Here is a 56,148-nt window from a genome sequence, read left to right as displayed (position 1 = left end):
TGTGGCAGCGACGATACAGCTTGAGTGTGGAAAACCGGGTAATTTCCGGGGCGATAGGAACATTCGCTGGGGAAAGACCAGTCATGAAGACGCTTCTGGCCTCGTTGGCCGCCTTTACTGCCCTGACCGCCGCCGCTTCGGCCGCGGACCTGCCGCGTCGCGCCGCCCCGCCGCCGATCTTCACCCCGGTGCCCGTGTTCACCTGGACCGGTGCGTATTTCGGTATCAACGCCGGCTACGCGTTCGACGCCAGCAGCAACAGCAACTCCAGCTTCGGGGTCCCGGCCGCGTTCGCCACGACCGCCGTCACCACCGCCACCTTCAGCCAGCGGAACCAGGAAGGTTTCACCGGCGGTGGCCAGGTCGGCTACAACTACCAGTTCACCCCGGGCTCGGGCGTGGTGGTCGGCATCGAGGCCGACGCCCAGTATCTCGACTTCGGCCGCAGCCGGAACAACGCCCTCATCACCGGCGGCCAGCTGCGTCAGGGTCTCTACGTGACCGACCCGCGCGGCCTGTCGAGCCTCGACTTCTTCGGCACCGTGCGCGGCCGCCTCGGCTACGCCTTCGACCGGGTCCTGGTGTACGGCACCGGCGGCTTCGCCTACGGCTCGGGCAGCGCCGATCGTTCGTTCGGCGGCTTCGCCGGCAACGACAGCTTCCGCACCGGCTACGCCGTCGGCGGCGGCATGGAATTTGCCCTCCCGGTCGACTCGTTCCTGAACTTCTTCCGGTCGAGCGCCGTCACGGTCAAGGTCGAAGGCCTGTACGTCAACCTCGACCGCAACACCCGCAACCAGGGCGCGTTCGTGATCAACGCCGCCAGCAACGTCCCGGCCTTCTCCAGCATCGTCGGCCGCCGCGACGACGAGTTCGCCGTCGTCCGCGCCGGCCTGAACTACAAGTTCGGCTCGTACTAAGACCCGGACCACCCGGCCTTCGGGCCGGGTAGCGATCCGACCCGCTGCAACGCCCCGGGAGCCTCCGCTCCCGGGGCGTTGCCGTTCGGGCTCTCCGGGACGGCGCAGCCCTGCCGGTGCGCGACCGCCGGGAACAGCCGCTGGCCCCCGGCGGTTGTTGGGGTCATGCCGGCCTCGGTCGGCCCCTCTCAGTTCGAGCGTCTCATGACCAGCCGTACCCTTCAGTCCACGCTTCTCGCCCTCGCGCTCGTCGCCGGCAGCGCCGGGATGGCGGCCGCCCAGAGCACGCCCAACGGCAACACCTCGACGTCGGGCGCCCCCGCCGGCAGCAACAGCACGGGCAACGGCGCCACCGGCAGCGGTGCTGCCCCCAGCGGCAAGTAAGCGAGTCGGTAACCCGGCCTTAACCATAAAGGCCGAAAGATCGGTCGATCCAGGAGCCCAGCGCTCCGACGACCGTGCTTCCTTCAGCCCCGCGGCCCATCCCGGCCCGCGGGGTTTTTTCGTGGCTCGGCCTGGGCGAGGGCGGGTCCGGATCCGCCATGCGCCCACTTTCCCCCGGAGCGAACCGGGCGCCATCCGCGAAACCTTGACCTTTCATCTGAAAAACAGCACCTCACATCAGTACGCGGCCGGCTGCGCACGCGAATGCTGAATGCGTGACTCCGGTGATGCGGTCGAAATCAGTCCTGGAGATGGGCGCGGACGAGCCTGGTCTGCATCAGGCGGCGGCCTGGCGTGAGGCCGTCGCCCCGTTCTGGGAATTCTCGATCCGGCAGGAGGATGTCGCCGATTTCCGCGGGCGATCGCAGGTCCGGCACCTGGGCAATGCCATCCTGTGCCGGGCGAGCGCCTCCAGCCTGCGGTTCGAGCGCCCGCGCGCGCTGGTCGCCCGGATGGGCGTCGATCACATCCTGGCCCATGTCCGCGTGTCCGGCCGGTCCCGGATCACGATCGACGGCAGCGAGCGCGATTGCGGGCCGGGCGATCTCTGCCTGTTCGACCTGTCCCGGCCCCTGGCCGCCCGCTCCACGGATTACCGCGCCCTGACGGTTGTGCTGCCGCGGCCGCTGTTCGGCCAGGGGGCGGGCGATCTCGATGCGCTCCACGGAACTGTCCTTCAGGGCACCACGCCGTTCGGCCGGCTGCTCGCCGATCATCTGCGCGCCCTGAGCGCCCAGGCCGACGGGTTCTCGGAGCGCGAGGCGCGGGCGGCCGCAGAGGCGACGGCGACGCTGCTCGCCGCCGCCGTCCCGTGCCTGTCCGGAGGCGGCCGGACCGGCCAGGCGCCGGAGCGCGCGCCGCTCCTCCTCGCCATGCGGCAGGTGATCGAGGCCGAGCTGACCGCCCCGGGCCTGACCGCCGAATCGCTCTGCGGGCGGTTCGGCGTCTCGCGCAGCGCGCTCTACCGCCTGTTCGCCCCGATGGGCGGCGTGGCCGGCTACATCCGCCAGCGCCGGCTGGACCGCGCCTATCGGGACCTCGTCCGCGCGGGGGAGGGCCGGTCCGTGCGGATCTCGGAGGTCGCCTACCGGTGGCATTTCGAGAATCCCGCGCATTTCACGCAGGCGTTCCGGGACGCGTTCGGCTGCGCCCCCCGGGACGTCCGCGCCCAGGCCGGCGCGCCACCCTCCCCGCTGCCGCCGCGCCAGGACTGGGCCGATTTCTACGACTGGGTTCTGCGGCTGTCCGCGTGAGCCTGGTCGCCCCGGTCCCGCCGGCCCTTTGTGCGGCGCCCCTTGTGCGCCCGGGGCCGTATCGCCCATAACGGCCGCGATGAAATCTCGGATGCAGCAGGGGCGCTCGGGGCGCGGCTGGTGGGCGATCGCCGCCCGCATGCTCGCGCGCGTCCTCGCCCTGTCCTTGGCCTTGTCCCTGGCCGGACCGGGCGTGGGCCTCGCGGCGGATCTGGCGTTCCATGCGGGCGGCCATCACGACCGCGTCGACGGGCCGTCCCTCGCGGAGGCCGGCAGCAGCGTCGATCCCGGCGTGACCGAGCACCTCCATTGCGGCTGCCACCAGGTCGCGCAGCTCGAGACCGGAATCCCGGCGCCGCCGGCGATTCCCGGCCGGCCGGTCGCGGTCCGGATCGCCGCCGCCCTCCCCTCGGTCGTCCCGGACCGCCTGCCCCGGCCGCCCCGCGCGTGAGCTGACGCCGCCGCTCTCGGCGCGCGTCCTGGCCGGGCCCCCGCGCGGGCGCCCGGTTCGCCCTCACGCGTCATCTGAACGGGATCCCCCGGACGCCGCCGCGCGGCGCCTGCGGTCCCGGCCGAGCAGGCCCCCATGCGTCTCCTGATCTCCTGTCTCCTCCTGGCCGCCGGCATCGTCGTCGGCGCCGCCGTTCCGGGCGTGTCCGGGTTCGTCCGGGACAGCCTCGCGGCGATCGGCCTGACCCGGCCCGCCGGCAAACCCGGCCCCGAACCGACCGGGCACGATCACGACCCTGGCCCGGCGCAGGCTGCCGCGCATGAGAGCCACGGGCACGCGGGCCACGACGCGCACGCGGAGGCGGGCGTGATCCGGATGAGCCCCGAGCAGGTGGCGGCCCAGGACATCACGGTCGCCCCGGTGGCGGGCGGCACGCTGGCGCGCCACCTGCTCGTTCCCGGCACGATCACGCCCGATACCGACCGGATCGCCCGGGTCCCGGCCCGGGTGGTCGGGACCGTGGCGGAGATGCGCAAGCGCCTGGGCGATTCCGTGCAGAAGGACGAGGTCGTCGCCGTGCTCGACAGCCGGGAGGTCGCCGACGCCAAGAGCGAGTACCTGACCGCCCTGGTCCAGGTCGAACTCCAGACCATCAATTTCGAGCGCCAGCAGAAGCTGCTGGCCTCGCGCTCGGCCTCGGAATCGGCGTTCCAGAGCGCCCGCGCGGCGTTCCTGGAGACCCGGCTGCGGGCCGACCTCGCCCGCCAGAAGCTGTCGGCGCTGGGGCTCGACGCCGCCGCGGTCGCGGCCGCGCAGACCCGCGACGAGGCGACCCCGACCCACTCGACCCTGCGCCGCTACGAATTGCGCGCGCCGCTCGCCGGCCGCGTGGTCGAGCGTCGGGTCGATGTCGGCTCGGCGGTGGGCAAGGAGGGCGACCCGGCCGACCTCTATCTCATGGCCGATCTCTCCACGGTCTGGATCGAGCTGTCGGTGCCGACCCTCGACCTCGCCCAGGTCCAGGAGGGCGCCCGCGTCGCCGTCACCCCGACCCGGGAGGGCGGCGACCGCCGCGCAGAGGGGCGGGTGATCTTCGTGAGCCCGTTCCTCAACGCCGAGACGCGCTCGGCCCGGGTCGTGGTCGCCCTGCCCAATGCCGACCTGGCCTGGCGGCCCGGGACCTTCGTCACCGCCGAGCTCGAGATCGACCGGGACCACGTGCCGGTCCGGGTGCCCAAGGCGGCGCTCCAGACCGTGGCCGGCACGCGGGTGGTGTTCGTGCGGACCCCGGACGGGTTCGCGATGCGCGCGGTCGAGCTCGGGCGCTCCGACGACGAGGCCTACGCGGTCACGGCCGGGCTCGCGCCGGGCGAGGCCATCGCGGTCGCCAATTCCTTCCTGCTGAAGGCCGAGCTCGGCAAGGCCGAAGCCGGCCACGACGATTGAGGCGCCGGACATGCTGAGCCGCATCCTCGACGTTTCGATCCGCCAGCGCTGGCTGGTCCTGCTCCTCGTGCTGCTGGCGGCGGCCTTCGGCGCCACGGCCCTGACCCGGCTGCCGATCGACGCGGTGCCGGACATCACCAACAACCAGGTCCAGATCAACACGCTCGCGCCGGCCCTGTCGCCGGTCGATATCGAGCGCCAGGTGACCTACCCGGTCGAGACCGCGCTGGCCGGCATCAAGGGGCTCGACTACACCCGCTCGCTCTCGCGCAACGGCTTCTCGCAGGTCACCGCGGTCTTCGACGAGGGGCTCGACATCTACTTCGCCCGCCAGCAGGTCGCCGAGCGCCTGTCGCAGGTGAAGGGCGACCTGCCCCCCGGGGCCGAGCCGCATATGGGCCCGATCTCGACGGGCCTCGGCGAGATCACCATGTGGTCGGTCCACTACGCGAAGCCCGGTGAGCGGACGGTCTCGCCCGCCGGCCGGCCCGGCTGGCAGCCCGACGGCAGCTACCTGACTCCGGAGAACCAGCGCCTCGCCACCGCGCTGGAGCAGAACGCCTACCTGCGCACCGTCCAGGACTGGATCATCCGGCCCCAGATCCGGACCGTGCCGGGGGTGGCCGGCATCGACGGCATCGGCGGCTACGAGAAGCAGTACCACGTCCAGCCGGACCCGACGAAGCTGACCGCCCTCGACCTGTCCTTCGCGGACGTCGTCCGGGCGCTCCAGGCCAACAATGCCAACCAGGGCGCCCGCTACCTGGAGGACAATGGCGAGGGCACCATCGTCCGCGCCGCCGGCCGGCTGGAGAGCATGGAGGCGATCGCCGACGTGGTGGTGGCCACCCGGGGTGGCGTGCCGGTGCGGGTCCGGGACGTGGCCGCCCTGCGGTTCGGGCGCGAGTTGCGCACCGGCTCGGGCAGCGCGGACGGCCGGGAGGCCGTGATCGGCACCGCCCTGATGCGGATCGGCGAGAACAGCCGCACGGTCGCCACCGCGGTCGCCGCACGCCTGGACCAGATCCGGCGCACCCTGCCCCCCGGCATCGTCGTGCAGACGGTGCTCGACCGGACTGTCCTGGTCGAGGCCACGATCCGCACGGTCGCCCAGAACCTCGCCGAGGGCGCGGCCCTGGTGATCGCGGTGCTGGTCCTGCTGCTCGGCAACGTCCGGGCCGCCCTGGTCGCGGCCCTGGTGATCCCGGTCGCCATGCTGATGACCGTGACCGGCATGGTCGAGGCAAAAATCTCGGCCAACCTGATGAGCCTCGGCGCCCTGGATTTCGGGCTGATCGTCGACGGGGCGGTGATCATCACCGAGAATGCCCTGCGCCACCTCGCCGGGCGCCAGCACGCGCTGGGCCGTCGGCTCGATCTGGAGGAGCGCCTGGAGACGGTCCGGGCCTCGGCCGAAGAGATGATCCGCCCGTCCCTCTACGGGCAGGCGATCATCATCCTGGTCTACGCGCCGCTCCTGACCTTCACGGGGGTCGAGGGCAAGATGTTCGAGCCGATGGCGCTGACCGTGATCCTCGCCCTGGCCTGCGCGTTCCTGCTGTCGCTGACCTTCGTGCCGGCGCTGATCGCCATCGTGATCACCGGCCGGGTCACCGAGGCCGACAACCCGCTGATCCGGGGCCTCAAGGCCGCCTACCGGCCGCTGCTCGCCGCGGCGATCCGGGCGCCGGCGCCGGTCCTGGGGGCGGCCCTGCTGCTGCTCGTGGGCGCCGGCCTGCTGTCGGCCCGGCTCGGCACCGCGTTCATCCCGCTGCTGGACGAGAAGAGCATCGCGCTGAACGCCAGCCGGATCCCCTCGACCTCCCTGACCCAGTCGCAGGCGATGCAGCTCAAGGTCGAGCAGATCGTCGCGACCTTCCCGCAGGTGGCCACGGTCTTCTCGAAGACCGGCACCGCCGACATCGCCTCCGACCCGATGCCGCCGAGCGCCTCGGACACGTTCGTGATCCTGAAGCCGCAGGCGGAGTGGCCCGATCCCGCCTTGACCAAGGCGGCGCTCCAGGCGCAGATCGAGGCGGCCGTGGGGGCGCTGGCCGGCAACGTCTACGAGTTCTCCCAGCCGATCCAGATGCGCTTCAACGAGCTGCTCGCCGGGACCCGGGGCGACCTCGCCGTCAAGGTGTTCGGCGACGCGTTCGAGCCGATGCTCAGGACCGCCAACCAGATCGCCGCGATCCTGCGCGGCATCGAGGGGGCCGACGACGTGAAGGTCGAGCAGATCGCCGGGCTGCCGGTGTTCGAGATCGGGATCGACCGGACCGAGGCGGCGCGCCTGGGCCTGAGCACCGGGGCGATCCAGGAGGTGATCGGCGCCGCGATCGGCGGCCGGGACGCCGGCTTCGTGTTCGAGGGCGACCGGCGCTTCCCGATCGTGGTGCGCCTGACCGACGCCGTCCGGGAGGACCGCGAGGCCCTGGAGAACCTGCCCGTTCCCCTGCCCCCGGGGCCGAACGGCAAGGTCGCGTCCGTGCTGCTGCGGCAGGTCGCCAGCTTCTCGGTGACCGAGGGGCCGAACCAGATCTCGCGGGAGAACGGCCAGCGGCGCGTCGTTGTCACCGCCAACGTCCGCGGCCGGGACATCGGCTCGCTGGTGGCGGAGGCGCAAGGCAAGGTCGCCGAGCAGGTCGCGCTGCCGGCCGGCTCCTCCGTGACCTGGGGCGGCCAGTTCGAGAACCTCGCCTCGGCCCGGCGGCGCCTGACCCTGGTGGTGCCGGTCTCCTTCGTCCTGATCTTCCTGCTGCTGACCTCGGCGCTCGGCAGCGCCCGCGACGCGCTCCTCGTCTTCAGCGCTGTGCCCCTGGCGCTGACCGGCGGGATCGCGGCCCTGTGGCTGCGGGACATGCCGCTGTCGGTGCCGGCCGCGGTCGGGTTCATCGCGCTCTCGGGGGTGGCGGTGCTGAACGGCCTGGTGATGCTGAGCTTCATCAAGCAGCTCGTCGCCGAGGGCCGGCCCCTGCGGGCGGCGATCCTGGAGGGGGCCCTGACCCGGCTGCGGCCCGTGGCGATGACGGCGCTGGTCGCCTCGCTCGGCTTCGTCCCGATGGCGCTCGCCACCGGCACCGGCGCCGAGGTGCAGAGGCCGCTGGCCACCGTGGTGATCGGCGGCCTGATCAGCGCGACCCTGCTGACCCTGGTGGTGCTGCCGGCGCTCTATGCGCGGTTCGGGAGGGCCGCCGCCCCGGTCGGGGCCGAGCCTGACAGGTCGGCCTCCGCCGGCAGGCCGCGGCCCTTGACCAGGCCGTAGACCGCTGGGATCACGATCAGGGTGAGGAGCGTCGAGGAGGCCATGCCGCCGATCATCGGCACGGCGATCCGCTGCATCACCTCGGACCCCGCGCCGGTGCTCCACAGGATCGGGACCAGGCCGGCCATGATCGCCACCACGGTCATCATCTTCGGGCGGACCCGCTCCACCGCCCCGACCATGATGGCGGCGCGCAGGTCCTCCCGGGTGAGGGGCCGCCCGGCCCGCGCGGCCTCGCCACGCCGCTCGGTGAGCGCCTGGTCGAGATAGACCAGCATCAGGATGCCGGTCTCGGCGGCGACGCCGGCCAGCGCGATGAAGCCCACCGCCACGGCGACCGACAGGTGGAACCCCATCGCCCACATCAGCCAGACGCCGCCGACCAGCGCGAAGGGCAGCGACAGCAGGACGATCAGCGTCTCGGTCACCCGGCGGAACACCAGGTAGAGCAGCAGCACGATCACCATCAGGGTTGCCGGCACGACGATCCGCAGCCGCGCCTCGGCCCGCTCCAGGGCCTCGAACTGGCCGCTCCACTGCAGCGTCATCCCCTCCGGCAGCGGCACCGCCCGCGCCACCACGTCCCGCGCCTGCGCCACGTAGCCGCCGAGGTCGCGCCCGGCGATGTCGACGTAGAGGTAGAGGGCGAGCCGCCCGTTCTCGGTGCGGATCGCGGTCGGCCCGCGCGCGAGCTGGATCGACGCGACCGCGCCGAGCGGCACCGTCCCGCCGGCGGGCAGCGCCACCTGGACGTCGCTTGCAATCGCCTGCGGGTCGGACCGGAGGGCGCGCGGGTAGCGCACGGCGACGCCGTAGCGCTCGCGGCCCTCCACGGTGGTGGTGACGGTCGCCGCGCCGAGCGCCGTGGCGACGACATCCTGGACGTCGCCCACGGTGAGTCCGTAGCGGCCGAGCGACTCCCGGTCCGGGGTGATGTCGAGGAAGGTGCCGCCCACGACCCGCTCGGCATAGGCGCTCGTCGTGCCCGGAACCGTGCGAACCGCCGCCTCGACCGCCCGGGCGACTTGCTCCATCGCCGAGAGATCGGTCCCGAACAGCTTGATCCCCACGGGGGTGCGGATGCCGGTGGCGAGCATGTCGATCCGGGCGCGGATCGGCTGGGTCCAGGCGTTGGACACGCCGGGAAACTGCAGCGCCTTGTCCATCTCGGCCCGCAGGCTCGCCAGTGTCACCCCGGGCCGCCACGCCTCGGGGGCCTTGAGCCGGATGATCGTCTCGAACATCTCCAGCGGCGCCGGATCGGTGGCGGTGCCGGCGCGGCCCGCCTTGCCGTAGACCGAGGCGACCTCCGGAAACGTCTTGATGATCCGGTCCTGGGTCGCCAGCAGCTCCGCCGCCTTGGTGACGGAGAGGCCCGGCAGGGTGGTGGGCATGTAGAGCAGCGTGCCCTCGTTGAGCTCGGGCATGAATTCCGAGCCGAGCTGGCGGGCCGGCCAGATCGTGGCGGCCAGTATCCCGAGGGCCAGGAGGAGCGTCAGCACCCGGGCCCGCAGCACCGCGGCGATCAGCGGCCGGTAGGCCCCGACCAAGAGCCGGTTCACCGGGTTGCGGTGCTCCGGCACGATCCGGCCGCGCACGAACAGGATCATCAGCGCCGGCACCAGGGTCACCGACAGCAGCGCGGCGGCGGCCATCGCGAAGGTCTTGGTGAAGGCGAGCGGCCCGAACAGCCGGCCCTCCTGGCTCTCCAGGGTGAAGATCGGCAGGAACGAGACCGTGATCACCAGGAGGGACAGGAACAGCGACGGCCCGACCTCGGCGGCGGCCCCGATCAGGATCTCGGCCCGGGGCCGCCCCGGCGGCGCGCGCTCCAGGTGCTTGTGAGCGTTCTCGATCATCACGATGGCGGCGTCGATCATCGCGCCGACCGCGATGGCGATGCCGCCGAGACTCATGATGTCGGCGCCGAGCCCCAGCGCGCGCATGGCCGAAAACGCCATCAGGATCGCCACGGGCAGCATCAGGATCGCCACCAGCGCGCTGCGCAGGTGCAGCAGGAACACCACGCAGACCAGCGCGACGATCGCGCATTCCTCGACCAGGGTGTGGGTCAGCGTCGCGATGGCCGCGTCGATGAGCTGCGACCGGTCGTAGACCGGCACGATCGCGGTCCCCGACGGCAGGCTTTTGGCGATCTCGGCGAGGCGATCCTTGACACTCGCGATGACCGCGCGGGCATTCGCCCCGAAGCGCTGCACCACGATGCCGCCGGCGACTTCGCCCTCTCCGTCGAGCTCGGCGATCCCGCGCCGCTCGTCGGGCCCGATCTCCACCCGGGCGACGTCGCGCACCCGCACCGGCGTGCCGTTGTCGGTCTTGAGCACGATGGCGCCGATATCCTGGGTGCCCTTGAGGTAGCCCCGGCCGCGCACCACCACCTCGAACTCGGACAGCTCGACCGTGCGGCCGCCGACATCGGCGTTGCTCGCCCGGATAGCGTCGCGCAGGCGGTTCAGGCCGATGCCCTGCGCCCGCAGGCGGTTCGGATCGACGATCACGCTGTACTGCTTGACGAAGCCGCCCACCGGGGCGACCTCCGCCACCCCCTCCCCGCGCGAGGCCGCGAACCGGATCACCCAATCCTGCAGGGACCGGAGTTCGGCGAGCGTCCGCTGCCGGGCCAGGATGACGTACTGGTAGACCCAGCCGATGCCGGTGGCGTCGGGCCCGAGCGTCGGGATCACCCCGGCGGGCAGGCGGCTGCCTGCGCCGTTGAGGTATTCGAGCACCCGCGAGCGCGCCCAGTACGGGTCGGTGCCGTCCTCGAAGATGAGGGTGACGAACGAGACCCCGAACATCGAGACTCCGCGCACCACCTTGGCGCGCGGCACGGTCAGCATGGCGGTGGTCAGCGGGTAGGTGACCTGGTCCTCGACCACCTGCGGCGCCTGGCCCGGATACTCGGTGTAGACGATGGTCTGCACGTCCGAGAGGTCCGGAATGGCGTCCAGCGGCAGGGTGCGCAGGGCCTGGATGCCCCCCGCCACCGCGAAGACGGTGCCGATCAGAACGAGCACGCGGTTGCGCGCCGACCAGGCGATCAGCCGGGCGATCATCGGCCGCCCTCCCCGTCGGCCGGCGGGGCGGCGAGGCTCGCCAGCGCCGCCTTCAGATTGCTCTCGGCGTCGATCAGGAAATTGGCCGCGGTGACGACCCGCTCGCCGGCCCGGAGGCCCGCGCGGATCTCGACGTAGCCGTCGCCGCGGCGCCCGATCTCGACCGCGCGGGGCGCGAACCGGCCCTCCCCACCATCGATCAGCACCGCCTGGCGCGATCCAGTCTCCAGTACGGCTCCCTCCGGCACCGCGACCACCGGCTCGGTGGAGCCCGTGGCGATCTCCACATCCGCATACATGTCGGGCAGGAGCAGCCCGTCCGGGTTCGGCAATTCGATCCGGATGCGGGTCGAACGGGTCTCCCGGTTCACCTGCGGGTAGATCATCCCGACCCGGCCGGTGAGGCTGCGGCCGGGCACCCGCACGGTGGCGGCCTGGCCGACGCGGATGCCGGCAAGATCGTGCTCCGGTACGTCGGCCAGGACCCAGATCCGCGACAGGTCGGCGATCCGGAACAGGGTGTCGCCGGCCGCCGCCTTCATGCCCTCGATGGCCCGCCGTTCGAGCACCAGCCCGTCGCGCGGCGAGGCCCAGGTGATGGCGCGGGGCACCGTGCGGGTTCGCTCCATCTCGGCGATCACCGCCTCGGAGACGTTCAGGTTGCGGATCCGCCGGCGGGCGCCGTCGAAGCCCGGATTGGCGATCAGCTGCGCGGCGGCGGCGTTGATCTCCGGCGCGTAGACCGAGACTAGGGGCTGCCCCTGCCGGACCCGGTCGCCGGTGGTGACGTCCTCGACATGGTCGACATAGGCGTCGGCCCGGGTCGCCACCACGGTGACCCGGCGCTCGTCCAGCGCCACCGTGCCCGGCACCCGGACCGGCCGGGACACGACCCGGCGCTCGACCACGGCGCTGCGCACGCCGGTGCGCTGGATCCGGCCGGGGGAGACCGTGACGGTGCTCGGGTCCGGATTGTCGCCGTCATAGACGGGGATGTAGTCCATCCCCATCGAGTCTTTCTTGGGCACGGGCGAGGTGTCGGGCAGGCCCATCGGGTTGCGGTAGTAGCGCACCGTCCGGCCGGGATCTTTTTTTGGCCCGTCGCCCTCCCCCGGCCCGGCCCGACCCGGAACGTCCTCGGCGGCGGGCCTGTCGAAGCGCAGATCCTCGCTGGCCTGGACGGCCCGGAACAGGCGCCCGTCCTCGGTCATCATCGGCGACAGGGAATAGACCGGCTTCCCGTCCGGATCCTGGTAATACACCACCGGCTCCGTAGGCTTCGGCGCAGCAGCCGGAGTCCCGCCGGCGAAGCCCGCCCAGGCGCGGGCGACGGACAGGGGCGCTGCGCCGTCGCTCACGCGCCCTGCCCCATAGCCGAGGCCCCCCGCCGCCACGGCGACGAGGGGCCCGGTCAGCCAGGCCGCGCGGCTCACGGCACGGCCCGGAAGACGAGCTTGTCGCTGACGGTGCCGGTCTCGCCCTGGAGCTTCGCCCCGAGCGCCAGCCGCCAGCCACCCGCCATGGTGAGCTTGGTCTTGAACCGGTAGAGGCCCGGCTCCGTGGACGGGAGCTGCGCCAGGGTCGAGGTCATCTCGTCCATGCTGTCGGGGGCCATGTCGATGCGCTTGGCGAAGATCACCGCGTCGGTGACCGGTTGGCCGCTGCGCGTGTCGACCAGGCGGACCGTCACGACGGCCTCGCCGACCTTGGCCTCCTGGGTGACGAGCTCAAACCGGTAATCCGACGGGGCGGCGCGAGCCGGGACTATCAGGGCGACGCCGACGAGCGCGGCCGCGCAGGCGCGCGCCAAGGATTGGGCAACAGAGTGAAAGGTCACGAAAATCTCCTGAACACGATGGCCGGCCGCACGGGCGTGCGGCCTCACGCGGGCGTCATGGCCCGCGGCATCGGGGTCAGGCTCGGGGCGGCTCGGGCGGCGGCGTCCCGGTGACGCTGGCGAACCCCTCGGCGCGTCGCGCGAAGGCGGCCGCCCCGGTGGCGAGGGGCACCGCCAGGCCGATCCCAGAGGGCGGCAGGGAGGCGAGGCTACCGAGGCACAGGGCCATCAGCGGGCAGCCCTTGAGGCAGCCCTTGGCCCCGTCCCCGGGCTGATCCGCCGGCGCCGCAGCCTCGGGCGGGCAGCAGGGCATGGCCTCCATGGCGACTTCGGCCATGTCCATCGCCATCGCGGCCCCGTCCATCGCATGGGCGTGCCCGTGCAGGGCAGGAGCCTGATCCGCCTGGGCCATCGGCGCATGCATGCCGGCGACCGCCGCGGGGGCGGCGACCGGAATCAGGGCGAGGCTCAGAACCGCCAGAAGCGGAAGCAGCCGCCGAAGGGCCAACCAGAGGATCACGGGTCTAGGATGCCAGCTTTCGCGGCCATGCGGAAGTGTTTCGGCTGACCGGGACAGGGCCGATCGCGGTGGCCTGGGGTCAAGGACGGCAGCGAAGGCGCATGTCAGGACGGATGGCGCTCGCCGGCGAAGCGGGCGAGCGACCCCGCTACCCTTCGTTGAAGAAGTCCACGTTGCCCGTATCCAGGCTGTAGGCGGCGCCGACCACGCGCAGCTTGCCGCTCTTCTGCGGGTCGGTGAGGAGCGGCTCGGCGGCCGAGCGCAGGCGCGTCACCGTACGATCGACGTTGGCGCGGACCGCGTTCTCCACGAGATCCCCCGGCTTGTCCCGGACCGTCAGGACCGCCGGCACGATCGGCTCGATCATCTGGCCGATGGCCCCCGGGAAGGTGGTGTTGTTCCGGACCACGCTCACGGCGGCCTCGACGGCCCCGCAGCGACTGTGTCCCATCACCAGGATCAGCGGGACGCCGAGCTGCGCCACGGCATACTCGATCGAGCCGAGCGCCGTCGTGTCGACGGTGTTGCCGGCATTGCGCACGATGAACAGCTCGCCGAGGCCGCGGCCGAACAGGATCTCCGGCGAGACGCGGCTGTCGGAGCAGCTCACCAGCACGCAGAAGGGCGTCTGCCCGAGCGCAATCTCGATGCGGCGCTCACGCCCCTGAGCGGAGCGCACCGGCGAGTCGGTGAGATAACTGGAATTGCCGTCCTTGAGGGCTTTGAGCGCCTGATCGGGCGTCATGTCGGTCTTCTTGGTGCTCGGCGCGGCAGCCCAGGCCGGGTGCTGCGTCGCCAGGGCGGCGATCATCCCCGCCCCGAGGCTGCAACCGCATCCGAGAATGTGCCGACGGCTCAGTGTGTGCGTCATCGCGTTTCCCCCGGCCATCCATCACGCCACCAGCGAGCGAGCCGGATGAAAGCCTCACAGACAACGCTCTAATACCGATGCTCAATCCAGTAATGGCCACGCAGTGGCGCTCAAATTGATATCGTCGACGTTTGTTATGCGGTCGGTCACAGGTTAGGCCTCGGCCTCCGCCGCAGAGCGCGCATGGGATGGGGTGTTCAGCGCTGCCGGCGAGCGATCAGCCGCGCCAGCCGCGGTCGCAGGGGCAACGACAGCCGGTAGGCCACCTCCGCCAGAGGCAGGACAAGCCGCAGCCCGAAGACGCGCAGATCGACGAGGCGGCCGAGCCAGCGCCAGTTCGGCAGGACACGCCACAACCGCGCGAACGCCGCCGCGCCCGACACCAGCCGACCATCCGCGCCACGCACGTGGAAGCGCCGCAGCGCGTCGCCCCGGTCGAGATCCGGCCCCAGGTCAGCGGCCGGCGCATTGCGCCCGACATCCACGAAGGCGATCCGCTCGGCTCCCCGGCAGTGTTGATAATGGCCGATCTCGGCCCGGCAGAGCGGGCAGCCGCCATCGTAGTAGACGGTCAGGTCGGAACTCATCGGATCACCTCTCACGGCCTGCACGGCCCCGCTCGCCCGGCGCCTGGGATATGATGACCTCGGCCGCTCGCGGCCGGGTCTCGGAGCGGGCTTCAAGGAAACGCATCAGTACCGTGATCGGCCCCTTGAGCGGACGCAGTCGAAGGTGGCTCAGATCGTCGCCTGCGGCCTTTCCTCCCCTGGGCCGGGTTCTGCGCCTAACCCTTGCGGAAGGCCGGGGTCTCGGACGTGGCGACGACCTTCTGTGTCGAGACAGTGATGCCGCATCTGCATCTCCGGCCTGTGCAGCATCCCCAGGAGCAGCCGCGCGGCCTCACGGCGGCCCAGGTAGCGCTCCTGGGCCGAGCTCTTGTCGGGTCGTGGCACTTCGCCACCACCCGCGTGCAGCCCTGACGCAGGTCGTGATCAGGCGCGGCTCGCAGGTTCCCAACGCGCGGCGCACGCCGACATGTGGAACGGCCCTGGCTGATGGCGACCATATCCGTGGGACGGTCTCCCGCAGGCCGACTTGGTGGCCACGCGCCACGGACATCCGTCCAAGCCAGCCAGCAAGGAAGCCTGAGCGCCTCTGTAGAGGATTCCGATCAGGTTTGCGGGCGGTCGAGCCTTCGCGCAAACGCGCGATAGAGCGGTTTTGCCCAAACCTGCAGATTCAGGACTCGTGCGGCAGATCAGTGGATTTGTTTTTTATAGTCTTTGCTGAATTCAGTCTCTCGGTTCGATCGTATGTCGATGATATGAAGAAATATAAATCATAATCTGCCTGAGCGGATCAATCGCACCTTGCAAAAATGTGCATTTTTCCTCTTGCGTCGGTAATTCGATGAGATTTATGTTTCACCTTAGCTGATCGCCACAGCGTGCCGAAGTAATAACGTCAGAAAAATCAGTGATAAAATATAAATTACACGCATCGAGTCCGACATAAAATCATGCGACGCTGTAATTTAATCTTGGGTCGCATTCGATAAATCTCATCTCGTCCTGATCGTCGATAGCAACGTCAAACGAGATCGGGCGCTGCCCCATGCAGTGAGAAGCAGTCGCATGGCGACCTCAGAAACCGAGCGCTGACCAGGAGGCCGCGCTCAAGACCGAAGCTCATCCAAAAATACAAATTTGTTGGGGGGATATCATGAAGTCCGCGATCAGGGTCGCCGCCGCTGCCGTATTATCGCTGGGTGCATCCAGCTATAGCTTTGCGGCAGGAGAGTATCCGCCTTACGACGGTTATTTATTGACATATTTTACGGGAAATCGACCCTGGGAGGAAGTCCTCAAATTTTCATATAGTCTGGACGGTCGCCGATTTAACAAACTGAACAATGGTAACCCAGTTATAGACGGGAAGTTTGCACAATCGGGCAACCTGCGCGACCCCTATATCGCTCGAGGCCAGGACGGGAATTTTTACATCACCGCCACGGATATGAAAAGTGATTGGGGATGGGGAAGCAATAGAGGCATTGTTCTGATGAGATCTGCAGATCTTATCCACTGGAAATCTTCAACAATCAATTTTGCGACCGAGTTTCCAAATCTGTTTCCGAGCTTGACAGCCGCTTGGGCGCCGCAGGTCGCCTATGATCCTCTCGTAGACAGAAACATGGTCTATTTAAGCGCGGCCAATAATGACTGGGGCCATCAGTCGTATTATGCGCATTCCAACAATGATTTTACAAAACTGACGGAGACGCCGCGAAAACTTTTCTTCGCACGGGACGGTGTCAAGTATATTGACAATGATATAACCGAGAAAGATGGAAAATATTATCTCCTGATGAAGACGGAAAGTACGCCGACCAAAGGCATCAAGCTCGCAGTCTCAGATCACCTGACCTGGGGCTATACGATGCCGACCAACAAGTATCTGCCTCTCGTAAACGGGGGGCAAGCTATCGAAGGGCCGCAGGCCTATCGACTGAACGACGGCAACGGCTACATGGTGATGTATGATCGATATTATCCTAACAATGGATTCGGTCTATCGAAAACTGATGATTTCAAAACTTTTACGACTGTCAGCAATACCGACATAAATGACCTTAATCCGCGGCACGGTGGTGTGGTGTCGCTGACTTCGGACGAACTTCATCGGGTGCTCGACAACGATACCAAGATCACCGTCGAGAACGCTGCGCCCTCTACGACCGCGGATAGGCGGGCCCAGGCTGCCCCCTCGGCCGGCAGCGGCGATAAGAGAGATCTCGGCACGCTCAAGGCCGACAATGGCTGGGCCTCGGAGATCTGGGGCCTCTCCGCCACCGGCACCATCGCGGTCGGGGATTCCTACACGGACAGCAATGGCCCCAACATGCGCGCCGCGGCCTGGTCGGGCACCGACCTGTCGCAGAAGCAGGATCTCGGCACATTGAGGGCCGACAATACCGGCGCCGCCAAGGCCTATGCGGTGTCCAAGGACGGCGCCGTGATCGCGGGCATCGCCGAGAACGGGGACGAGAATTTACACGCTGTCACCTGGTCCGGGACGAACTGGGCGACCAAGACCGATCTGGGCACGCTGACATCGGATCAGTCGGGCACGTCCGGCGTCTACGCGCTGTCCAGCGACGGACGCATCGCGGCCGGCGAGTCGAGCGTCGACTTAGGGACGACCCATGCGGCCCTGTGGTCGGGGCGGAACTGGTCGACCAAGACCGACCTCGGCAGCCTGCGCTCCGACAATTCCGGGATGTCCTGGGCCTACGCCCTCTCGAAGGATGGGTCGGTGGTCGGGGGCTATGCGGCCACCGATCGCAGCGTCGATGTCTATTCGCACGCCACGCTGTGGTCCGGCACCAACTGGGCGACGAAGACCGATCTCGGCACCCTGAAATCCGACAACCGGGGCACCTCGGTGGTACGCGCGCTCTCGGCCGACGGCACGGTGGCGGCGGGCAGCAGCACGACGGATTCCGGCTACACCCATGCCGCCCTCTGGTCCGGATCGCGCTGGTCGGACAAGCGGGATCTCGGGACGCTCCGGGCCGACAACAGCGGCTCGTCCTGGGTGCGGGCCCTCTCATCCGACGGCCGGATCGCCGGCGGGATGGCCACCACCGCTTCGGGGTTCGCGCACGGCGTCGTCTGGTTCGGCGACGGCTGGCGCAGCCGGACCGATCTCGGCACCCTGCGGTCCGATGGCGGCGGCGTGTCCGAGGTTCAGGCCCTCTCGGCCGACGGCCGCGTCGCGGCGGGCTATTCCGAGACCGATGCGGGCGATCCTCATGCGGTCCTGTGGAAGATCACCTATCCGACCACACCGGCCAGTGGGTCCACGAACCCGCAGGCCCAGACGCGAGCATCCGGTCCGGCGGTTTCCACGGCGGCACCGCCGGCGGAACAAGCTCCCGCCCAGGCTCCAGCGCCGGCGACGGCTCAGTCCCCGGCTCAGCCTGCGGAACCGGCCTCGCCGACGGTTGCGTCCAGCCCTTCACAGGCTCCGGCGCCGGAGCCGACGCCGTCCGCGCCGGCCTCCGACGCTCGCACCCAGCTCGTCGATGTCACGAACACGCGTCGGTCGGTCTCCCGGCTGCGCTACGACACCTTTTCGGTCCTGGAGTTGCAGCGCCAGTCGCTCGCCTATCAGCAACAGACCTGGTCTTGCAGCCGGGGCAGTCTCTGCTGGTCGGCCAGCGCAGGCTTCGTCTCGGATGGCAGCGGCACGGATACGCTCTCGACGCTTCCCTTGAGCTACGGCTTGACCGACAATCTCACGGTCGGCGCGCATCTCAGCTACGCCCCCTACCGCGCCCTGCCGTCGCCGGCCTTCAACGACACGCGCACCGCCGTCGGCGCTGGCGCCTTCCTGAACTGGAATCAGCCCTATGCGGGCGGCGCGTGGTATCTGCGCACCGCTTTCGGGGCCAGCCAGTACCATGCCGATATCCGCCGCCTGCAATCCACCGCGACGGAGGCCGGCACCGGCGGCGCCCGGATCGGCGGCCTCGCCGGCACGCTCGAGTTCGGGCAGACCGTCCCGGTGTTCGAGGATCTGGTGGTGGGCTGGCATGGCGGCGTCAGGACCAGCCGCATCACCCGTCAGGGCTACACGGAAGCCAATGTCAGCTTCCCGGTGCAGTATGACGGCATCGTCTACCGCAGCACGCTGGCCTATCTCGGGGCGGATATTGCGGTGCCGCTGACGACGAACCTGAGCTGGATCTCGGGCGTCGAGATCGAGCAGGCGGTGCGCAAGCCGACGCTGCGCTTCACGGCGCACGCGGATTACATCGGCGACTTCAAGTACGCCGCCGATCTGACCCGGACGCGGGGCGAGGCGAGAACCGGCCTGAAGTTCGGCCTGGGCAACAATCTCACCGTCTCCGCGACCGCCTCCGTGCGGACGACGGCGCTCGGCACCACGGCCATCGGCGGCCTGCTCAGCTTCGGCGGTGAGCTTTAGAGCATTATCCCGAAAGGCAGATTCCGGCAGAATATGACGTAATACGAAAGACTTAGCGCATCGTCCTGGTTCCGATGCCCAAGACGATGCGCTCGGTCCATGACGCCGGCCTCCGCAGCGTTGGCCCGCATGGCGCTGCCGCCGCGAACGAACCGCCGTCACCGCCGAGCCATTCCGTATCGCGCTTCGGTGTCGGGAGTCGTCGCGCGCTCCCAACGCGCGCCAACGTTATGCCGGCCAGTGGGCGTGCCGTGGCATTTCAATCACAGGGTCTGAGGAAGCATCTCCTCCCGCGCGCATCGCAGCGCCATCGGCACGCCGTATATTTCAGGATCTGAAGCAAGAAACGTGCCATAAAAAATATAGCCGGCGACATCTTTGGAGGCCGCGCCACAAGGAGGTCGTACATATTTATACATCGACATGAATAAAAGTCAAAATTATCAATGTAATACGACGACATATTACCACTTGCGTCCATTATTTTTTGATCCAAAATCTACTGCGTCTCATATCTCCTTCAGACGCAGTGCCATGGTCAACGGCGATCTGCTGCAGTGAAGGACAGAGTTACTTTCATATCTGCAGGCGATCGAGCAGTTGACGATGCGTACACGGGCGTACATCCACAACGCTGCCCCCGGCGGACTTTATCGCCGCCGATTGATCGGGGCCGCGCTGCGTCGCTCGACCCTTGGACTCGCGGCTTTAGGTGCCTCGGTCTCTCACCACGCTCTCGCGCAAAGCCTGGCCAGCACTGACCCTGCGAGCTGGCGCACGCCGGAATACCGGGCGGATTGGGGTCTGGAGGCCATGCGGGCGGCCGATGCCTACGCAGCCGGCTATACCGGCCTGGGCATCACTGTCGGGGTGGTCGATTCCGGCGTCTACAGCGCCCACGCGGAATTCGCCGACGGCCGCATCAAGCCGCTCACCATCACCGGGATCTTCGGTTCGGACGGATACTACTTCACGGACGGTTCTGGACGCCCGAGCAACCGGTCTCCGCAACCGAGCTTCTTCAAGAAAGGCGATTCCTATACCGTTCCGGGCACCTACAATCCCGTCTTCAACGATCCACACGGGACGCATGTCACCGGCACGATCGGAGCCTCCCGGAACGGCGTCGGCATGCATGGCGTGGCGTTCGACGCCAATGTCTATGTCACCAACACGCAAGCGACCGACGAGGCTCAATACGGAGCGAACGCCGACTACGCCTACTTCAAGAACGCCTATGGCAGCTTGGCCGCGGCCGGCGCACGCGTGATCAACTCCTCCTGGGGGAACCCGCCTTTCGGGGACAATTACAACAGTCTGCAGAGCTTGCGCAGCGCCTATTCGAAGTTCGACGGCAAGCTGGGTTACGTCGATGCGCTATCCGAAGTCGCCAAGCAATACGATATCATCCAGGTGTTTGCAGCAGGCAACACCGGCTACAGCAATCCGAACATTCGCTCGGATATCCCTTACTTCAGGCCCGACACCGAGAAGAACTGGGTCTCCGTCGGCGCCGCCGCGAGAGGCGCCAATGGCAGCTTGAATCCTGCCGATCTCGTCCTTGCATACTATTCAAATCGAGCGGGCGCCGCAAAGTATTGGTATGTCGTTGCGCCTGGCAGCGCCATCTACAGTACGACGCCGCCTTATACGTCCGGCGCTCCCTGGAGCGCCGCGCAATGGCACGTCGATCCGAACCAACAAGCCGCTGGCTACGCATCCGTGGACGGCACGTCGATGGCGGCCCCGCATGCGACGGGCGCGCTCGCGGTGATCATGCAACGCTATCCGTACATGACCAATCCGCAGGCTCGCGACGTCCTTCTCACCACCGCCTATCACCGCAACGCGGTCTACGGCAAACCCGACGCCAACCCCAATGCCCCCAACGCCGTCTGGGGTTGGGGCGTGATCGACCTGAACAAGGCCATGAAGGGACCCGGTCAGTTCCTCGGGCCCGTCGCCGCCAACCTCCCGGCCGGCACCGCCGACACGTGGTCCAACGACATCTCCGAGGACGCGCTGATCCAGCGCAAACAGGAGAACGATGCTGAGGCCGCAGCCTGGGCGACCCGCAAAGCCAGCGTCGTTTCGCAGACCGAAATCCAGGTCGAGACCACCCGGGTCGCCTCGTTCGCGTCGATCCCGACCCGCGGCAGCCTGATCAAGCTCGGCGCCGGAACCCTCACGCTCTCCGGCACCAACAGCTATTCCGGCGGCACCACCTTCGCCGATGGCACGCTGTCCGTGTCGCACGACGCCAGCCTCGGCGCTGGCACCGCCCCGCTGACCTTCGACGGCGGCATCCTGCAGATCACCGGCACCGGCTTCACCGCCACCACACGCCCGATCACCTGGGCGAACGGCGGTGGCGGGCTCGACATCGCTGACCCGGCCAACACCTTCACCCTCCGCCAGTCGCTCGCCGGATCCGGCGGCCTGGCCAAGCTCGGCGCCGGCACCCTCGCGCTCGCCGGGACCAACACCTATGCCGGCCCCACCCTGATCGCGGCCGGCACCCTCCGGGCGATCGGCGGTCAGGCCATCGGCGATCGCAGCGCCGTGCGCATCGGCGCCGGCGCCACCCTGGCGCTCGCCGACAGCGAGACCGTCGGGTCGCTCGCCGGACAGGGTCGCGTCGCCCTGGGCGCCGCCCGCCTCACCGCCGGCGGCGACGGCTCCTCCACGACCTTCAGCGGCACGATGGACGGCACCGGCGGCCTGACCAAAGCCGGCGCCGGCACCCTCACGCTCACCGGCACCAACACCTATGCCGGCGGCACCACCATCGCGGCCGGCACCCTCCAGGTCGGCGACGGCGGCACTGCGGGCAGCCTCGTCGGCGATGTCGCCAACGCCGGAACCCTGGCGTTCAACCGCGCCGACGCCGTCACCTTCGCGGGCACCGTCTCCGGGCCCGGCGACCTGATCCAGCGCGGCGCCGGCACCCTCACGCTGACCGGTGCCCATACCTACACCGGCCTGACCACCCTGGCCGCCGGCGGGCTCGATCTCACCGCCACCGCCAGCCTGGTCTCCCCCGTCGTCACCCTGGCCGGGACCACCCTGACCAACGCCGGGACGCTCGCCGGCGGGCTGAGCAATGCCGGCACCACCCTCACCAGCGGCACGATCGCGGGCGGGATCACCAACACCGGCAGCCTCATCGCCACCGGCGGCGCCCTCGACGGCGCGATCCGCAACGCCGGGCAGGTCGCCGTCACCGGGCCGGTGTCCTCCGATGCCGGCTTCGCCAACGCCGCCCAGGCCAGCCTGATCGTCTCCGGCCACTACGACCTCGCCGGCGGCCTCACCAACACCGGCACCGTCGCAGTCACCGACGGCGGCCGGCTGCGCGCCGGCTCGATCGCCAATGCCGGCCTGTTCACCATCGCCGCCCAGGCCAGCGTGGTCGACGACCTCGTCAACACCGGTCGCCTGGTCAATGCCGGCGCCTACACCGCTGACGGCTTCAACGCCCCGGGCGGCACGCTGATCAACACCGGCAGCTTCACCACGGTCTCGGCTCCGCTCGCCAACGCCGGCACCCTGGTCACCACCGGTACGCTCACCGGCGGCCTGAGCAACACCGGCCTAGTCCAGGCCGCGGGCGTGCTCGCCGGGCCGGTGAGCAACGCCCCCGGCGCGGTGATCGCGCTCACCGGCACCACCACCGGCATCACCCGGCTGACCAACGACGGCGCGTTCGACCTCGGCGGCACCGCGCTGACGGTCGGCTCGCTCACCGGCACCGCCGCCAGCGCCACGCTCGGCAACGGCCGGCTCACGGTCGGCACCGACGGCAGCTCGACCGACTATGCCGGGCAGATCGTCGACGGCGCCAGCCCGACCAGCCTGACCAAGGTCGGCGCCGGCACCCTGAGGCTGTCCGGGCTCAACAGCTTCTCGGGGCCGGTCAGCGTGCAGGGCGGCGAACTCGCGGTCACCGGCGCCCTGCCCAACGCCGCGCTCACGTTCGGCTCGGGCAGCCGGCTCACCGGCGACGGCTGGTTCGGCAGCCTCAGCCTCGGGGCCGGCAGCGTGCTCAGCCCCGGTGCCGCCCCGGGTGTGCTCGGTCGGATCACCGTCGCCGGCAGCCTCACCCTGGCGCCCGGATCGGTCTACCGGGTCGACGCCACCCCTGACGGCCGCGCCGACCTCGTCGCGGTCGGCGGCAGCGCCACGGTGGCGGGCGCCCGGGTCGAGGCGGTGGCCGGCGCCGGCGCCTGGGCCCCGCGCACCCGCTACACCATCCTGAGCGCCGCCGGCGGGGTCCAGGGCCGGTTCGACGGGGTCACCAGCACCTTCGCGTTCCTGACCCCGTTCCTCGGCTACGAGCCCGGCGCCGTGACCCTGACGCTCGCGCGCAACGATCTCGACTTCGCCGCGGTCGCACAGAGCCGCAACCAGCGCGCCGCCGCCACCGCGGTCCAGGCCGGGGCGGTGGGCTCGGTCCTGTACGACGCGGTCGCGACCCTGTCGGGGCCCCAGGCCCGGGCGGCGTTCGCCGGGATGGCCGGCGACGCCCATGCCAGCCTGGCCTCGACCGCTTTCGCCGTGGCCGGGCTCAGCCGCGAGGCGGTGCTCGACCGGCTGCGCTGGGGCGGGGCCTCCGAGCTGCGCGACTACGGCGCCCTGCCGGCCACCTACGCGGCCGACCGGCCCGGGGAGCCGGTGGAGCCGGTGGCGGTGCCGGCGCGGGTGTTCGACCCGCGGGTGGTCGGCCTGTGGGGCCAGGGCCTGGGCAGCCTCGGCCACGTCCGCGCCGACGGCAACGCCGCCGCGCTGTCGCGCCAGAGCGCCGGCTTCGTCCTGGGCGTCGACGCCCGCCTGGATACCCTGGGCATCAACGGGCTACGATTGGGCATCGCCGGCGGCCATGTCGAGACCAGCTTCGCCAGCCCGGGCCAGGTCCAGACTGGGACGCTGGCGAGCACGTTCGGCGGCGTCTACGGCAGCCTGGAGGCGGGTCCGGCGGTTCTGCGGTTCGGGGCGCTGGCCGCCGACGAGCCGGCGCGGCTGCGCCGGGTGGTGGCGTTCCCGGGGCTGACCGACACGCCCAATGCCCACACCGGCGGCCGCAGCGTCCAGGGCTTCGGCGAGGCCGGCTACCGGGTGGCGCTGGGCTCGGGCTCGGTGCTGGAGCCGTTCGTCGGGGCCGGGGCGGTGGCGCTGGGGCGCGACCGCTTCGCCGAGCAGGGCGGGGCGGCGGCGCTGACGGGGTCGGCCCGCGCCAGCCTGCTGCCGACCGCCACCGCGGGGCTGCGCGCCGAGGCGCAGCTCGACCCTGAGGCGGCACTGCCGGTGTCGGTGCACGCGCTCGCCGGCTACCGGCGCAGCTTCGGCGACGTCGTTCCGAGCGCGGTGCTGGCGTTCCGGGGCACCGGCGCCCGGTTCGTGAGCGCCGGCCTGCCGATCGACCGCGACGCGCTGGTGGCCGAGGCCGGCCTGGCGGTGCTGCTCACCCCGGCCGCGAGCCTGGGCGTGTCCTACACCGGCCAGATCGGCGCCCGCGCCCAGGACCACGCCGCCAAGGGCGCCTTCACCCTCAGGTTCTGAACCGGCCTGCGCTCGGCGGGGATCGTCAACCCCCGCCGAGCTTGCCCATCCAGTGTAGAAGACCCCAGGCAAGTTCGGCACTGCCTTTCGGGTGACGCGGTTCTGCTGGCGAGGCCGTTGGCTCGGAACCGGGACGCCGACCGGAAGCGCGCTCCGGAAATCCGCTTCTTCGCGAAGGCCTTGGCCGAGGCGGTCACCAACCGACGAGGCTGCAGCTTTCGGGCATGTCGCCGAGATCGCTCACCGGGCGCGTGAACGGCGTCAAGGCGGGGCCGTCGATAGTGACCGCCGGGGCTGCTTGAAGCACGACCGCGGCGTCTTCGACCACCCTGCGAGGACCTTCGCGAGCTGCGCTTTGAGGCGGTTCTGTCCCCATAACTGTCCCCGTAGGTTCCGGGACGGGGCGGCACGAGGCGCTCTACACATGAGAACCGGTGGTGGGCCCGGCAGGACTCGAACCTGCAACCAGACCGTTATGAGCGGTCGGCTCTAACCATTGAGCTACAGGCCCTGCGCCCTCCGAACGGATAGCCGATCGGGGCGCGTCCGTCACCCGGATTTCGCCGCGGGGCGGAGGCGGCCCGCGGGGAGGCTTGGCGGCTCGGCCGGGGCGGTGTCCTTGATGCGCCACAGGGTGCGGGCGAGGATCGAGCGGTACGGTGCGAAGGGGGCCGCGAGGGCGCGCGTGTCGGTGCCGCCGGTGAGGCGGCGCAGGCAGCCCACCGCCGCCACGTCGCCCTCGGGCCAGATGTCGGGGTCGTGGAAGTGGAAGATGCCGATCATGTCGGCGGTCCAGGGGCCGACCCCGCGGATGCCGCACAGGATCGCGGCGCGCTCAGGATGCGGCAGACCGGCGAGGTCGGGGCCGAGCAGGCCCGCCGCCTCGGCGGCGACGATCGCCTGGAGGGCGCGGACCTTGTTGCCCGAGATTCCGCAGGCCCGCAGCAGAGCCGGGTCGCCGGCCTCGAACAGCCCGCGCGGGCTCGAACCCACCGCCGCCGCGGCGGCCTCGACCCGCGCCCAGATCGCGGCCGCGGCCCGGGTGGAGAGCTGCTGGTTCACGACCTCGACGAACAGCCGGTCGGCCACGCAGGCATGCGGCGGCGGGTCGATCCGGAGCGGGCCGGCCTGCCGGATCGCGGCCTCCAGGGGCGGATGCGCGCGGGCGGCGTCGAGCAAGTGCGCGTAGGCTTTGGGGTCGAGCATCGCGGCCAAGATAGGGAGAGAGCCGCTCGCCGGGCAATCGGGTGCGGCCTCAAGGCCGTGCCGTCACAGGCGCGCCCGCCGCGCCTGCGATCCGCCAGCGGCCACGATGCCGCGCAAGCCTTGCCGGGCGCCCGTGCCGGTCCACCTCGGAGCGGCGCCGGATGCGACGGTGGGTTTGGACGGGACTCGCGGATTCGACCCCATGGCGATCTTCTTCACGGCGGACACGCATTTCGGCGACCCGCACATCCTGCGCCATCGCGGGGCGCGCTACGGCAGCCTGGAAGCGCATGACGCGGCGCTCGTCGCTGCCTGGAACGCCGTGGTCGGGCCAGAGGATTCGGTCTGGCATCTCGGCGACTTCGCCGCGGGGGCGAGCCGGGAGCATTGCGCGACCCTGTTCGCAGAGCTCAACGGCATCAAGCGCTTGGTGCGCGGCAACCACGATTCGAACCGCGTGCTCGACCTGCCCTGGGCCGAGCCGCCCACGGAGAGCGCCCGGATCTCGGTCCCGGACGCGCAGGGCCGGGAGCACCGCCTGTTCCTGTCGCATTACGCGCATCGGGCCTGGCCCGGCCTGTGGCGGGAGACCCGCCATCTCTACGGCCACAGCCATGGCTGGCTGCCCGATACCAGCCGCTCCTGCGATGTCGGCGTCGATGCCTGGGACGATCGCCCGATCGCCATCGACGCGATCCTGGCGCGCCAGGACGCGGCTGCGCTGGTCCCGGAGGAGATCGCCCGCTACGGGCTGCGCTGACCTCTGCGACGCGCGCGCTATGTCAGGGACGATCGAGACCCCGCGCGAGGCCGCCATGACCGAACTCCCTGCCCCGCCCGACTGGATTGCGACCGCGACACGGGCTGCCGCCGAGCTCGGCCTCGGCAGCGACGTCGCCCGCCTGGATGGACAGGCCTGGGCGCGGCTCCGCGGCCGCACCGCCGAGATTCTGTCCGCGCAGGGCACCCCTCTGCCGCCGGATTGGGAAGGCGCGCTGGCGCGAGCCCTGGGCCGCGCCGACGCGGATGAGCTGGCCCGCGACGAGGCCGACACCGTGCTCGCCGAGAAGGGCGAAGTGTTCGCGCCCGAGGACGATGCCTGAGACTTCGTGGCGCCGGGTGGTTGCCGTCGCGCCGCTTCAGGCCGATGTAGGCGGAATGCCATATCCCGATCATCAGCGCGCCGCCCCGAGATCCGCGCCCGGGACTGCTCCCACGGCCCTGCGGGTGTTCCCGGTCGCGAGCGGCGCTCCGGTCCTCGACGCGCAGACGCGGATGCGGCTCGGCCGCCAGCTGCAGGCGCTCTATGATCCGGTGATCGACGAGGCGCTGGATCCGAGGCTGGCGGAGCTGCTGCAGCAGCTCGACGCGGACCGGGCGGACGATTCCGAACGTTGAGCGGGTAGCCCCGAAAGGGGCTCCCGTCGGTGGATCGGGGGGATGTCACACCGACGGGAGTTGAGCCGGGACGACGGATCGACCCAACTCGCCCTATGTCGCCCGGGAATGACCCCGGGCGCCTTCACTTAAGTCAAATTTTCTGCCGAATACAGAGGGCTGTGTGGCGGATATGGGTATTGGCCGGTGGATACCGTGGAGGCCGCGTCAGGCGGAGGTCCCGGTCACCGACAGGATCACCCCGTCGTTGCCGATCTCGGCACCCGTGTAGCCCAGCATCCGGGCGAGCTGCTCCCGGGCGCGCCAGACCCGGCTCTTCACCGTGCCGATCTGGCACTGCATGACGGCGGCGGCTTCCTCGTAGCTCAGGTTCTCGATCGCCACGAGGACCAGCGCCTCGCGCATCACCGGGGCGAGGCGCTCGAGGGCGGCGCGCACGTCCTGGAGGTCGAGATGGCCGCCCTGCTCCGGCACGCTGGTCAGCCGCTCGGCGTAGCTGCCGTCGGTGTCGGCGATCTCACGGCCGTGCTTGCGGTGCTGGCTGTAGAAGACGTTGCGCAGGATCGTGAACAGCCACGCCTCCAGGTTGGACCCGGGGGTGAAGCCGGTGCGCCCGCGCCAGCCGCGCAGCAGCGTATCCTGTACGAGGTCGTCGGCCGCGGCCGGGTCGCGGGTCAGCGAGACCGCGAAGCGGTGCAGGGCCGGCACCACCTTCAGCAGACCGGCCCGGAACGCGGCCTCCCGCTCGCCCGCGCCCGCGTCTGCATCCTTGGCGAGCGCGGCGTCGAGGCGCGCCAGCAGGTCGGCGAAGCGATCCGAGGCCGCCCCCGGGGACGGGCCGACCCGGTCGTAGGTGAGGCCGAGCAGGCTTCCGAGATGGCTGCGCACCGCTTCCGGCAGGCCGTGCCGGATGTCGCGGGCCGGATCGGGCAGGGTGTGGCCTTCTGTGTCGGGCATCAGGTCCGGGGGTCGGCGAACGGGCCGGTCGCGCCCGTCGCTATCGCTTGTGGCGCGCTTGCGTCGCCCTTGCCCCAACATGGGTTAGAACCCGCCGCGTCGAAGGTGAAACCGGTCCAATACAAGCAAGACTGCGGCACTGAGGATCGGATGCTGCCCCGGATCACACCGGGCCGGCGAACCGGGGCCGTGCCGCGGCGTTCCCCTCTCGGATCCGCGGCCCCGTCGGGTGCCGTCCGCAGGCGATCCGCGACCCCGTGCCGAGGCGTATCGATGGCTTCTCCCGATCCAGACCGCATCCCGGCCCGCGACCCCGGGGGGCAGGCCTCGACGGTCTGGACCCTGGCCCTCGCCACCGCCCTGGTCGGCCTGGTCGCGTTCCCGCGCCGGGCAGCCGGACCCGCCGGGCCGCGGACGGATCGGGACTCCCGGCCCGCCTTTGCGGGTTCCTCGGCGCACGAGCCTTCGCCCACGCACGAGGGCGACGACGCGAAGGCGGTCGCCCGGCGTGAGGCCGATCGCGGGCGGGGCGCCAGCCATCCGGCCGAGATCCCCGCCAAGGGCTGGAAGGACATCGCGCTGCGGACCTATCGCGACATCGGCGAGAACCGCCTGCCGCTGATCGCGGCCGGCGTGACCTTCTTCACCCTGCTGGCGATCTTCCCGGCGGTGGCGGCTCTGGTGTCCTGCTACGGCCTCGTGGCCGACGCCTCGACCATCAACGACCAGCTCGCCAGCCTCCAGGGCATCATGCCCCAGGGCGCCCTCGACATCCTCGACGATCAGGTCAAGCGCCTGAACGAGAAGGGCAACACGGCGCTCGGCCTGAGCCTGATCGTCAGCATCGCCCTGTCGGTCTGGAGCGCCAATGGCGGCGTGAAGCACGTCTTCGACGCGCTCAACATCGTCTACAACGAGCGCGAGAAGCGCAATTTCGTCCTGCTCAACGTCGTCTCCCTCGGCTTCACCGCGGGGGCGCTGGCCTTCCTGATCCTGGCCTTGGCCGCGGTCGTGGTGCTGCCGGTGGTGCTGACCTATGTCGGGTTCGGCCCCGATGCCTGGTGGCTGACCCTGCTGCGCTGGCCGGCGCTGCTCGTGGCGGTCCTGCTCGGGCTCGCTATGCTCTACCGCTACGGCCCGAGCCGGGACGCGCCGCGTTGGCGCTGGGTGACGCCCGGGGGCGCCGCGGCGGCCGTGCTGTGGATCGTCGCCTCGCTGCTGTTCTCCTGGTACGTCGCCCATTTCGGCAGCTACAACAAGACCTACGGCTCGCTCGGCGCGGCCATCGGCTTCATGACCTGGATCTGGATCTCGACCATGATCGTGCTCGCCGGCGCCCAGCTCAACGCCGAGATGGAGCACCAGACCGCCGAGGACACGACGGTGGGCGAACCGCAGCCGCTGGGCACGCGGCGAGCCCGCATGGCTGATTCCGTGGGGGCCGCCGCCGAGTGAGGTGATGGTTCTGCGAGCCACCCGGTCGGGACCGACGGCGATACGCCGCGTGACGGGATCGGGACCGCGTCCCTTGCCTTGAGCCGGGCGCGGCCGATCTGAGCGGCATCAGGATTCCGGTTCGGGCCCACCGACACACCATGCACATTCACCTCGACGCGCTCGGCGGCGTGGCCGGCGACATGTTCGCCGCCGCGCTGCTGGATGCCTTTCCTGAGCATCTGGAGGGCGTGCGCGCGAGCGTGCGGGCGGTCGATCCGCGCATCGCCTGCGCGGCGCCCGACCACAATGACGGCATCCTGCAGGGCTTGCGCTTCGCGGTCTCGGCCCCCGGTGCGGAGGCGCCGCCCGCGCCGCACCGGCATGGCGACCACCACCATCATTACGATCATCCCGGGCACGATCACTCGCACAGCCACGCGCACGACGCTTCCGATCACGGCCACCGGCCCTGGTCCGAGATCCGCGCGGAGCTGGAGCGGGCGGACCTGGCGCCGGCCGTCCGTGCGCATGCGCTGGCGATCTTCGGGCACCTCGCCGACGCGGAAGCCCGGGTCCACGGCATCGGGGTCGACGCGGTGGCGTTCCACGAAGTCGGCGCCTTCGACTCGATCGCCGACATCGTCGCCGCCGCCCACCTGATCGCCCTGCTCGAAGTGCGAAGCTGGAGCGTCTCGGCCCTGCCGCTGGGCTCCGGGCGGGTCCGGACCCAGCACGGCCCCCTGCCGGTGCCGGCCCCCGCCACTACGCTCCTGCTCGAAGGCTTTCCGACCCTCGATGACGGGATCCCGGGCGAGCGCGTGACGCCCACCGGCGCGGCGATCCTGCGCCATCTCTGCGGCCTCGAGCCCGGGCGCGGCCGGCCCCCCGGCACGATCGGGCGCAGCGGCATCGGCTTCGGCACGAAGGTGCTGCCGGGCCTCAGCAATTGCCTGCGCGCGCTGGTGCTGGACGAGGCATCCGCCGCCCGACCGGAGCGGGGCGCGCTCGCGGTCATCGCGTTCGAGATCGACGACCAGTCGGGCGAGGACCTGGCCATGGGCCTCGACCGCCTGCGCGCGGAGGCCGGAATCCTCGACGTCGTGCAGATGCCGGTCCTGGGCAAGAAGGGCCGGATGATGGCCCATATCCAGGCCCTGGTGCAGCCCGAGAGCCTGGAGGCGGCGATTGCGGCCTGCTTCCGCGAGACCACCACGATCGGGCTGCGCCACCACTGGGTCGCGCGCGCGGTCCTCGACCGCGAGGCCGTGACGGTCGCGCCGGAGGGCCGCCCGGTCCGGGTCAAGGTCGTCGACCGGCCGGGGGGCCGCACCGCCAAGGCCGAGGCCGACGACGCCCTGAATCAGGCGGGCCAGGCCGACCGGGCGCGCCTGCGCCGCGAGGCCGAGCGCCTCGCTTTACAAGAAATCACGAAGGAGGAGCGGTGACGCGCGCGCATCTCGAAGCCGTGCTGGCGGAACTCGGGCCCGTCGCGGTGGCGGTGAGCGGCGGGGTCGACAGCCTGACGCTGGCCACCCTCGCCCACCGGCTGGCGCCGCACACGACCCTCGTGGTCCACGCGGTCTCTCCGGCCGTGCCCGGCGAGGCGACCGCGCGGGTCCGGGCCGAGGCCGCCCGGGAGGGCTGGGACCTGCGGGTGATCGAGGCCGGCGAGTTCGCCGACCCGGCCTACCGGGCGAACCCGGTCAACCGCTGCTTCTTCTGCAAGACCAACCTGTACGGGGCGATCCGGAGCGTCACCGAGCGGCAGATCCTGTCCGGCGCCAATCGCGACGACCTCGGCGAGTACCGCCCAGGCCTCGACGCCGCCCGGGAGCACGGGGTGCGCCACCCCTACGTGGAGGCCGGCCTCGACAAGGCGGCCGTGCGGGCGCTCGCCCGCGACCTCGGCCTCGGGAACGTGGCCGAGCTGCCGTCCGCGCCGTGCCTGTCGAGCCGGGTCGAGACCGGCATCCCGATCGAGCCGGAGACCTTGGGCTTCATCCACGCGGTCGAGCGGCTGGTCGGGGGCGCCCTCGACGCCGAGACGGGCGCCAAGCGGGCCGTCCGCTGCCGGGTGCGCGCCGAGGGCGTGGTGGTGGAACTCGACCCCGGAAGCCTCGCCGCCCTCGACCCGAAGAGTCGCGAAAAACTCGGGGCCGGCATCCGGGAGATCGCGCCGCCGCGGCTTGCCGGCCTCGTCCGGTTCGCGCCCTACCGGGTCGGCAGCGCCTTCCTGACCGGAGCCTCCCCGTCATGAGCGTTGCGGACGAATTCACCCTCGACTTCGCCCGGCCCGAGCGGATCGGCCTGGAGGAGGCGATCTTCTGCGCCGGCAAGAGCCCTGAGCAGATCGATGCGATCCTGATGGCGGCCGGAGATCGGGGCGCCTCGCTGCTCCTGACCCGGCTCGACCCGGAGAAGTGCTCCCGACTCGGGGCTGCGGCGCGGCTCGACTATTGCCCGGTCTCGCGCACGGCGGTGTTCGGGCAGCCCCCGGCCGTCGCGGGGCCGGCCAGGGTCGCCGTGGTGGCGGCCGGCACCTCGGATGTCCCGGTCGCCCGGGAGGCCTTGCGGACGCTCGGCTATGCCGGCCGGGCCGCGACGCTGTTCGCCGATGTCGGCGTCGCCGGCCTGTGGCGGCTGACCACGCGGCTGGACGCGATTCGGGCGCATCCGGTGGTGATCGTCGCCGCCGGCATGGATGCGGCGCTGCCGAGCGTGGTCGGCGGCCTCGTGGCCGGGGCGGTGATCGCGGTCCCGACCTCCGTGGGCTACGGCGTCGCCGCGGGCGGGCGCGCGGCGCTCGATGCGGTGCTGGCGAGCTGCGCCCCCGGGATCACGGTGGTCAACATCGACAACGGCTACGGCGCGGCCTGCGCCGCCCTGCGCCTGCTCAACGCGGCGAGTCGCCTCGCCCAGGAGGCCGAACGATGACCTGTCGCCACCCGTTACCGCCCGAACCCCAATCCTGTCCGAACGGAGATATCCGATGGAACGCCGCAGCTTCCTTCAAGGCGCCGTGCTCGGCGCAGGGATCACGGGAACAGGTCTTGCTGGCGCCGGCAGCGCAGGTGCAGCCGTGAGCGTCCCGCCGCTTCCGAACACCCGGCCGCAGGACCCGGCCGACCTGCCGCTGATCACCGATCCGGGCGAGCGCCGGGGCGAGATGCTCTATCGCACCTTCGGTCGGACGTCGGAAAAGATCTCGGCGATCGGGATGGGCGGGTTCCACCTCGGCAAGAGCGCGGTGACCGACGACGAGGCGACCCGGCTGATCCATGCCGGCGTCGATCGCGGCATCACCTTCATGGACAATTGCTGGGACTACAACGACGGCCGCTCCGAGCTGCGCATGGGCGCGGCCCTCGCCCAGGGCGGCTACCGCGACAAGGTCTTCCTGATGTCCAAGATGGACGGGCGGACCAAGGAGGAGGCGCTCAAGCAGATCGACCAGTCGCTTCTGCGCCTGCGCACCGACCGGATCGACCTCGTCCAGCACCACGAGATCCTGCGCTACGACGACCCGGACCGCGTCTTCGCGGAGGGCGGGGCCATGGAGGGATTCCTCGAGGCCAAGAAGCAGGGGAAGCTGCGCTATATCGGCTTCACCGGCCACAAGGACCCGCGCATCCACCTGCAGATGCTGGCGGTGGCGCAGGAGCGCGGCTTCCAGTTCGATTCCTGCCAGATGCCGCTCAACGTGATGGACGCGCATTTCCGCTCGTTCGGCCATCTCGTGCTGCCGCACCTCGTGGCCGAGGGCATCGCGCCGCTCGCTATGAAGACCTTCGGCGACGGGGTGATCCTGAAGGCCGACGCGCCGATCAAGCCACTGGAATACTTGCACTTCTCGCTGAACCTGCCGGTCTCGGTGGTGATCACCGGCATCCAGAACCAGCGCGACCTGGACCAGGCCTTCGAGGCGGTGAAGACCTTCAAGCCGATGGACAAGGCGACGGTGGCCGAGCTCTTGTCCCGCTCCAAGCCCTACGCGCTGGAGGGTAAGTACGAGCTGTTCAAGACGAGCGCGACCTTCGACGGCACCGCCAAGAACGCGGCCTGGCTCGGCGAGGACGTGCAGAGCGTGAAGAAGCTCGCGCCGACGATGGAGTAGGGCAGGTCGAACGCTGCTCGAATGGCGCGTGCGACCGCCCTCCCCCGCGGAGGCGCACATCGGGCCTGTTCTGTGGCAAGCCTCTGAAACACAACGCGCTCTCCTCCCCGCAAGGGGGAGGAGAGCGCGTCGCGCCTTACACAGGCCGATGTTCGAGCATCGTAGCCGGCGGAGAAGGAGGCAGAGGCGCCCGCCTCACGCCACATCCTCCAGCCGGATCGGCAGCTTGCGGATCCGGCGGCCGGTGGCGTGGTGGACGGCGTTGGCGATGGCCGCGTTGACGCCGATGATGCCGAGCTCGCCGAGGCCCTTGAGGCCGAGGGCGTCGACCTGATCGTCCGGGTCCGGCACCAGCAACGCCTCGACCTCCGGCGCGTCGGCCGAGGTCGGGACGAGATACTCGGCGAGATCCGGATTGCGGTAGGCGGCGCCGTCGAGCACAGTCTCTTCGAGGAGCGCCGAGCCGAGGCCCCAGATCATCCCGCCGGTGAGCTGGCTCTTGGCGGTCAGCGGGTTGAGGATCCGCCCCGCCGCGAAGGCGCCGGTGAGCCGGGCCACCCGGATCTCCCCGGTCTCGGCATGGACATGGACCTCCGCGAACTGCGCGCCGAAGCCCCAGGACACGGCATGGCCGCCCCCGCCCAAGGCCAGCCCGATATGGCCCTGCCGCAGGCCCGCCAGCGCCTTCTCCCGGTCGCCGCCCGCGGGCACGAATTCGGCCAGCGTCTCGACCCCCGCGGGGCCGACGGCGTCGGCTAGCGCGAGGCCGGTGCCGTCCGGAGCGGACAACCGCCCGGCCGCGAGCGACAGGGCGGCCGGATCCCGCCCGGCGAGGCGCCCGCCCTGCCCCGTCGCGGCCTGCGCCAGGGTCTCGCGAATCTGGCCGCAGCCGAGCGCCAGGGCATTCATCAGGCTCGTGGTCGTGCTCGATCCGCCGGAGATGCCGGCCGCCGGCAGCGCCGTGTCGCCGAGCCGGACGGTTACCCGCTCCACCGGCACGCCGAGGCCCTCGGCCGCGCCCATGGCGAGCAGCGTGGTGATGCCGTTGCCGATCTCGTGATGGGCGCAGGCGACCTCCGCGGTCCCGTCCGGACCCAGCCGCACCCGCAGGGTCGCGGCCGCGATCTTCACCGGCCGCACCGAGGCCGCGCAGCCCAACCCCACCCGCCAAGGTCCATCACGCATCGTCCCCGGATGCGGCGCCCGCCGCGCCCAGCCGAAGGCCTGCGCGCCGGCGTCGAAGCAGGCCATCAGCGGCCGGGTCGAGAACGGCTTGCCGGAGACGGGATCGATTGCGGTGTCGTTGAGCCGCCGCAGGACGATCGGATCCATGTCCAGCGCCACCGCCATCTCGTCGACGGCGCTCTCCAGGGCGAACAGGAACGGCACCTCCGGGGGCGCCCGCATCGGCCCCGGGGTGTTGCGGTCGACCCGCACCGCCCGCTCCTCGGTCCGGATGTTCGGGCAGGCATAGAGGCTCGCGGTCACCTCGGCGCCCTCCATGACGAAGGGATCGAACCGCGAGGTCACGGTCTCGGCCTCGTGCACCAGGGCGGTGAACCGGCCGTCGCGGTCGGCCCCGAGCCGGATGGCGTGGCGCGATTCCGGCCGGTAATTGGCGATGGTGAAGCCTTGCCGCCGGGTCGGGACCAGCGACACCGGCTGACCGAGACGCCGGGCCGCCAGCGCGACCAGAGCCGTGTGCTGCGACAGCGCGAATTTCGAGCCGAAATGGCCGCCGATCAGCCCGGCCACGACCCGCACCTGCGCGGGGTCGAGGCCGAGCTGCACCGCGAGCCCGTGCTGCGCGGCGCCGACATAGCGGGTCGGCTCGTGCACGGTGAGCCGGTCGCCGTCCCAGGCGGCCCGGGTGGTGAACAGCTCGATCGGGTTGTGGTGCTGGACCGGGGTCTCGTAGCGCGCCGCGACCCGGATCGCGGCGTCGCGCCATCCGGCCTCGGCGTCGCCCCGGACGATGTCCGCGTGCTGCGCCTTGAGGTCCGCCAGCCGGACGGTCTCGGCCCCGGGCGCATCGAAGCCGCCGGCGGCGGGCTCCTCCGCGTAGGAGACCCGGACCGCACCGGCGGCCTCCTCGGCTGCTTCCTGGGTCTCGGCCACCACCAGGGCCACGATCTGGCCGGCATAGGCGACCGCGTCGGAATCCAGTGGCCGGTGGGAACTGTTGGCGTAGCCGCCGGCCATCAGGTGCTTCACCGGCGCCACCGCCCCGGCGAACTCTCGATGCGTGAAGATCCCCAGCACCCCCCGCACCCGCTGGGCGGCGCCGAGGTCGAACCCGGTGATCCGGCCCCGGGCGACGGTGCTGGTGACCAGGGCGGCGTGGGCCGTCGTCTCCGAGGCGGGCCGGTCCGAGGCGTAGAGCGCCCGGCCGGTGACCTTGTCGGGCCCCTCGACCCGGGTATGGGCCGTCCCGAGGATTTTTTGGGAGTCCCGCGTGCCTGATTCCATGTTCGCGCTCCCGATCCGCGGTCTCATCCGGGAGCAATCGCCGAGGCGACCGCCCGGCTCCGCGTCCGGGCGGTGGGGCGACACCATGCAGCGGCGGGGTGCTTATCCGTGGCGCCCGGCCTTCACGGCCTCGGTCAGGATCGCGTTCATCCGGGTCTGCCAGCCGCGGCCCGTCGCCTTGAACGCGTCGACGGTGGCCGGATCGAGCTGGATCGTCACTGGCACCTTCGGACTGGCCGATGCCGGGCGTCCCGCCTTGCGGACCGACGAGACGGCCGCAAACTCCTCGGCGGTCAGAACCTCGCGCGCCGGGCGCATCTCGTTCAGCGCATCATCCGTCAGGATGGGGGCGTCCGGATCGGTCAGGGGCGACGTGCGAGCCATAGCGCGCGTTCCTTGCGGTGAGCAGGCTGGAGAGATCACGCAAGGGTATCTGAAAACTTAGGACGTTACCGAAGCAGGATAAACCACCCTGTCTTTCCGGGGCGCCGAAGGCGAGCCCGGAATCCAGAGCCGCCGACGGCGCAAGACTTTGAAAAGTCGGCGTTTCTGGATCCCGGGCTCCGCTTTGCGGCCCCGGGATGACGGGGTGGATGATGGGGACGACAGCAATCTTGAGGCTCGCGAGACAGGAGCATTTCTCGCAGCGGTTCCTCACGCGTTCGGGCCGCAGCGGCGCAGTGCCGTCGCAGCCCGCTCTTCGTTCAGTCGACCACCTTCCCGTCCGGGCCGACCTTGACCGTCTGCTCCTTGTCGGCGCCGGCCACCTTGATCTCGTACTGCACCGCCTTGCCGTCCTTCTCGACTTCGGCCTCGTAGGCCTTGCCGCCGCCGGCCTTCTGCTCGGCGATGGCGAGCGCGTCCTTGAGCGAGGTCTTGGCGTTCTGGAAGTCGGCGGGCTTCAGCCGGGTGAAGTAGCGCTCGATCGGCTGGTTCTCGGTCTTGTACAGGGCGCCGCTATCGGCGTTGATGCCGTATTCCACCAGCTTGCCGCTCGGGTAGACGACCTTGATGGCGTAATGCGCCGGGTTCTTGCTGTCGGCCTTCTCGAAATCGGCGTCGATGGCGCGGCCGCCCTTCTCGTCGCCCTGCGCCTGGGCGGTGGTCAGTGCCTGGGCGAGGCCGACCTTGGCGACCTTGGCCACCTGCCACTCCTTCAGGTTGCTGTCGGTCTGGGTGGCGGACTGGGCCAGGGCGAAGCTCGTCGAGAGCGCGAGCAGGCCGGCCGCGGTGGCGAAGCGTTTGATCATGGCGGGTTTCCCTTTGCGGGTTCGGTTGTGGGACCGAGAAACGCCGAGGTCCGAAAGGGGTTTCCGCCCCTGGGAAAAAACGCACCGCTTGATCGAAGCGCCGCAGATCCCTAGCACCGCTCCCAACCGCGACATGGCCGGAGGTGATTGGCCGGAGGCGACTGGCCAGCGGATTGCGTCGCCCCGCCCGGAATGCGCAACAGCGAAGGAAGCCAGCCCGTGCTCGAGCAGATCGGCGAGATCGACCCGCCCCAGCGGCTCCTGATGGGGCCGGGGCCCGTCAATGCCCATCCGCGCGTCCTGCGCGCCATGTCGGCCGACCTGCTCGGGCAGTTCGACCCCGAGATGACCGCCTACATGAACGAGGTGATGGCGCTCTACCGCCCGATCTTCGGCACCGAGAACCGCTGGACCTTCCTCGTCGACGGCACGGCGCGGGCCGGGATCGAGGCGGCCCTGGTGAGCCTAGTCGCCCCCGGCGAGCGGGTGCTGGTGGTCAATTTCGGCCGGTTCGGGCTGCTGCTCACCGAGATCCTGGAGCGGGTCGGCGCCGTGGTCGAGACCGTGGACGCGCCCTGGGGCGAGGTCGTGCCCCTGGAGGCGATCGCCGCCGCGGTCAAGCGCTTCGGCCCGAAGGTCGTGGCGACCGTGCACGGCGACACCTCCACCACCATGGCCCAGCCCCTCGAAGGGCTCGGCGAGATCTGCCGCCGGGCCGGCGCCCTCTCCTATGTCGACGCCACCGCGACCATCGGGGGCATGGCGATCGCCTCCGACCGCTGGGGCGTCGACGTGGTCACCGGCGGCCTGCAGAAATGCCTCGGCGGCCCCTCGGGCTCGGCGCCGATCACCGTCTCGCCGGCGGCCGCCGAGCGGATTTTCTCCCGGCGCCACGTCGAGCACGGCATCCGCCGGGACGATATCGACGACGGCTTAGGCGCCCGGATCGGCTCCAACTATTTCGACCTCGCCATGATCATGGATTACTGGTCGGAGAAGCGCCTGAACCACCACACCGAGGCGACCACCATGCTGTACGGCGCCCGGGAATGCGCCCGGGTGCTGCTGGGCGAGGGGCTGGAGGCCTGCTACCGTCGGCACGCGGCCGCCGGGGGCGCGGTCGCGGCCGGCATCCGTGCGATGGGGCTCACCGTGTTCGGCGACGACCGCTACCGGATGACCAATGTCACCGCGCTCTACATCCCGGACGGGATCGACGGCGAGGCGGTGCGGCGGCGGATGCGGGAGGATTTCGAGATCGAGATCGGCACCGCCTTCGGGCCGCTGGCCGGCAAGGTCTGGCGGATCGGCGCGATGGGCTACAATGCCCGCAAGCACAAGGTGCTGATCACCCTGGGCGCCCTGGAGGCGGTCCTGCGGGCGGAAGGGTTTTCCGTCCCGCCGGGCGCCGGCGTCGAAGCGGCGCTGGCCGCCTGGACCGAGCGCGCGGCCGCCTGACCGGCCAGCGCGCCGCCCACCCCACGGAGCAAGCCATGAACGCGAACGAGCCGGAACCGCTGGACGACTTCACCCGCGTGCACGCGAAGCTCTCCGCCCTGGAGATCGTCCTGGGCGTGCTGATCGGGCGCCTGTCAGAGGAGAACCCGGAGATTCGCGAGGACGTGAAGTGCGACGTCGCCGCGATCCTGTCCGACATGCCAATCGAGGGGCCGAGCGAGGAGCTGATCGTCACCGAGGTACGTCGGGCCGCCGAACTCTTGACCAGCGTCTCGATCGGCTAGGGCCGTTGCCGATCGCGTTGCAATCGGGCTCGCCGCCAAGTCCTCGATTCGACGCGCTCGGACCGTTCAGGATGCGTCCTGCGCCCTGGTTTCGGCTTTGCTGGCATCCGCGAGCAGGTCGTCCCAATCGTCGGGCGGATCGCCGGCGTTCAGGCGCTGCGCGAACACCGTGTAAGGGTCGCTGCGCGAGCCGGCCTTCCGCAAGGTGTTTTCGTCGTTGACCCAGGCGTAGACGATGATGCGGCTCGCGCTGTCGAAGCGGAAGAAAAGCCGGAATCGCTGCAGGAACTTTGCCCGTCGCCAGTGTCGATGCTCGGGCCCGAGCGTGTTGCCGAGTGCATAGGCGCGCGCGTTCGGATCGCGCGGAATCTCGTCGACGATGAGCTGACGAATGCGGGCCAGGAGCTTGGCTTTCGGGTGCGCTGCGTAGCTGCTCGGGTCCGCCTCCGCCAAGCGCGCGACCTCGGCGGTGAGGGGGGCGAGGCTCGCCATGAAGGCGCTCGCCCGATAGAGCCTCCAGCCGTTGCGCTCGGCGAAGCGCCTCAGCGGCGGCGTCACAGCGTGACGTCGTCCGGGATCACGTCGTCGTCGGACACGGTCACGTCTCCGGTCAGGGTCTCCAGACGCGCGAACTCGTCCTCGGTGAACGGCTGCAGCCGCTCGGGATGCGCCGTCATATCCCGCTCCAGGAACGCGAGGTAGGCCGACACGACGGGGTCACGCTCCACCGTCTCGACCTCCGGCGTCGGCGTGTCGGGGTCGAGGGTGACGAGCATCGTTCCCGGGCCGATGACGTGAGCCCGGATCTTCGCCTTCTGTCGAAACTCCGGGTGCGCCTTGAACAGCGCCTTATCGAGTCGCAGCGCCTCGGAGCGTCCTGTCGTCGTGATCGACCCCTTGAACTCGGCTCGACGCATCCCCGCCTCCCGGCCTCGTGATACGTGAAAATATACGTGCGTCGCGTCCGAGTGACAAGGACCGGCTCGGCGGACAGGCCTGAACTGCACTCAACGAGGCGGCATCCGCAGCGCCCCGTCGAGGCGGATCGTCTCGCCGTTCAGCATCGGGTTCTCGCAGATGTGCCGGACGAGGTCGGCGTATTCCGATGGGCGGCCCAAGCGCGGCGGGAACGGGACGCTCTGGCCCAGCGCGTCCTGCACCTCCTGCGGCATCCCCGCCATCATGGGCGTCTCGAAGATGCCCGGCGCGATGGTGACGACCCGGATGCCGTTCCGGGCCAGCTCCCGGGCGATCGGCAGAGTCATGGAAACGACGCCGCCCTTCGAGGCCGCGTAGGCCGCCTGCCCGATCTGGCCGTCGAAGGCCGCGATCGACGCGGTGTTGACGATCACGCCCCGGGCGCCTTCCGCGTCCGGCGCCTCCCGGGCGATCGCCGCGGCGGCCAGCCGGATCATGTTGAACGTGCCGATCAGGTTGACCGACACCGCCCGGGCGAAGCTGTCGAGCCGGTGCGGACCGTCGCGGCCGACCACCTTCTCGCCCGGCGCGATCCCGGCGCAGTTGACGAGCCCGTGCAGGTGCCCGAACGCGTCCAGCGCCGCCTGGACCGCCGCCTGACCGTCCGCCTCGCTGGTGACGTCGGTGGCCGCGAAGCGCGCCTGCGCGCCGAGTTCCGCCGCCACCCCGGCCCCGGCCTCCCGGGCGATGTCGGCCACCACGACGCTGGCACCCGCAGCCACGAGGCTGCGCGCCACCGCGGCGCCCAGCCCCGAGCCCGCGCCGGTGACGATGTAGACGCGATCCTTGATCATCCTGGCTCCCCCCGCTCGTCGGAGCCCCGGCGTAGCGCGGGATCGTGAAGTCCGGAAGGCCGTTCCGACAGCTGAGCCGTTGACGTGTGAAAAATTCCCACATATGCAGGACGAAGTCATTGCCCGCTGTTATGCCGAGTTCTGCTTGCCATGCAGCCGATGATCGAAAGTAAACACGTGTTTCTGCGGCCGTAACACCAGGACATCTGGCCGGCGGCACGGTCTCGACACGGTTCACGCCGCATCCCCGCGCCCGGGCAGCCCCGGGCGCGACCGATCCCTCATGCCTGTTCGGGACCGCCATGCACGCACCCTGGATCGCGACGGCCGCCCGGCATTGGCGGCATGGGCGGTGCGTCCGAAACCGCTTGGCCGAGCGTGGGCCGGCCCTGCGCGCGTCGCTCCGCAAGGCTGCGCCGGAGAGCGTGATCCTGGCCGGCAACTCGCATGTCGAGTTCCTCGGGACGCCGGATTTCGGCGGCCGGCCCTGCATCAATCTCGGCATCGGCGGCAGCATTGCGGCCGATTGCGCGGCCCATCTCGCGGACTTGCGGGCCCCGGTTCGCTGCGCGGCCTCGGTGCTGATCATCGGCACCAACGACATCCTGCGCTGGCGGCACCCGGAGCGGGCCTCCACCGAGCGCCGGTTCGAGGCCGAGGTCCGGCGCATCCTGCGGATCCTGGAGGTCTGGTCGGCGCAGGTCTTCGTGGCCGCGATCCCGCCGATCGGCGCCTGGGCGACGGGCCGGGATCCCGCCGCCGTCGCGGCCTTCTCGGACCGCCTCGAAGCGCTCTGCCGCGCGGGCGGCCACAGCTTCTTCGACCCGTTCGCGGCCCTGCGCGACGAGGATTCGGGGCTCGCCCGCACGGGTCTCCATCCGGACGGCGTGCACCTCGCGGATTATACCGGGCTCGCTGCCGAGCTGGTCCGGCTGGTCGCCATCGGTCCGGTCGCACCCGCGCCCCGGGTCCGTCCGGCGATCCCGGCGGGCAGCCTCCGGGCGCTCCACGCCGCGGCTTGGGGCGTCCGCTCGTGACGCCTCGAATCGTCCGCGACGCGATCGGTCTTCGGCTTGGGATCCTCTCCTTCCGAAAGCCGGCAGCCCCCGTGCGGGACGACGCGCGGCACCCCGTCCGACTATGGCCCGCGGATGAAACCCTCTGGCTCCGCGAGAACGGCGCCTGGTGCCCCCGCGCGGCCCGGCACGTCCTGTGCGCCCTGGCCGCGCTCGGCCGCCGAGGCCGCTACGCCGCGCGGTCGGAAGGGGACGGCAAGATCGTCACCGGGCCGGTCAGCACCCTGGCGCTGCCGGATGCCGAGGCCGAGATCCGGTTCGTCTTCCGCGTCACGCCGCTCGGCTATGGCGAGGCCGCGTTCTGAAGCGCGACGTCCCGATCTACTCCACTGGCGAAGCGACCGGGCATCCGAGGGCGATCACCCAGACTAGAAACGCCAGCGCCGCGCGGATCACCGGCGAGCGCTTCAGGTCAGGATAGGTCACGAGCCAGACATCCCGGGGCGGCGGCTTTGGCTCGACTGGGAGGCGGATGAGCGCCGCATCGCCGTTCCCGAGGAAACGGGGCAGGACGACGGCGCCGAGGCCGGCCCGGGCCGCCTCCTGCTGGCCGAACAGGTCGCTGGCCTGGAACACGATCGGCCGGCCCGCCAGCAGGGTCCGCAGCCAGGCCTGCTGGGGGACATGCTCCAGGGCGGAATCGTAGCCGATGAACGTCCAGTCCGCCGCGGGCTTCGCCGCTTGGTCCGGGGTCGCGTAGAGCCCGAACCGCATCACGCCGATCCGGCGGATCAGGAGATCCGGGTCGTCGGGGCGGGTCAGCCGCACGGCGATCTCGGCCTCCCCGCGGTCGAGCGCCGCGATCCGGGCGGCGCCGGACAGGACCAGGGTGATGCCGGGATGCGCGCGGTGGAAGCTTGCGACCTGCGGGGCGATGAGACGGGCTGCCAAGGCGGGCGGCGCGCTGATCCGGACCGTCGCGACCGGCGACGCCGCGTAGCCCCGGGCGCGCCGCTCGATCGCCTGCACGGTCCCGGCCATCTCGGCGGCCAGGGCCGCGATGGCAATCCCCTCCGGGGTCAGCGTCACCCGGCGGGGCAGGCGCTCGATCAGCCGCAGCGCTAGGGCGTCCTCGAGGGACGCCACCCGTCGGCCGATCGTCGCGTGATCGACGCCGAGGTCCCGCGCCGCGGCCGAGAGCGAGCCGGCCCGGGCGAGCACCGCGAAGTGGTGGAGGTCCTGCCAATCGACCATCGGTGAAGTTTCGCACGGGACCGGTGAAGAGATCCCGAATTCTCTCACAGATCAAAACGCGGTTCGCTGTCCAGGCAGGAGGTGGACCATGACGACAGCAATGATGATGACCGGGCCCGGCGCGCCGGAAGTCCTGACGGCGGCCGAGATCGACATCGGCGAGCCTGGCGCGAACGCGGTTCGCATCCGGCATTCCGTGATCGGCGTGAATTTCGTCGACATCTACTTTCGAGCCGGCCTCTACCCGCTCGACGCCTATCCGGCGGTGCTGGGCTTCGAGGGGGCCGGGAAGGTCGAGGCGGTCGGCCCGGGGGTCACGACGCTGAAGCCCGGCGACCGGGTCGCCTATCACGGTCAGCCGATGGGGGCCTATGCCGAGGCGCGGATCCTGCCGGCCGAGCGCCTGGTGCGGCTGCCCGACGCCCTCCCCGACCGCGATGTCGGCGGCACGATGCTGCGCGGCCTGACCGCCCATATGCTGCTGCACAAGGTCCGGGCCGTCGGGCCCGGCGACTGGATCCTGGTCCATGCCGCCGCCGGTGGGCTCGGCCAGATCGTCACCCGCTGGGCGAAGCGCCTCGGGGCGCATGTCATCGGCACGGTCGGCTCCGAAGGGAAGCGGGCGCTGGCGCTGGAGGCCGGTGCCGATGCCGTGCTCCTGCACGGCGCGGACGACTGGGCCGAGCGCACCCGGGCCCTGGCGGATGGGCAGGGCGTGCATCTGGCGATCGACGGCATCGGCGGCGGCATGCTGGCTCGGACCTTCGCGGCGGTGCGGCCGTTCGGGCTCGTGGCGAACCTCGGCCAGCCGGCCGGCCCGATCCCGCCTGTCCGCGTCGAGACGCTGGGGAACGGCCGTCCGGTCGCCCTGATGCGGCCGAGCGTGATCGCCTACGCCAACGATCCGGACCTGTATCGCCGCGGCAGCGCCGACCTGATCGCGGCCCTGCAAGACGGCCTGACCAGCCCGATCGGGGCCGCATACGACCTCCGGGACGCGGCCCGGGCCCATGCCGATCTGGAGGGCGGACGCACGACGGGGCGCGTCATCCTGACGGTTTGAAGCATCATCACAAAGGACTTGGGCCTGTGGGTCTCGGGGGCTCCGCCCCCGAACCCGGCCAAAGGGCTGCGAGCCCTTTGGAAACCCGATCCTCTGTGTGCGCCATCACGCTGCCAGGGATGCGGGCCGGGTGTATGAGAAGAGGGCTACGATTCGACGCGCAGTCGCGCCGGGAGAAACAGGGCCGGAATGCCATCCGTCGATACGCCCGTTCCGGTGGGCGCCTTCGCGCTCCTGCTCGTCGCCTTCGCGGTGAAGCATCTCGCGGCGGATTTCCTGTTTCAGACCAACTGGATGGCGCAGGGCAAGGAGCGGGCTTCGGCCTGGGCCGGGCCGCTCTGCGCCCATACCGGCCTGCACGGACTCGGAACGCTGCTGATCGCCCTGGCGGTCAAGCCGGCCCTGTGGTGGATCGCGCTCGTGGATTTTGTGATCCACACGGGCATCGATCGGGGCAAGGCCGTGGTCGGCCAGCGGACCCAATTCCCGGCCACCGATGCCCGGTTCTGGTGGCTGATCGGGGTCGATCAGTTCCTGCACCAGATCACCCATATCGGGCTCGCCGCCGTGCTGGCGGCGGCCCGGTAGAGCGATTGGAGTCTCAGGTCAGCTCGGCCTCCAGCAGCAAATTGGTGTCGGCGACCTTGCCGGCGAGTTCCAGGATCAGGAAGCGCTGCAGGGACAGCGCGAGGTCCGGGCGCTCGCGCTCCATCCGGGCCAGGGCGGCCCGGTCGACGCCGACCACCCGGCAGGGAGTCTCGGCGAGGGCGGTGGCGGTGCGCCGCCCGCCCTGGACCAGCCCGATCTCGCCGATCACCGTGCCGGCCGTGGTGGTGCGCAGGCGCAGGTTCGGGCGGCCGGGTACCTCCATCTCGATGGAGACTACGCCCTGCTCGAGGAAGTACAGGCTGTCGGCCGCCTCGCCCTGGCGAAGCAGCGCCTCCCCCGCCGCGAGATTGCGGCGGCCGAGATACGGCGCGAAATCGGCCGGCGCGAGGGCGCAGCCGAGCCGGTCGGCCATGTGCTCGGCAAACAGCGCGACGGCCCCCTCCCCGCCGGATCCGGCCTCGGTGAGCAGCAGCGTCTCGGCCTCGCGCAGGGCCTCGTCCAGGGTGTGGCGCGTCCGCAGCCGCGGCCCGGCGAGGCCGCCGCGCTCGACCTGCTTGCGGGCCGCGGGGCCCAGATGGACCAGCAGCACGTCGAAGCCGCGTTGCTCGGCGAGCTGACTGATCTTGCGGAACGCGATCAGCGCCGAGCTGTCGAGCCCGACGCAATCGCGAAAGTCCAGGATCAGGGTGCGCAGGGTGCCGGGTTCGGCGGCGGCCCGGCGATAGATCGTCTGGGCGTTGAGGAAGAACAGGTAGCCCTGCAGGGCGTAGATCCGCGTCCGGTCCCCGGCCTCGCGCAGCAGTTCGGCGGTGTCGGGCGCGCGGATGACGCTGCTGCGCCGCTCCGAGCCGGACAGTGCCCGGCGCACCGCCGGGATCTGGCCGTACTGGACCGCGAAGATCAGGATCGCCAGCACGACGCCGACCAAGAAGCCCACGGTGGCGCCGAACAGGGCGGTCGCCGCGCACACCGCCAGGGCGATGCCGGTTTCCCAGACCGGGAAGGTCCGGCAGGCGAGCGCGAGGTTGACCAGAAGCCCCAGCCCGATGGCGATCAGGGCGCCCCCGGCGAGCGGCCGCGGCAGCAGCGCCAGCGGGCTCGCGCCGAAGACCAGCAAGGCCGCCATCACGGCGAGCGTGAGCCACCAGCCGAGCCAGTGGCTGCCGCCGATATTGTGCAGCAGCAGCGTCGAAGTCCGCCCGAACCCCATGGTCGGGCTGCCGAACAGGCTGCCAAGCAGGTTGGCCGCGCCTGAGGCGACGAACATCCGGTCGATATCGAGCTCGCGCCGCATCTCCAGCTCGACGCTGATGACGTAGAGGATCTGGATGATCACCGCGACCACGATCTCGGTGGCGATCCGGGGCAGGATCGGCAGGAGCAGCGCCGGGTCGAGGGCCTGGAGCGCCATCGCGGCCGGGGCCTGCAGCAGCGATCCCGTGGGCAGCGCCTCGATCAGCCAGCCGGCGGCCTGCGCGGTCGCCGTGTCGATGCCCTGCCAAGCCAGGCCGAGATGCACGAGGACGAGGCTCGCCAGGATGACGGTCGGGTAAGTGCCCCAATGCTTGATGCGCCGGGGCATGTAGAAGGCGCAGAACCCGATGACGACGGTCAGGGCGATGCGCCCGAGCAGTCCGAGGTCGATCCGGCTCGGGTCGAGCACCGCCGGGTCGAGCAGGCCCAGCAGCGCCGCGGCGGGATCGTCGAGATGCGCACCGATCTGCAGGCCGCTCTTGAGGAACAGCAGCCCGACGCCGCCGAGGAAGCCGGTCAGGACCGGGTAGGGCAGGAGCTGTGCCAGCAGCGAGGCGCGCAGCGTGCCGAGCAGGGCGAAGACGAGGCCGGTGGCGAAGGTCGAGACGCCGCAGGCGACGAGCACGATCCGGCCGACCGTGGCGGGATCGGTGACGCCCGCGTCCCGCAGCGCGCCGGCCACCGCGGCGGCGATCGCCGCCTGCACGATTGCGGCCGCCCCGATGAAGGACAGCGACACCAGCACGGTCCGCCGGAGCGCGACGAAGACGAGGCTGCCCAGCACGTAGGCCGCCAGCATCGCCGACATCCCGGCGACCCGGCTTTCCGCCAGCGGGCCGGAAAAGATCAGCTGCGAGAAGCTGATGAGATCGAGCAGCAGCACCATGGCGGCGACGGCCGCCGCCGCGATCGTGCGCGCGGTGCGGACCAGCGCCTGGCGCCCCTCGGTCGGCTGCCCGCTGCCGGCGGAGACCATATCGGTGGTTGTCATCGGCACGGCATCCGTATTCCGAAGGTTCGATCCAGGCCGCTGCAGCAGATCCCCGGCGGTCGCGCGCACAGGCGCAGCGGAACGGTGGGAGTCAGGCGCGGCCGCAGCCTTCCAACCCGATGACAGCGCGGGACTTAAATTATCGTGCCGGCCGCGACGGTCGGGAGACGGTTCCGTCCAAGTTTCAACCGGTCATGGCGGGACTGGACTCATGCGGGACGCAGGTCTCATCCACTCTATCGGAACGATCGCCGTGTGCCGCTTGGCGAGTCCGGGGCCGGATTCCCCTCCCCCGCGTCATGCTCTAAGCCGGCCCCCCACAGGAGCCGCCGATGCCCGCCTCGACCCGCCTGCCCCGCCCCCTGCGCGCCGCGCTCCTGCTCGCCGGCCTCGCGGGGGCCGCGCAGGCCGAGGATGCCCCGTCGATCGCGTGGCCCGAGCCGGGCGGCCGGGCCACGATCAGCCGGGCCTTCAACGGATCGCCGATCGTGGTCGGCGTCTCGTCCCGGACCGGCGGGGCCATCGACAGCCTGACCTGGGGTGGCACGCAGTTCATCAACGCCCACGACCACGGCCGTGAGCTGCAATCGGCCTCGTCCTATGACGGCTACGGCGAGTGCCTGAACCCCACCGAAGCGGGCAGCGATTCCGACGGCACCGGCCCGCGCAGCACGACCCTGCTCACCGAACTGAAGGTCGGCCCGGACACCCTCCAAACGCGGGCGCAGATGGCCTACTGGATCGAGCCCGGCCGAGTCACCGGCAGCTGCCCGAAGGGACCCGGCCCCCATGCCGGGCCCCGTTCCGACGACATCCTGGCCAAGACCGTCACCCTGGGCGCGGCAGGCGTGGCCAACGCCATCGCGTACCGCGCCACCTACATCACCGCGCAACCCCACGAATCGGCGACCTTCGAGGCGGCCACCGCCTACATGCCGCCGGACTTCACCGCATTCTGGAGCCTCGACCCGGTCACCGGCCAGTCCGCGGCACTCTCCGCTGGGCCGGGCGAGCAGGCCGTGCCGGTGATCCTGGCCACTCCCGACGGATCCCGGGCGATGGGCGTCTACAGCCCCGCCCTCCCCCAGCCGACGGTGCCGAATGCCGGCTACGGCCGGTTCGACTTCTCGACCCTGCCGGGCTCGGGCAACGCCACGGTGAAGTGGAACTGCGCCTTCCGGGAGAACAATGTTCCGGCGGGGGCGCACAGCTACACCTGCTACGTGGTGGTCGGCACGCTGCAGGATGTCCGGGCGGGCCTCGTCGCCCTGCGGGCGGCCCTGACCGGCGGCCGGCCGGCTACCCTACCCGCCATCCCCGCGCCCCAAGCGGATGCCGCGCGGGCTCCGGGCGTGGCGCTCTATGTCGGGACGCAGCAGGGCTGCAATGCCGGCGAGGTGACGATCGACCCGGGCTACAAGGGGTGCGCCACGGCTCCGATCGGCGCGACCCTGGCGCAGCCATCCTCGCCCGCCGACGCGCCGGTCTATGCCGGGACCGCGGCCGGGCTCGATGCCGGCCTGGTCACCAACAACCCGCACCATCTCGACGCCGGCACGCGCCCGATCGGTTACCTCGCGGCCGCCGGCGCGGGCGGGACGCCGCTCTATGTCGGCCTGCAGGGTGGCTGCAATGCCGGCGTGGTCTCGACCAACCCGGCCCATCTCAACTGCCGGGGGGCTCCGCTGGGGATCGCCGTGCGGTGATGCCGCCTGAGAACGCCGCCCCGGATCCGGGGCGGCGCTCGGTTATCGTCCCGAAGCCGAATTGCGCCTGTCGGGATGCGGCGCTCAGCCCTTCTTCACCAGCGGCACCGGCTCGGCCGGCGGCTTGGTCGCGCAGGCCGCGACGCTGGCCGCCAGCACGGCCAGGACCAGAACGCGCGTGAGAGGATTTTTCGCGAAACAACGTGCAGTGGACACGAGGCAATCTCCGATTTTCGGCACAGCGGAGGCTAATGCCGCGCGCGGTCTCGGAAAGTGCAGGAATGTCACGCGTCTGATGTTTCGAGATTTTTTATAATGCTTACAAAGTAAAAATTAATATAAATATTCGCGACGTAAATCGATTCTTGCTTATTGTCGGCGCATGGGACGCATTATTGCGAGCGGATTTCTAAGGAGCAGTTGCACATCTCCCGGTATTCGCCGCTCACCGAAGCACCGCGGTGCGCTTAAAAAACTTCACTTTCACCGTCATCACGCGCGCAGCGAAGTGACCCAGGGCAGCACGACACGCCCAAGCGCCGCGCCACGCTGGGTTGCTTCGCTCCGCGCGCAATGACGGGATGCCTCCCGGACAGGTGTCGCAGCAGCGGGCTCAGCGCACTTCGCTGACGCGCTTGGTCGCCCGCTTCTCCTGCTTGTAGGCGGTGATCGCCGCGGAGCAACCGGGCGACAGATTCTTGAGATTGGTCTTGAAGCAGGCCTCGACCTCCGGGCCGCCGGGCGCGTAGGCGCTGCAATACTCCATGTAGTCGCCGGTGCAGTGCTGCTTAAGCGCCTCGCGGGCCGGGGATTGCTCGGCGAGCGCCGCGGCCGGGCCGAGGCAGAGACCGAGGGTCAGGAGGACCGCCTTGGTCGAAGTCATGGATATCCTTGTCATTAGCCGATGACCGCGTGAGCGGACCGCACGGTGATGGAGTCGGCGGATGAGCGCCAACGATGGCGCCACCATGACGCCGGGATGGCGACGGTGCAGCCCGGCCATGTGTGCATGACAAGAACTCCGGGAGCGCGCCGGGTTTTTCCGGCCCCCTCCCGGGATGACCGCGCGCCCGGCGGATGCGCGCACCCGCCGGGCAGGAAGGTCCGATCGGTCAGTGCGCGCCGACGCGGCGGGCGGGCACGATGTCGTTGGCGACGATCTCGCCGAACGGGCCGTCGTTGCGGGCGTTGCCGACCGGCCGGCCCGTGGTGGCGCGCAGGGGCAGCTTTGGAAAAACCAGCTCGGCGAAGCGGTAGGCTTCCTCGAGATGCGGGTAGCCCGAGAGGATGAAGCGGTCGATCCCGAGATCGATATACTCCTTCATCCGGTCGGCAACCTGATCGGCCGAGCCGACGAGCGCGGTCCCGGCGCCGCCGCGCACCAGCCCGACCCCGGCCCAGAGGTTGGGCGAGACCACGAGTTTTTCGCGAGAGCCGCCGTGGAGCGCCATCATCCGGCTCTGGCCGACCGAATCCTGTCGCTTCAGGGTCTCCTGCGCCTTCGCGATGGTGGCGTCGTCGAGCTTCGAGATCAGCTTCTCCGCGGCGTCCCAGGCCTCGGCCTCGGTCTCGCGGGCGATCACGTGCAGGCGGATGCCGTAGGAGAAGGTCTTGCCCTTGGCCGCCGCGGCCTGCCGCGCGGCGGCGATCTTTTCCGCGACCTGCGCCGGGGGCTCGCCCCAGGTGAGGTAGACGTCGCAATGCTCGGCCGCGACCTCCATCCCCGCCGGCGAGGAACCGCCGAAATAGAGCGGCGGATAAGGCTTCTGCACCGGTGGGAAGATCACTCGGCCGTTCTCGGCGCGCAGGTGCTTGCCCTGGTAGGTCACGGTCTCGCCCGAGAGCAGGCCCCGCCAGATCGTCAGGAACTCGTCGGTGACGACGTAGCGCTCGTCATGGGACAGGAACACACCGTCGCCGGCCAGCTCCACCGGATCGCCGCCGGTGACGACGTTGATCAGCAGGCGCCCGTCCGAGATCCGGTCGAGGGTCGCGGTCATGCGCGCCGCCGCGGACGGCTCCATCAGGCCCGGCCGCACCGCCACCAGGAAGCGCAGCCGCTTGGTCAGCGGCGCCAGCGCCGAGGCGATGATCCAGGAATCCTCGCAGGACCGCCCGGTCGGCAGCAGCACGCCGTAATAGCCGAGCTCGTCGGCGCCCTGGGCGATCTGCCGGAGGTAGTCGATCGAGACCGCGCGAGCCCCCTCCTGGGCGCCGAGATAGCGGCCGTCGCCGTGGGTCGGCAGGAACCAGAGGACGTCGGCGTGCCCGTCATGCGTCGCGGTCATCGGGGTCTCCATTGCGGCTATGGGCCGGATGCGGAAAAGCCGGATCCGACTTCTCGCATCCGGCGATCACCAAGAGCTACAGCAGACCGCCGCTTCCGGGAAACGGCGGCCCGGTTTCAGACGTTCGGCTCGGCGCCGAGCAGATGATCGAGGATACGCCCTTCGAGCCGCGCCAGGTCCGGATCCCCGCGCCGGCGCGGGCGCGGCACGTCGACCCGCACATCGAGGGCGATGCGGCCGGCCTCGACCACCAGGATGCGGTCGGCGAGCGCCACCGCCTCGGACACGTCGTGGGTGACGAGCAGCGCGGTAAAACCCTGCGCCAGCCAGATCCGCTCGATCAGGTCCTGCATGCCGATGCGGGTCAGCGCGTCGAGGGCGCCGAGCGGCTCGTCCAGCGCCAACAGGCCCGGCCGGCCCACCAGAGCCCGGGCGAGCGCCACGCGCTGGCGCTGGCCGCCCGACAGGGTCGCGGGCCATTGCCCGGCCTTGTCGGACAAGCCGACTTCGGCCAGGGCCGCCAGCGCCCGCTCCCGGCGCTCGGCCCGGGAGCCGTGGCCGGACAGGCCGACCGTGACGTTGTCGACCACCCGGGCCCAGGGCAGCAGGCGCGGCTCCTGGAACATGATCCGCTTGGGCGGATCGCTCCGACGCGGGCCGGTCTCAGGCCCTTCGAGCACGATCCGGCCGCCGGTCGGCACCTCCAGCCCGAGGATCAGGCGCAGAAGGGTGCTCTTGCCGCAGCCCGAGCGCCCGACCACGGCGGTGAACCCGCCGGCCGGCAGGTACAGATCGAGCCCCTCGATGACGGTATTGCCGTCGAAGCTTTTTCGGAGGTCGCGGGCGGTTACGGCGATGCCGCGGCTCGCGGCCTCCGCCGGATGGCGCGCCGGCGCGGACGCGGGCGGCGCGTCGGCGATCCGGGTCTCGGGGGCGGGGTCGGCCGGAGCCTCGCGGCGAAGGGCGTCGAGCAGCATCAGGCGCTCCTGTAGGCGGGGTTCCAGGCGAGGCAGGCGCGCTCGAGCTGACGCGTCAGCGCATCGGCGAGCTTGCCCAGGGCGGCATAGATCAGGATCGCCAGCACGACGACGTCCACCAGCATGAACTCACGGGCCTGCATGGCCATGTAGCCCAGCCCCGAGGAGGCCGAGATCGTCTCGGCAACGATCAGCGTCAACCACATGATCCCGAGGGCGTAGCGCAACCCGACGAAGATCGACGGCAGGGCGCCGGGCAGCACCACCTTGGTGAACAGCTCCGTCCGCGACATGCCGTAGACGCGGCCCATCTCCACCAGCGCCGGGTCCACCGAGCGGATACCGTGCAGGGTGTTGGCGTAGATCGGGAAGAACACGCCGAGCGCGACCAGGAACAGCTTGGCCTCCTCGCCGATGCCGAACCACAGGATCACCAGCGGGATCAGCGACAGGTGGGGCACGTTGCGCACCATCTGCACCGAAGTGTCGGTCAGCCGCTCCGACAGGCGCGACAGGCCGTTGGCGAGGCCCAGCGCGAAGCCGATGCCGCCGCCGACCGCGAAGCCCGACAGCGCCCGCAGGGTGCTGACCCAGAGGTTGGTCCAGAGCTCCCCGGTGCGCCCGGCATCCCAGCCGGCCCGGACCACGTCGAGCGGCGCCGGCATGAACCGGTTGGAGACGAGGCCGGCCGAGACCGCGGCCTGCCAGCCCAGCAGGATCGCCACCGGCAGCAGCCACGGCAGCGCCGTATCGCGCAGGCGGCCGAGAGGGGTTGGGCGCATCATCGGTTCTCCGCCCGGCGTTCGGGCTGTGTCCAGACCGCGTCGGCCACGCGGATCGGCTTCGGAAGCAGGCCGAGGCCGTGGAAGGCGTCGGCCACCCGCTGCTGGTCGGCGATCGCCGCGGCATCCAGGGGCGTGACCCCGTAGGACAGGCGATCGAGGGCGACGCGGAGCACCGGGGCTGGAATGCCCACGGAGGGCGCAAGGTCCGCCGCCACGGTCTCGGCATGGCCTTCCGCCCAGGTGTCGACCTCCCCGATCGCCTTGAGCACGATCGCGACGACCTCCGGGTTGGCATCGGTGAAGCCGCGGCGGGACAGGTAGAACTGGCGGTTGGGCGCGAGCCCCTGCGCGTCCGCCAGCACCCGGGCGCCGGTGGCCCGCTCGGCGGCGGCGAGATAGGGGTCCCAGATCGCCCAGGCGTCGACGGAGCCGCGCACGAAGGCGGCGTTGGCGTCCGCGGGGGCCAGAAAGGCAAACTTCACCGCATCGTAGGGTATGCCGGCCTGCTCCAGCGCCCGCACCACCAGGAAATGGACGTTCGAGCCCTTGTTGAGGGCCAGCGTCCGGCCGCGCAGGTCGGCGACGCTGCGCACCGGGCTGTCCTTCGGCACCAGGATCGCCTCGCCCCGGGGGGCCGGCGGCTCGGTGGCGACGTAGCGCAGCTCCGCGCTCGCGGCCTGCGCGAAGATCGGCGGTGCCTCCCCGGCCGAGCCGAAATCGACCGCGCCGGCATTCAGGGCCTCCATCAGCGGCGGCCCGGACGGAAATTCCGACCACGCCACCGTGGTGCCCAGCGGCTGGAGCGCCTTCTCCAGGGTGCCGCGGCCCTTCAGCAGCACCAGGGAGCCGTATTTCTGGTAGCCGACCCGGACGCTGCCGCCCGCGGCCCGGGCCGGGCGCAGGACGCTCGCCGCCGCGAGGCCGAGGCCCGCGGACAGGAGTTTTCGGCGGTGCGGGGCGAGCCCGGACGCAAGAGGGCGGGCGAGTCGATCGGTCATGAGGTCAGCCGTTGCGGGCGGGTGCCGTCCAGACCGCGTCGGCGACGTGGATCGGCTTCGGAATCAGCTTCAGGGCGTAGAACCGGTCGGCGATGGCCTGTTGCTCGGCGGTGATGCGGTCGGACATCGGGCCGATCACGAAATCGGTGCGGTCCACCGCCCGGCGCGTCGCCGGCAGCGGCACGCCGGTGCCTTGCGACAGGAGCGCGGCGACGTCGCCGCGGTTCTGCCGACACCAGGCCGCGACCTCGCCCAGCGCGTCGATCGCCGCAATCAGCACCGGGCCGCGGGTCTCGGCGAAGGCCCGGCTCGCCAGGAGAAAGTTGTTCTGCGGCGTGATCGCGGTGGCGAGGGCGAGCACCCGTACCCCATCCCCCTCCTCGGCGACGGCGAGATACGGGTCCCAGATCGTCCAGGCATCGACGCTGCCGCGGGCGAAGGCGGCCGCTGCGTCGGCGGGGGCCAGGGTCACCGGCTCGATATCGGCGTAGCGCAGGCCCGCCTTCTCCAGGGCCGCCACCGTGAGATTGTGCGCGCTCGACGCCTTGGCGAAGGCGACGCGCTTGCCCTTGAGGTCGGCGAGGCTGCGCACCGGCGAGCCCTTTGGCAGCAGGATCCCGGCCCCCGAGCCGCCGGCCTCCTGGGCCGCCGCGTAGACGAGGCTGGAGCGCGCCGCCTGGGCGAAGATGGGCGGAGAATCGCCGGTCAGGCCGACATCGATCCCGTCGAGGGACAGGGCCTCGAGCAGCGGCGGCCCGAACGAGAACTCGACCCAGCGCACCGTGTGGCCCAGGGGCTCCAGGCGCCGCTCGATGATCCCCTGCTGTTTGGCCACCACCAGGATGCCGTTCTTCTGGTAGCCGATGCGCAGCACGCCGGGCTCGGCCGCCCGCGCACCCCGGAGGCCCGGGACGGCCGCAGCCAGAAGCGTCGCGGCCAGCAGGGTGCGGCGGTCGAGCATCGCCCGGTTCACTCGGCGGCGGCGAGTTCGGCCGGGCCGGTCGCCGCGGCCGCCCGGTGCAGCAGCAGGGCGGAGAGCTGGGCGCCGGCCTCGGCGGCGCGGGCGCGCACCCCGGCCTCGGTCAGCACGCCATCGCTGAAATCCGCGTCGGACGCGTAGACTGCAGTCGGGATCTGGAGTGCGCCGAAGAAGCCGAAGAGCGGCCGGAAGGCATGCTCGACCACCAGGGCGTGGCGGGCGCCGCCGCCGGTGGCCACGATGGCCACGGGCTTGCCGGCCAGCGCGTTCGGATCGACCAGATCGAACAGGTGCTTGAACAGGCCGGTATAGGCGCCCTTGTAGACCGGCGAGCCGACCACGAGCCCGTCCGCCTCCTCGATCGCGTCGAGCACCCGGCGGGCGGGCAGCGGCAGCTGGTCGCGGGTCCAGGCCGCCCCGAGCCCGGAGCCGGCATCGACGAAGTCGAAGATCCGCCCGTCGAACGCCGCCTGGGCGCAGGCCTCGTGCAGCACGGCATCGACCAGCGTGCGGGTCTTGGACGGGCGCTGAACGTTCGCGCTCAGCCCGACGAGTCTCGGTCGTGTCATTGCAGAAGCCTTGCGACAATGCCGGGCCGCCCTGCTCAGTGAGGAGCGGCAGAAGCGCGACCGGTTATCCGAATAGGCTGCTAGAATTGCTGATTGCGTTGCACAACGTCAATGAAACGGCTTTCCCAATTCGCCCCGAATAGAAAAATGTTCTCCTCAGAATGGCCGATTGAGAGTGTGATTTCATCTCATGGTCGTATCGATCGGCTTGCGGATCATGGCTTGGCAGGCCGGGACATCTGGCCCCGACGAATGTTCAATCTCCCGCTCGGCCATAAGAAAGAATATAATTTTTCTTGGTGGCGTATTTGAGGAACGATGTTGCTGCTGAAAGGTGGTGCTGTCGGCGGTGATCGTGTCGAGCTCGATCGCCGGCCCTGCCGAACTCGCGGGGACGCTTCGGCCCTCGCGTCCCGGCCCTGGATCCTGGCTTATCGGCACGAAAAAGGGCCAGCCGTGGCGGCTGGCCCTGGATCGTCCGACGGCTCTACGGCCTGGCTGTCGCGCCCTGCGCCAAACCGGCGGTGGGCGCGCCTGGCCTTACTCAGCCGCCGTCATCTCGGCGGTGAAGTGGCCGCACCAGTCGTTGGTCGTCACGACCGGCCAAAGACCCTTGGACTCCGGAGCCGGCTGGCTGACCGGCGGGTTGAACCGGCACAGGCCGGCATCGCCCTGGGCG

Annotated in this window: 49 protein-coding genes and 1 tRNA gene (1 of these 50 only partly in view); 23 read left to right on the top strand and 27 right to left on the bottom strand. The window is 70.6% G+C overall.

Annotated features, from left to right (window positions below; all coding sequences use genetic code 11):
- The first annotated feature begins 83 nt into the window (after positions 1 to 83).
- Positions 84 to 920, top strand: a complete 837-nt coding sequence (locus MKL20_RS06425) for an outer membrane protein (protein ID WP_244035978.1) — start codon at positions 84 to 86, stop codon at positions 918 to 920.
- Here the strand turns inward: MKL20_RS06425 and MKL20_RS06420 are convergent.
- Positions 917 to 1,087: a hypothetical protein gene (locus MKL20_RS06420; protein WP_244035977.1), complete on the bottom strand. Its 171-nt coding sequence runs from the start codon at positions 1,085 to 1,087 to the stop codon at positions 917 to 919. The two genes, MKL20_RS06425 and MKL20_RS06420, sit on opposite strands and share 4 nt — an antisense overlap.
- 37 nt (positions 1,088 to 1,124) lie before the next feature.
- Between MKL20_RS06420 and MKL20_RS06415 the strand changes: the two genes are divergently transcribed.
- The 5 genes from MKL20_RS06415 to MKL20_RS06395 all read left to right on the top strand — a co-directional run bounded on the left by MKL20_RS06415 (position 1,125) and on the right by MKL20_RS06395 (position 7,779).
- Positions 1,125 to 1,304, top strand: a complete 180-nt coding sequence (locus MKL20_RS06415) for a hypothetical protein (RefSeq protein WP_243970601.1) — start codon at positions 1,125 to 1,127, stop codon at positions 1,302 to 1,304.
- Between the two features lie 287 nt (positions 1,305 to 1,591).
- The gene (locus MKL20_RS06410; protein ID WP_244035976.1) at positions 1,592 to 2,617 is read left to right on the top strand and encodes a helix-turn-helix domain-containing protein; all 1,026 of its coding nucleotides are present in this window, start codon (positions 1,592 to 1,594) and stop codon (positions 2,615 to 2,617) included.
- Between the two features lie 91 nt (positions 2,618 to 2,708).
- Positions 2,709 to 3,068 carry a hypothetical protein gene (locus MKL20_RS06405; RefSeq protein ID WP_244035975.1) on the top strand — a complete coding sequence of 120 codons (360 nt, stop codon included), beginning with the start codon at positions 2,709 to 2,711 and terminating at the stop codon, positions 3,066 to 3,068.
- Between the two features lie 135 nt (positions 3,069 to 3,203).
- Entirely contained in the window at positions 3,204 to 4,514 is a 1,311-nt protein-coding gene (locus tag MKL20_RS06400; RefSeq protein ID WP_244035974.1) for an efflux RND transporter periplasmic adaptor subunit, read from the top strand.
- 10 nt (positions 4,515 to 4,524) lie between these two features.
- Positions 4,525 to 7,779 carry an efflux RND transporter permease subunit gene (locus MKL20_RS06395; RefSeq protein WP_244035973.1) on the top strand — a complete coding sequence of 1,085 codons (3,255 nt, stop codon included), beginning with the start codon at positions 4,525 to 4,527 and terminating at the stop codon, positions 7,777 to 7,779.
- Here the strand turns inward: MKL20_RS06395 and MKL20_RS06390 are convergent.
- The 6 genes from MKL20_RS06390 to MKL20_RS06365 all read right to left on the bottom strand — a co-directional run bounded on the left by MKL20_RS06390 (position 7,686) and on the right by MKL20_RS06365 (position 14,671).
- Positions 7,686 to 10,856, bottom strand: a complete 3,171-nt coding sequence (locus MKL20_RS06390) for an efflux RND transporter permease subunit (RefSeq protein WP_244035972.1) — start codon at positions 10,854 to 10,856, stop codon at positions 7,686 to 7,688. The two genes, MKL20_RS06395 and MKL20_RS06390, sit on opposite strands and share 94 nt — an antisense overlap.
- Complete coding sequence (locus MKL20_RS06385) at positions 10,853 to 12,289, bottom strand: efflux RND transporter periplasmic adaptor subunit (RefSeq protein WP_244035971.1); 1,437 nt, start codon at positions 12,287 to 12,289, stop codon at positions 10,853 to 10,855. Before MKL20_RS06385 ends, MKL20_RS06390 begins: the two co-directional genes overlap by 4 nt.
- Positions 12,286 to 12,693, bottom strand: coding sequence for a FixH family protein (locus tag MKL20_RS06380; RefSeq protein ID WP_244035970.1), 408 nt, complete (start codon positions 12,691 to 12,693; stop codon positions 12,286 to 12,288). The genes MKL20_RS06385 and MKL20_RS06380 overlap by 4 nt, the downstream gene beginning before the upstream one ends.
- A 76-nt stretch (positions 12,694 to 12,769) precedes the next feature.
- Positions 12,770 to 13,213: a hypothetical protein gene (locus MKL20_RS06375; protein ID WP_244035969.1), complete on the bottom strand. Its 444-nt coding sequence runs from the start codon at positions 13,211 to 13,213 to the stop codon at positions 12,770 to 12,772.
- A gap of 148 nt (positions 13,214 to 13,361) precedes the next feature.
- Complete coding sequence (locus MKL20_RS06370; RefSeq protein WP_244035968.1) at positions 13,362 to 14,084, bottom strand: carbonic anhydrase; 723 nt, start codon at positions 14,082 to 14,084, stop codon at positions 13,362 to 13,364.
- Between the two features lie 197 nt (positions 14,085 to 14,281).
- A complete protein-coding gene (locus MKL20_RS06365; RefSeq protein WP_243970622.1) occupies positions 14,282 to 14,671 on the bottom strand; it encodes a thiol-disulfide oxidoreductase DCC family protein in 390 nt (129 codons plus the stop codon).
- A 1,135-nt stretch (positions 14,672 to 15,806) separates the two neighbouring features.
- Between MKL20_RS06365 and MKL20_RS06360 the strand changes: the two genes are divergently transcribed.
- Entirely contained in the window at positions 15,807 to 19,076 is a 3,270-nt protein-coding gene (locus MKL20_RS06360; protein ID WP_244035967.1) for a family 43 glycosylhydrolase, read from the top strand.
- Between the two features lie 813 nt (positions 19,077 to 19,889).
- Positions 19,890 to 24,635, top strand: a complete 4,746-nt coding sequence (locus tag MKL20_RS32920; RefSeq protein ID WP_279594560.1) for a S8 family serine peptidase — start codon at positions 19,890 to 19,892, stop codon at positions 24,633 to 24,635.
- 435 nt (positions 24,636 to 25,070) lie between these two features.
- On the opposite strand, the gene MKL20_RS06340 is transcribed toward MKL20_RS32920, so the two are convergent.
- A tRNA-Ile gene (locus MKL20_RS06340) sits at positions 25,071 to 25,146 on the bottom strand.
- 38 nt (positions 25,147 to 25,184) lie between these two features.
- Positions 25,185 to 25,841 (bottom strand): DNA-3-methyladenine glycosylase family protein, encoded by a 657-nt coding sequence (locus tag MKL20_RS06335; RefSeq protein WP_244035966.1) that lies wholly within the window; start codon positions 25,839 to 25,841, stop codon positions 25,185 to 25,187.
- A 202-nt stretch (positions 25,842 to 26,043) separates the two neighbouring features.
- Here MKL20_RS06335 and MKL20_RS06330 point away from each other — a divergent pair, with 202 nt between their 5' ends.
- Genes MKL20_RS06330 through MKL20_RS06320 form a run of 3 tightly spaced genes read left to right on the top strand, consistent with a single transcriptional unit; the run spans position 26,044 to position 27,239 of the window.
- Positions 26,044 to 26,601, top strand: coding sequence for a metallophosphoesterase (locus MKL20_RS06330; protein ID WP_244035965.1), 558 nt, complete (start codon positions 26,044 to 26,046; stop codon positions 26,599 to 26,601).
- 55 nt (positions 26,602 to 26,656) lie between these two features.
- Entirely contained in the window at positions 26,657 to 26,944 is a 288-nt protein-coding gene (locus tag MKL20_RS06325; protein ID WP_244035964.1) for a hypothetical protein, read from the top strand.
- A 55-nt stretch (positions 26,945 to 26,999) separates the two neighbouring features.
- The gene (locus tag MKL20_RS06320) at positions 27,000 to 27,239 is read left to right on the top strand and encodes a hypothetical protein (RefSeq protein ID WP_244035963.1); all 240 of its coding nucleotides are present in this window, start codon (positions 27,000 to 27,002) and stop codon (positions 27,237 to 27,239) included.
- 207 nt (positions 27,240 to 27,446) lie between these two features.
- Here MKL20_RS06320 and MKL20_RS06315 read toward each other — a convergent pair whose 3' ends face one another.
- Complete coding sequence (locus tag MKL20_RS06315; RefSeq protein WP_244035962.1) at positions 27,447 to 28,196, bottom strand: sigma-70 family RNA polymerase sigma factor; 750 nt, start codon at positions 28,194 to 28,196, stop codon at positions 27,447 to 27,449.
- A gap of 273 nt (positions 28,197 to 28,469) precedes the next feature.
- Here MKL20_RS06315 and MKL20_RS06310 point away from each other — a divergent pair, with 273 nt between their 5' ends.
- From MKL20_RS06310 to MKL20_RS06290, 5 genes are all read left to right on the top strand, one after another.
- Positions 28,470 to 29,651, top strand: a complete 1,182-nt coding sequence (locus MKL20_RS06310) for a YihY/virulence factor BrkB family protein (RefSeq protein ID WP_244035961.1) — start codon at positions 28,470 to 28,472, stop codon at positions 29,649 to 29,651.
- A 140-nt stretch (positions 29,652 to 29,791) separates the two neighbouring features.
- A complete protein-coding gene (locus tag MKL20_RS06305) occupies positions 29,792 to 31,078 on the top strand; it encodes a LarC family nickel insertion protein (protein WP_244035960.1) in 1,287 nt (428 codons plus the stop codon).
- Positions 31,075 to 31,890 (top strand): adenine nucleotide alpha hydrolase, encoded by an 816-nt coding sequence (locus tag MKL20_RS06300; RefSeq protein WP_244035959.1) that lies wholly within the window; start codon positions 31,075 to 31,077, stop codon positions 31,888 to 31,890. Before MKL20_RS06305 ends, MKL20_RS06300 begins: the two co-directional genes overlap by 4 nt.
- Positions 31,887 to 32,567, top strand: a complete 681-nt coding sequence (larB, locus tag MKL20_RS06295; protein ID WP_244035958.1) for a nickel pincer cofactor biosynthesis protein LarB — start codon at positions 31,887 to 31,889, stop codon at positions 32,565 to 32,567. Before MKL20_RS06300 ends, larB begins: the two co-directional genes overlap by 4 nt.
- A 55-nt stretch (positions 32,568 to 32,622) precedes the next feature.
- Complete coding sequence (locus MKL20_RS06290) at positions 32,623 to 33,747, top strand: aldo/keto reductase (protein WP_244035957.1); 1,125 nt, start codon at positions 32,623 to 32,625, stop codon at positions 33,745 to 33,747.
- A gap of 195 nt (positions 33,748 to 33,942) precedes the next feature.
- Here the strand turns inward: MKL20_RS06290 and MKL20_RS06285 are convergent, their stop codons facing one another.
- The 3 genes from MKL20_RS06285 to MKL20_RS06275 all read right to left on the bottom strand — a co-directional run bounded on the left by MKL20_RS06285 (position 33,943) and on the right by MKL20_RS06275 (position 37,466).
- Positions 33,943 to 36,216 carry a xanthine dehydrogenase family protein molybdopterin-binding subunit gene (locus tag MKL20_RS06285; protein ID WP_244035956.1) on the bottom strand — a complete coding sequence of 758 codons (2,274 nt, stop codon included), beginning with the start codon at positions 36,214 to 36,216 and terminating at the stop codon, positions 33,943 to 33,945.
- A 102-nt stretch (positions 36,217 to 36,318) separates the two neighbouring features.
- Positions 36,319 to 36,600, bottom strand: coding sequence for a BrnA antitoxin family protein (locus MKL20_RS06280; protein ID WP_244035955.1), 282 nt, complete (start codon positions 36,598 to 36,600; stop codon positions 36,319 to 36,321).
- A 320-nt stretch (positions 36,601 to 36,920) separates the two neighbouring features.
- Positions 36,921 to 37,466 carry a PepSY domain-containing protein gene (locus tag MKL20_RS06275; protein WP_244035954.1) on the bottom strand — a complete coding sequence of 182 codons (546 nt, stop codon included), beginning with the start codon at positions 37,464 to 37,466 and terminating at the stop codon, positions 36,921 to 36,923.
- Between the two features lie 219 nt (positions 37,467 to 37,685).
- Between MKL20_RS06275 and MKL20_RS06270 the strand changes: the two genes are divergently transcribed.
- Together MKL20_RS06270 and MKL20_RS06265 are read left to right on the top strand one after the other, a co-directional pair.
- A complete protein-coding gene (locus MKL20_RS06270; RefSeq protein WP_244035953.1) occupies positions 37,686 to 38,924 on the top strand; it encodes a pyridoxal-phosphate-dependent aminotransferase family protein in 1,239 nt (412 codons plus the stop codon).
- A gap of 35 nt (positions 38,925 to 38,959) precedes the next feature.
- Complete coding sequence (locus tag MKL20_RS06265) at positions 38,960 to 39,208, top strand: hypothetical protein (RefSeq protein ID WP_244035952.1); 249 nt, start codon at positions 38,960 to 38,962, stop codon at positions 39,206 to 39,208.
- 66 nt (positions 39,209 to 39,274) lie between these two features.
- On the opposite strand, the gene MKL20_RS06260 is transcribed toward MKL20_RS06265, so the two are convergent.
- The 3 genes from MKL20_RS06260 to MKL20_RS06250 all read right to left on the bottom strand — a co-directional run bounded on the left by MKL20_RS06260 (position 39,275) and on the right by MKL20_RS06250 (position 40,980).
- Positions 39,275 to 39,766, bottom strand: a complete 492-nt coding sequence (locus tag MKL20_RS06260) for a type II toxin-antitoxin system YhaV family toxin (protein WP_244035951.1) — start codon at positions 39,764 to 39,766, stop codon at positions 39,275 to 39,277.
- A complete protein-coding gene (locus tag MKL20_RS06255) occupies positions 39,763 to 40,125 on the bottom strand; it encodes a type II toxin-antitoxin system PrlF family antitoxin (protein ID WP_244035950.1) in 363 nt (120 codons plus the stop codon). Before MKL20_RS06255 ends, MKL20_RS06260 begins: the two co-directional genes overlap by 4 nt.
- A gap of 90 nt (positions 40,126 to 40,215) precedes the next feature.
- Positions 40,216 to 40,980, bottom strand: a complete 765-nt coding sequence (locus MKL20_RS06250; RefSeq protein WP_244035949.1) for an SDR family NAD(P)-dependent oxidoreductase — start codon at positions 40,978 to 40,980, stop codon at positions 40,216 to 40,218.
- Between the two features lie 368 nt (positions 40,981 to 41,348).
- Here MKL20_RS06250 and MKL20_RS06245 point away from each other — a divergent pair, with 368 nt between their 5' ends.
- On the top strand, positions 41,349 to 42,017 hold the full coding sequence (locus MKL20_RS06245; RefSeq protein ID WP_244035948.1) for a GDSL-type esterase/lipase family protein: 669 nt from the start codon (positions 41,349 to 41,351) through the stop codon (positions 42,015 to 42,017).
- A gap of 71 nt (positions 42,018 to 42,088) precedes the next feature.
- On the top strand, positions 42,089 to 42,361 hold the full coding sequence (locus MKL20_RS06240; protein ID WP_244035947.1) for a hypothetical protein: 273 nt from the start codon (positions 42,089 to 42,091) through the stop codon (positions 42,359 to 42,361).
- Positions 42,362 to 42,377: 16 nt separating this feature from the next.
- Here MKL20_RS06240 and MKL20_RS06235 read toward each other — a convergent pair whose 3' ends face one another.
- A complete protein-coding gene (locus MKL20_RS06235) occupies positions 42,378 to 43,250 on the bottom strand; it encodes a LysR family transcriptional regulator (protein WP_244035946.1) in 873 nt (290 codons plus the stop codon).
- Positions 43,251 to 43,338: 88 nt separating this feature from the next.
- Between MKL20_RS06235 and MKL20_RS06230 the strand changes: the two genes are divergently transcribed.
- Positions 43,339 to 44,313 (top strand): quinone oxidoreductase family protein, encoded by a 975-nt coding sequence (locus MKL20_RS06230; protein WP_244035945.1) that lies wholly within the window; start codon positions 43,339 to 43,341, stop codon positions 44,311 to 44,313.
- Positions 44,314 to 44,502: 189 nt separating this feature from the next.
- Positions 44,503 to 44,901 (top strand): DUF3307 domain-containing protein, encoded by a 399-nt coding sequence (locus MKL20_RS06225; protein WP_244035944.1) that lies wholly within the window; start codon positions 44,503 to 44,505, stop codon positions 44,899 to 44,901.
- A gap of 13 nt (positions 44,902 to 44,914) precedes the next feature.
- On the opposite strand, the gene MKL20_RS06220 is transcribed toward MKL20_RS06225, so the two are convergent.
- Positions 44,915 to 47,167: an SLC26A/SulP transporter family protein gene (locus MKL20_RS06220; RefSeq protein ID WP_244035943.1), complete on the bottom strand. Its 2,253-nt coding sequence runs from the start codon at positions 47,165 to 47,167 to the stop codon at positions 44,915 to 44,917.
- A 332-nt stretch (positions 47,168 to 47,499) separates the two neighbouring features.
- Between MKL20_RS06220 and MKL20_RS06215 the strand changes: the two genes are divergently transcribed.
- A complete protein-coding gene (locus MKL20_RS06215; protein WP_244035942.1) occupies positions 47,500 to 48,873 on the top strand; it encodes a hypothetical protein in 1,374 nt (457 codons plus the stop codon).
- An 84-nt stretch (positions 48,874 to 48,957) separates the two neighbouring features.
- Here the strand turns inward: MKL20_RS06215 and MKL20_RS32915 are convergent, their stop codons facing one another.
- The 9 genes from MKL20_RS32915 to MKL20_RS06175 all read right to left on the bottom strand — a co-directional run.
- Complete coding sequence (locus MKL20_RS32915; protein ID WP_279594559.1) at positions 48,958 to 49,089, bottom strand: hypothetical protein; 132 nt, start codon at positions 49,087 to 49,089, stop codon at positions 48,958 to 48,960.
- Positions 49,090 to 49,486: 397 nt separating this feature from the next.
- Positions 49,487 to 49,756, bottom strand: coding sequence for a hypothetical protein (locus tag MKL20_RS06210; RefSeq protein WP_147898227.1), 270 nt, complete (start codon positions 49,754 to 49,756; stop codon positions 49,487 to 49,489).
- A gap of 229 nt (positions 49,757 to 49,985) precedes the next feature.
- Positions 49,986 to 51,161 carry an FMNH2-dependent alkanesulfonate monooxygenase gene (gene ssuD, locus MKL20_RS06205; protein ID WP_244035941.1) on the bottom strand — a complete coding sequence of 392 codons (1,176 nt, stop codon included), beginning with the start codon at positions 51,159 to 51,161 and terminating at the stop codon, positions 49,986 to 49,988.
- A 116-nt stretch (positions 51,162 to 51,277) separates the two neighbouring features.
- Positions 51,278 to 52,138, bottom strand: coding sequence for an ATP-binding cassette domain-containing protein (locus tag MKL20_RS06200; protein WP_244035940.1), 861 nt, complete (start codon positions 52,136 to 52,138; stop codon positions 51,278 to 51,280).
- Positions 52,138 to 52,920 carry an aliphatic sulfonate ABC transporter permease SsuC gene (ssuC, locus tag MKL20_RS06195; RefSeq protein ID WP_243970916.1) on the bottom strand — a complete coding sequence of 261 codons (783 nt, stop codon included), beginning with the start codon at positions 52,918 to 52,920 and terminating at the stop codon, positions 52,138 to 52,140. Before ssuC ends, MKL20_RS06200 begins: the two co-directional genes overlap by 1 nt.
- Positions 52,920 to 53,921, bottom strand: coding sequence for a sulfonate ABC transporter substrate-binding protein (locus MKL20_RS06190; RefSeq protein ID WP_244035939.1), 1,002 nt, complete (start codon positions 53,919 to 53,921; stop codon positions 52,920 to 52,922). The genes ssuC and MKL20_RS06190 overlap by 1 nt, the downstream gene beginning before the upstream one ends.
- Positions 53,922 to 53,925: 4 nt before the next feature.
- Complete coding sequence (locus MKL20_RS06185) at positions 53,926 to 54,882, bottom strand: aliphatic sulfonate ABC transporter substrate-binding protein (RefSeq protein ID WP_244035938.1); 957 nt, start codon at positions 54,880 to 54,882, stop codon at positions 53,926 to 53,928.
- A gap of 8 nt (positions 54,883 to 54,890) precedes the next feature.
- The gene (msuE, locus tag MKL20_RS06180) at positions 54,891 to 55,469 is read right to left on the bottom strand and encodes an FMN reductase (RefSeq protein ID WP_092043564.1); all 579 of its coding nucleotides are present in this window, start codon (positions 55,467 to 55,469) and stop codon (positions 54,891 to 54,893) included.
- Positions 55,470 to 56,009: 540 nt separating this feature from the next.
- Positions 56,010 to 56,148, bottom strand: partial view of a hypothetical protein gene (locus tag MKL20_RS06175; protein ID WP_050735995.1) — the 3' portion only. 62 nt of this gene lie beyond the right edge of the window; 139 of the gene's 201 nt are visible here — the last part of the coding sequence; the start codon falls outside the window, past its right edge; the stop codon is at positions 56,010 to 56,012.

The sequence above is a fragment of the Methylobacterium sp. E-066 genome (assembly GCF_022829635.1).
Classification (GTDB): domain Bacteria; phylum Pseudomonadota; class Alphaproteobacteria; order Rhizobiales; family Beijerinckiaceae; genus Methylobacterium.
This window is presented reverse-complemented; position numbering and strand designations above follow the sequence as displayed.

Bases quoted from the DNA above. Each gene is read 5' to 3' on its own strand.
- MKL20_RS06320 (WP_244035963.1), top strand. From the start codon at position 27,000: ATGCCATATCCCGATCATCAGCGCGCCGCCCCGAGATCCGCGCCCGGG.
- MKL20_RS06420 (WP_244035977.1), bottom strand. From the start codon at position 1,087: ATGACCCCAACAACCGCCGGGGGCCAGCGGCTGTTCCCGGCGGTCGCG.
- MKL20_RS06275 (WP_244035954.1), bottom strand. From the start codon at position 37,466: ATGATCAAACGCTTCGCCACCGCGGCCGGCCTGCTCGCGCTCTCGACG.
- larB (WP_244035958.1), top strand. From the start codon at position 31,887: ATGAGCGTTGCGGACGAATTCACCCTCGACTTCGCCCGGCCCGAGCGG.
- msuE (WP_092043564.1), bottom strand. From the start codon at position 55,469: ATGACACGACCGAGACTCGTCGGGCTGAGCGCGAACGTTCAGCGCCCG.
- MKL20_RS06190 (WP_244035939.1), bottom strand. From the start codon at position 53,921: ATGACCGATCGACTCGCCCGCCCTCTTGCGTCCGGGCTCGCCCCGCAC.
- MKL20_RS06265 (WP_244035952.1), top strand. From the start codon at position 38,960: ATGAACGCGAACGAGCCGGAACCGCTGGACGACTTCACCCGCGTGCAC.
- MKL20_RS06200 (WP_244035940.1), bottom strand. From the start codon at position 52,138: ATGCTGCTCGACGCCCTTCGCCGCGAGGCTCCGGCCGACCCCGCCCCC.
- MKL20_RS06285 (WP_244035956.1), bottom strand. From the start codon at position 36,216: ATGGAATCAGGCACGCGGGACTCCCAAAAAATCCTCGGGACGGCCCAT.
- MKL20_RS06310 (WP_244035961.1), top strand. From the start codon at position 28,470: ATGGCTTCTCCCGATCCAGACCGCATCCCGGCCCGCGACCCCGGGGGG.
- MKL20_RS06395 (WP_244035973.1), top strand. From the start codon at position 4,525: ATGCTGAGCCGCATCCTCGACGTTTCGATCCGCCAGCGCTGGCTGGTC.
- MKL20_RS06325 (WP_244035964.1), top strand. From the start codon at position 26,657: ATGACCGAACTCCCTGCCCCGCCCGACTGGATTGCGACCGCGACACGG.
- MKL20_RS06410 (WP_244035976.1), top strand. From the start codon at position 1,592: ATGCGGTCGAAATCAGTCCTGGAGATGGGCGCGGACGAGCCTGGTCTG.
- MKL20_RS06255 (WP_244035950.1), bottom strand. From the start codon at position 40,125: ATGCGTCGAGCCGAGTTCAAGGGGTCGATCACGACGACAGGACGCTCC.
- MKL20_RS06290 (WP_244035957.1), top strand. From the start codon at position 32,623: ATGGAACGCCGCAGCTTCCTTCAAGGCGCCGTGCTCGGCGCAGGGATC.
- MKL20_RS06185 (WP_244035938.1), bottom strand. From the start codon at position 54,882: ATGCTCGACCGCCGCACCCTGCTGGCCGCGACGCTTCTGGCTGCGGCC.
- MKL20_RS06250 (WP_244035949.1), bottom strand. From the start codon at position 40,980: ATGATCAAGGATCGCGTCTACATCGTCACCGGCGCGGGCTCGGGGCTG.
- MKL20_RS06330 (WP_244035965.1), top strand. From the start codon at position 26,044: ATGGCGATCTTCTTCACGGCGGACACGCATTTCGGCGACCCGCACATC.
- ssuD (WP_244035941.1), bottom strand. From the start codon at position 51,161: ATGACCGCGACGCATGACGGGCACGCCGACGTCCTCTGGTTCCTGCCG.
- MKL20_RS06315 (WP_244035962.1), bottom strand. From the start codon at position 28,196: ATGCCCGACACAGAAGGCCACACCCTGCCCGATCCGGCCCGCGACATC.
- MKL20_RS06400 (WP_244035974.1), top strand. From the start codon at position 3,204: ATGCGTCTCCTGATCTCCTGTCTCCTCCTGGCCGCCGGCATCGTCGTC.
- MKL20_RS06415 (WP_243970601.1), top strand. From the start codon at position 1,125: ATGACCAGCCGTACCCTTCAGTCCACGCTTCTCGCCCTCGCGCTCGTC.
- MKL20_RS06235 (WP_244035946.1), bottom strand. From the start codon at position 43,250: ATGGTCGATTGGCAGGACCTCCACCACTTCGCGGTGCTCGCCCGGGCC.
- MKL20_RS06220 (WP_244035943.1), bottom strand. From the start codon at position 47,167: ATGACAACCACCGATATGGTCTCCGCCGGCAGCGGGCAGCCGACCGAG.
- MKL20_RS06365 (WP_243970622.1), bottom strand. From the start codon at position 14,671: ATGAGTTCCGACCTGACCGTCTACTACGATGGCGGCTGCCCGCTCTGC.
- MKL20_RS06230 (WP_244035945.1), top strand. From the start codon at position 43,339: ATGACGACAGCAATGATGATGACCGGGCCCGGCGCGCCGGAAGTCCTG.
- MKL20_RS06225 (WP_244035944.1), top strand. From the start codon at position 44,503: ATGCCATCCGTCGATACGCCCGTTCCGGTGGGCGCCTTCGCGCTCCTG.
- MKL20_RS06335 (WP_244035966.1), bottom strand. From the start codon at position 25,841: ATGCTCGACCCCAAAGCCTACGCGCACTTGCTCGACGCCGCCCGCGCG.
- MKL20_RS32920 (WP_279594560.1), top strand. From the start codon at position 19,890: ATGCGGGCGGCCGATGCCTACGCAGCCGGCTATACCGGCCTGGGCATC.
- MKL20_RS06370 (WP_244035968.1), bottom strand. From the start codon at position 14,084: ATGACGCACACACTGAGCCGTCGGCACATTCTCGGATGCGGTTGCAGC.
- MKL20_RS06305 (WP_244035960.1), top strand. From the start codon at position 29,792: ATGCACATTCACCTCGACGCGCTCGGCGGCGTGGCCGGCGACATGTTC.
- MKL20_RS06405 (WP_244035975.1), top strand. From the start codon at position 2,709: ATGCAGCAGGGGCGCTCGGGGCGCGGCTGGTGGGCGATCGCCGCCCGC.
- MKL20_RS06360 (WP_244035967.1), top strand. From the start codon at position 15,807: ATGAAGTCCGCGATCAGGGTCGCCGCCGCTGCCGTATTATCGCTGGGT.
- MKL20_RS06425 (WP_244035978.1), top strand. From the start codon at position 84: ATGAAGACGCTTCTGGCCTCGTTGGCCGCCTTTACTGCCCTGACCGCC.
- ssuC (WP_243970916.1), bottom strand. From the start codon at position 52,920: ATGCGCCCAACCCCTCTCGGCCGCCTGCGCGATACGGCGCTGCCGTGG.
- MKL20_RS06280 (WP_244035955.1), bottom strand. From the start codon at position 36,600: ATGGCTCGCACGTCGCCCCTGACCGATCCGGACGCCCCCATCCTGACG.
- MKL20_RS06210 (WP_147898227.1), bottom strand. From the start codon at position 49,756: ATGACTTCGACCAAGGCGGTCCTCCTGACCCTCGGTCTCTGCCTCGGC.
- MKL20_RS06390 (WP_244035972.1), bottom strand. From the start codon at position 10,856: ATGATCGCCCGGCTGATCGCCTGGTCGGCGCGCAACCGCGTGCTCGTT.
- MKL20_RS06215 (WP_244035942.1), top strand. From the start codon at position 47,500: ATGCCCGCCTCGACCCGCCTGCCCCGCCCCCTGCGCGCCGCGCTCCTG.